General features: G+C 64.6%; 49 protein-coding genes. 15 read left to right on the forward strand and 34 right to left on the reverse strand.

Annotated features, from left to right (window positions below):
- Nucleotides 1-137: cytochrome ubiquinol oxidase subunit I (locus E5198_RS08895; RefSeq protein ID WP_136489644.1), on the reverse strand; the 137-nt coding region annotated here is incomplete at its 3' end.
- Nucleotides 134-349 carry a cytochrome oxidase putative small subunit CydP gene (gene cydP, locus E5198_RS08900; protein WP_102053028.1) on the reverse strand — a complete coding sequence of 72 codons (216 nt, stop codon included), beginning with the start codon at nt 347-349 and terminating at the stop codon, nt 134-136. The genes E5198_RS08895 and cydP, both read right to left, overlap by 4 nt.
- 339 nt (nt 350-688) lie before the next feature.
- Between cydP and E5198_RS08905 the strand changes: the two genes are divergently transcribed.
- From E5198_RS08905 to E5198_RS08955, 11 genes are all read left to right on the forward strand, one after another.
- The gene (locus E5198_RS08905) at nt 689-1,069 is read left to right on the forward strand and encodes a rhodanese-like domain-containing protein (protein WP_136489645.1); all 381 of its coding nucleotides are present in this window, start codon (nt 689-691) and stop codon (nt 1,067-1,069) included.
- Between the two features lie 13 nt (nt 1,070-1,082).
- Nucleotides 1,083-1,622, forward strand: coding sequence for a rhodanese-like domain-containing protein (locus tag E5198_RS08910; protein ID WP_136489646.1), 540 nt, complete (start codon nt 1,083-1,085; stop codon nt 1,620-1,622).
- A gap of 39 nt (nt 1,623-1,661) precedes the next feature.
- On the forward strand, nt 1,662-1,850 hold the full coding sequence (locus E5198_RS08915) for a DUF2892 domain-containing protein (protein ID WP_041110318.1): 189 nt from the start codon (nt 1,662-1,664) through the stop codon (nt 1,848-1,850).
- A gap of 142 nt (nt 1,851-1,992) precedes the next feature.
- The gene (locus E5198_RS08920; protein ID WP_136489647.1) at nt 1,993-2,859 is read left to right on the forward strand and encodes an MBL fold metallo-hydrolase; all 867 of its coding nucleotides are present in this window, start codon (nt 1,993-1,995) and stop codon (nt 2,857-2,859) included.
- Nucleotides 2,860-2,937: 78 nt separating this feature from the next.
- Nucleotides 2,938-3,564, forward strand: a complete 627-nt coding sequence (locus tag E5198_RS08925) for a peroxiredoxin (RefSeq protein ID WP_256659016.1) — start codon at nt 2,938-2,940, stop codon at nt 3,562-3,564.
- A 92-nt stretch (nt 3,565-3,656) separates the two neighbouring features.
- A complete protein-coding gene (locus E5198_RS08930) occupies nt 3,657-5,072 on the forward strand; it encodes a dihydrolipoyl dehydrogenase (RefSeq protein ID WP_136489649.1) in 1,416 nt (471 codons plus the stop codon).
- A gap of 4 nt (nt 5,073-5,076) precedes the next feature.
- Nucleotides 5,077-6,045, forward strand: coding sequence for an SLAC1 anion channel family protein (locus E5198_RS08935; protein ID WP_136489650.1), 969 nt, complete (start codon nt 5,077-5,079; stop codon nt 6,043-6,045).
- A gap of 17 nt (nt 6,046-6,062) precedes the next feature.
- A complete protein-coding gene (locus E5198_RS08940; RefSeq protein ID WP_136489651.1) occupies nt 6,063-7,265 on the forward strand; it encodes a hypothetical protein in 1,203 nt (400 codons plus the stop codon).
- Between the two features lie 24 nt (nt 7,266-7,289).
- Nucleotides 7,290-8,414: a glutaredoxin family protein gene (locus E5198_RS08945; RefSeq protein WP_136489652.1), complete on the forward strand. Its 1,125-nt coding sequence runs from the start codon at nt 7,290-7,292 to the stop codon at nt 8,412-8,414.
- A 65-nt stretch (nt 8,415-8,479) separates the two neighbouring features.
- Entirely contained in the window at nt 8,480-10,063 is a 1,584-nt protein-coding gene (locus E5198_RS08950; protein WP_136489653.1) for a tetrathionate reductase family octaheme c-type cytochrome, read from the forward strand.
- Nucleotide 10,064: 1 nt separating this feature from the next.
- Entirely contained in the window at nt 10,065-10,661 is a 597-nt protein-coding gene (locus tag E5198_RS08955) for a cytochrome b/b6 domain-containing protein (RefSeq protein WP_136489654.1), read from the forward strand.
- On the opposite strand, the gene E5198_RS08960 is transcribed toward E5198_RS08955, so the two are convergent.
- From E5198_RS08960 to E5198_RS08985, 6 genes are all read right to left on the reverse strand, one after another.
- Nucleotides 10,658-11,299 (reverse strand): class I SAM-dependent methyltransferase, encoded by a 642-nt coding sequence (locus E5198_RS08960; RefSeq protein WP_136489655.1) that lies wholly within the window; start codon nt 11,297-11,299, stop codon nt 10,658-10,660. The two genes, E5198_RS08955 and E5198_RS08960, sit on opposite strands and share 4 nt — an antisense overlap.
- 24 nt (nt 11,300-11,323) lie before the next feature.
- Nucleotides 11,324-11,782 carry a DUF2202 domain-containing protein gene (locus E5198_RS08965; RefSeq protein ID WP_136489656.1) on the reverse strand — a complete coding sequence of 153 codons (459 nt, stop codon included), beginning with the start codon at nt 11,780-11,782 and terminating at the stop codon, nt 11,324-11,326.
- A gap of 41 nt (nt 11,783-11,823) precedes the next feature.
- Nucleotides 11,824-12,558, reverse strand: coding sequence for a ZIP family metal transporter (locus E5198_RS08970; protein WP_136489657.1), 735 nt, complete (start codon nt 12,556-12,558; stop codon nt 11,824-11,826).
- Nucleotides 12,558-13,592, reverse strand: coding sequence for a histidinol-phosphate transaminase (locus E5198_RS08975; RefSeq protein ID WP_136489658.1), 1,035 nt, complete (start codon nt 13,590-13,592; stop codon nt 12,558-12,560). The genes E5198_RS08970 and E5198_RS08975 overlap by 1 nt, the downstream gene beginning before the upstream one ends.
- A 124-nt stretch (nt 13,593-13,716) precedes the next feature.
- Nucleotides 13,717-14,127, reverse strand: coding sequence for a hypothetical protein (locus tag E5198_RS08980; RefSeq protein ID WP_136489659.1), 411 nt, complete (start codon nt 14,125-14,127; stop codon nt 13,717-13,719).
- A gap of 116 nt (nt 14,128-14,243) precedes the next feature.
- A complete protein-coding gene (locus E5198_RS08985) occupies nt 14,244-14,864 on the reverse strand; it encodes a cyclopropane-fatty-acyl-phospholipid synthase family protein (RefSeq protein ID WP_136489660.1) in 621 nt (206 codons plus the stop codon).
- A gap of 229 nt (nt 14,865-15,093) precedes the next feature.
- Here E5198_RS08985 and E5198_RS08990 point away from each other — a divergent pair, with 229 nt between their 5' ends.
- From E5198_RS08990 to E5198_RS09000, 3 genes are all read left to right on the forward strand, one after another.
- Nucleotides 15,094-16,086, forward strand: coding sequence for a cytochrome-c peroxidase (locus E5198_RS08990; RefSeq protein WP_136489661.1), 993 nt, complete (start codon nt 15,094-15,096; stop codon nt 16,084-16,086).
- Nucleotides 16,087-16,287: 201 nt separating this feature from the next.
- Nucleotides 16,288-17,247, forward strand: coding sequence for a ZIP family metal transporter (locus tag E5198_RS08995; protein ID WP_136489662.1), 960 nt, complete (start codon nt 16,288-16,290; stop codon nt 17,245-17,247).
- A gap of 29 nt (nt 17,248-17,276) precedes the next feature.
- A complete protein-coding gene (locus E5198_RS09000; protein WP_136489663.1) occupies nt 17,277-17,771 on the forward strand; it encodes a Dps family protein in 495 nt (164 codons plus the stop codon).
- 136 nt (nt 17,772-17,907) lie between these two features.
- Here E5198_RS09000 and E5198_RS09005 read toward each other — a convergent pair whose 3' ends face one another.
- From E5198_RS09005 to rpmH, 26 genes are all read right to left on the reverse strand, one after another.
- Nucleotides 17,908-19,530, reverse strand: coding sequence for a Tn7-like element transposition protein TnsE (locus E5198_RS09005; RefSeq protein ID WP_136489664.1), 1,623 nt, complete (start codon nt 19,528-19,530; stop codon nt 17,908-17,910).
- Nucleotides 19,523-21,025 carry a TnsD family Tn7-like transposition protein gene (locus tag E5198_RS09010; protein WP_136489665.1) on the reverse strand — a complete coding sequence of 501 codons (1,503 nt, stop codon included), beginning with the start codon at nt 21,023-21,025 and terminating at the stop codon, nt 19,523-19,525. The genes E5198_RS09005 and E5198_RS09010 overlap by 8 nt, the downstream gene beginning before the upstream one ends.
- A gap of 1 nt (nt 21,026) precedes the next feature.
- The gene (locus tag E5198_RS09015) at nt 21,027-22,637 is read right to left on the reverse strand and encodes an ATP-binding protein (RefSeq protein ID WP_136489666.1); all 1,611 of its coding nucleotides are present in this window, start codon (nt 22,635-22,637) and stop codon (nt 21,027-21,029) included.
- Nucleotides 22,630-24,690, reverse strand: a complete 2,061-nt coding sequence (locus E5198_RS09020; RefSeq protein WP_136489686.1) for a Mu transposase C-terminal domain-containing protein — start codon at nt 24,688-24,690, stop codon at nt 22,630-22,632. Before E5198_RS09020 ends, E5198_RS09015 begins: the two co-directional genes overlap by 8 nt.
- Nucleotides 24,691-24,703: 13 nt before the next feature.
- Nucleotides 24,704-25,531, reverse strand: coding sequence for a TnsA endonuclease N-terminal domain-containing protein (locus E5198_RS09025; protein WP_102053042.1), 828 nt, complete (start codon nt 25,529-25,531; stop codon nt 24,704-24,706).
- A gap of 146 nt (nt 25,532-25,677) precedes the next feature.
- Nucleotides 25,678-27,513, reverse strand: a complete 1,836-nt coding sequence (gene glmS / locus E5198_RS09030) for a glutamine--fructose-6-phosphate transaminase (isomerizing) (protein ID WP_136489667.1) — start codon at nt 27,511-27,513, stop codon at nt 25,678-25,680.
- 18 nt (nt 27,514-27,531) lie between these two features.
- The gene (locus E5198_RS09035; RefSeq protein WP_136489668.1) at nt 27,532-28,305 is read right to left on the reverse strand and encodes a DeoR/GlpR family DNA-binding transcription regulator; all 774 of its coding nucleotides are present in this window, start codon (nt 28,303-28,305) and stop codon (nt 27,532-27,534) included.
- Between the two features lie 278 nt (nt 28,306-28,583).
- On the reverse strand, nt 28,584-29,951 hold the full coding sequence (glmU, locus tag E5198_RS09040) for a bifunctional UDP-N-acetylglucosamine diphosphorylase/glucosamine-1-phosphate N-acetyltransferase GlmU (RefSeq protein ID WP_136489669.1): 1,368 nt from the start codon (nt 29,949-29,951) through the stop codon (nt 28,584-28,586).
- A 162-nt stretch (nt 29,952-30,113) separates the two neighbouring features.
- The gene (locus tag E5198_RS09045) at nt 30,114-30,548 is read right to left on the reverse strand and encodes a F0F1 ATP synthase subunit epsilon (protein WP_136489670.1); all 435 of its coding nucleotides are present in this window, start codon (nt 30,546-30,548) and stop codon (nt 30,114-30,116) included.
- A 74-nt stretch (nt 30,549-30,622) separates the two neighbouring features.
- Complete coding sequence (gene atpD, locus E5198_RS09050; RefSeq protein ID WP_136489671.1) at nt 30,623-31,999, reverse strand: F0F1 ATP synthase subunit beta; 1,377 nt, start codon at nt 31,997-31,999, stop codon at nt 30,623-30,625.
- 29 nt (nt 32,000-32,028) lie between these two features.
- Nucleotides 32,029-32,898: a F0F1 ATP synthase subunit gamma gene (atpG, locus tag E5198_RS09055; RefSeq protein WP_136489672.1), complete on the reverse strand. Its 870-nt coding sequence runs from the start codon at nt 32,896-32,898 to the stop codon at nt 32,029-32,031.
- 50 nt (nt 32,899-32,948) lie between these two features.
- Nucleotides 32,949-34,493: a F0F1 ATP synthase subunit alpha gene (gene atpA / locus E5198_RS09060; protein WP_136489673.1), complete on the reverse strand. Its 1,545-nt coding sequence runs from the start codon at nt 34,491-34,493 to the stop codon at nt 32,949-32,951.
- A 15-nt stretch (nt 34,494-34,508) separates the two neighbouring features.
- Nucleotides 34,509-35,045 carry a F0F1 ATP synthase subunit delta gene (locus E5198_RS09065; RefSeq protein WP_136489674.1) on the reverse strand — a complete coding sequence of 179 codons (537 nt, stop codon included), beginning with the start codon at nt 35,043-35,045 and terminating at the stop codon, nt 34,509-34,511.
- Between the two features lie 12 nt (nt 35,046-35,057).
- Nucleotides 35,058-35,528, reverse strand: a complete 471-nt coding sequence (locus E5198_RS09070) for a F0F1 ATP synthase subunit B (RefSeq protein ID WP_136489675.1) — start codon at nt 35,526-35,528, stop codon at nt 35,058-35,060.
- 102 nt (nt 35,529-35,630) lie between these two features.
- Complete coding sequence (gene atpE, locus E5198_RS09075; protein WP_072325766.1) at nt 35,631-35,858, reverse strand: F0F1 ATP synthase subunit C; 228 nt, start codon at nt 35,856-35,858, stop codon at nt 35,631-35,633.
- A 64-nt stretch (nt 35,859-35,922) separates the two neighbouring features.
- Nucleotides 35,923-36,741: a F0F1 ATP synthase subunit A gene (gene atpB / locus E5198_RS09080; protein WP_136489676.1), complete on the reverse strand. Its 819-nt coding sequence runs from the start codon at nt 36,739-36,741 to the stop codon at nt 35,923-35,925.
- A 15-nt stretch (nt 36,742-36,756) separates the two neighbouring features.
- Nucleotides 36,757-37,155: a F0F1 ATP synthase subunit I gene (locus tag E5198_RS09085; RefSeq protein WP_136489677.1), complete on the reverse strand. Its 399-nt coding sequence runs from the start codon at nt 37,153-37,155 to the stop codon at nt 36,757-36,759.
- A 144-nt stretch (nt 37,156-37,299) separates the two neighbouring features.
- Nucleotides 37,300-38,169 carry a ParB/RepB/Spo0J family partition protein gene (locus E5198_RS09090; RefSeq protein ID WP_136489678.1) on the reverse strand — a complete coding sequence of 290 codons (870 nt, stop codon included), beginning with the start codon at nt 38,167-38,169 and terminating at the stop codon, nt 37,300-37,302.
- 10 nt (nt 38,170-38,179) lie between these two features.
- Nucleotides 38,180-38,971, reverse strand: a complete 792-nt coding sequence (locus E5198_RS09095) for a ParA family protein (protein ID WP_136489679.1) — start codon at nt 38,969-38,971, stop codon at nt 38,180-38,182.
- A gap of 17 nt (nt 38,972-38,988) precedes the next feature.
- Complete coding sequence (rsmG, locus tag E5198_RS09100; RefSeq protein WP_136489680.1) at nt 38,989-39,636, reverse strand: 16S rRNA (guanine(527)-N(7))-methyltransferase RsmG; 648 nt, start codon at nt 39,634-39,636, stop codon at nt 38,989-38,991.
- On the reverse strand, nt 39,636-41,528 hold the full coding sequence (gene mnmG, locus E5198_RS09105) for a tRNA uridine-5-carboxymethylaminomethyl(34) synthesis enzyme MnmG (RefSeq protein ID WP_136489681.1): 1,893 nt from the start codon (nt 41,526-41,528) through the stop codon (nt 39,636-39,638). The genes rsmG and mnmG overlap by 1 nt, the downstream gene beginning before the upstream one ends.
- Before the next feature lie 548 nt (nt 41,529-42,076).
- Nucleotides 42,077-43,444, reverse strand: coding sequence for a tRNA uridine-5-carboxymethylaminomethyl(34) synthesis GTPase MnmE (gene mnmE / locus E5198_RS09110; protein WP_136489682.1), 1,368 nt, complete (start codon nt 43,442-43,444; stop codon nt 42,077-42,079).
- Between the two features lie 64 nt (nt 43,445-43,508).
- Nucleotides 43,509-45,164, reverse strand: coding sequence for a membrane protein insertase YidC (yidC, locus tag E5198_RS09115; protein ID WP_136489683.1), 1,656 nt, complete (start codon nt 45,162-45,164; stop codon nt 43,509-43,511).
- Between the two features lie 4 nt (nt 45,165-45,168).
- Entirely contained in the window at nt 45,169-45,414 is a 246-nt protein-coding gene (gene yidD, locus E5198_RS09120) for a membrane protein insertion efficiency factor YidD (protein ID WP_136489684.1), read from the reverse strand.
- The gene (gene rnpA, locus E5198_RS09125; RefSeq protein WP_136489685.1) at nt 45,407-45,811 is read right to left on the reverse strand and encodes a ribonuclease P protein component; all 405 of its coding nucleotides are present in this window, start codon (nt 45,809-45,811) and stop codon (nt 45,407-45,409) included. Before rnpA ends, yidD begins: the two co-directional genes overlap by 8 nt.
- 13 nt (nt 45,812-45,824) lie before the next feature.
- Entirely contained in the window at nt 45,825-45,962 is a 138-nt protein-coding gene (gene rpmH, locus E5198_RS09130) for a 50S ribosomal protein L34 (protein WP_090313513.1), read from the reverse strand.
- Between the two features lie 668 nt (nt 45,963-46,630).
- Between rpmH and E5198_RS09135 the strand changes: the two genes are divergently transcribed.
- On the forward strand, nt 46,631-46,930 hold a 300-nt coding region (locus tag E5198_RS09135; protein ID WP_305956043.1), incomplete at its 3' end, for a DnaA N-terminal domain-containing protein.

A 46,930-nucleotide genomic window follows, 5' to 3' on the forward strand; every position in this document is an offset into this window, starting at 1 on the left:
CCGGTCATCACGTAGACCGACTCCATGATCGCCAGCAGGAAGGCCAGCCCGAGCGTCAATGGCACGAACAGGAAGTGATACATCGCGGTCATGGCGAATTGCAGACGCGACAGGTCGACGACGGCTTCCGAGATCATCTCGGCTTCTCCTCGTTAAGGGACAAAGGTTGCGGTTGCGCAGGGCCGAGTAGGCGCTCGCTGACCCGCTCGCTGCCGTTGACCGGCACGATCGGCTCGGTGAACCACACCGCCTTGATGGTCAGCAGGGTGGCCAGCTTGATCAGCAGGATGATGCCGATCTCGCGGACCAGAGGGATGCGCCAGGGGGATGGCGGATTGGCTTGCGGCATAGCGAAAGCTCCTGACCTGCTCTCTACCGTTGGGTACAGCGCCCCTGGCCTCATCAAGCCTCGGCAGAGCAGATACGCTTCAAGTTCTAGCACATATGCAAAATAAATATATGCATAGGTAAAAATCGTCTATTCGGCTTGCCCCCATAATACCCCGTGGGGTATATCTGGATAGGGGTAAGAGACACTTGGTCGCAGCGTACGAAGACTAGCTCGCATGTCACGTGGGCTCATCGGCCATTCACCCTTGGGTTGACTGCCCGTGAATACCTCATCTGCGACGCAGCTCGTCCCCCAACGGCCCTCTACCTATTCAATCCACCAAGCAGGAAGTCGACAGTGAAAAGCGCCCATGATCTGGTGGCCGAAGCCAAGGCCCGCATCCATGAAATCGACCTCGACTCCGCCGACGCCGCAATCCGCGACGCCGACGTGCTGCTCGACGTGCGCGAAGCCGACGAATTCCACGCTGGGCATATCCCCGGCGCGATGAACATCCCCCGCGGCCTGCTGGAGTTCAGGCTCAGTAACACCCCGGAACTGTCATCCCGCGATCTGAATATCGTGCTGTACTGCAAAACGAGCGGTCGAGCCGCGCTGGCTGCCTGCGCCTTGCACGACATGGGCTACCTGAACGTGCAATCGATCGCCGGCGGCTTCGACGCCTGGAACGTGGCCGGCAAGGCGATGGTGACACCAAGCCTGCCGACCTTCGAGTGAGAGGAGAACCTGCATGAAACGTCTGTTGCTTGCCGCCGCCCTGAGCCTTGTCAGCCTATGCTCCTTGGCCGTCGAGATCGGCGTGACCGCCCAGGAGGTCCACGAGCGCGTCCAGCGCCAGGATCCGGGCCTTCTGTTCGTCGACGTGCGCGATCCGGTGGAGATCATGTTCGTCGGCTTCACCGACGCCGTGCACGTCAACGTGCCCTACCTGCTGGTGGATCGCAGCGCTTGGGACGACCAGCGCGGCACCTACAAGATCGCGCAGAACCCGAACTTCGTTGCCGAAATCCGTGCCGAGCTGAAAAAGCGCGGCCTCGATGACAACGCCGAGATCGTCACCATGTGCCGTTCAGGCAGCGAGCGGGGCAAACCCAGCGCCGACTTCCTGCGCGCCAACGGTTTCCCCAACGCGCGCTACGTGATCGACGGTTTCCAGGGCTCGGCGATCAAGGAAGGGCCGCAGGCTGGTTTCCGCCTGCAGAACGGCTGGCAAAACTCCGGGCTGCCGTGGAGCCCGAAGATGAACCCGCAAAAGATGTACCGGCCGTAACACCGGTACATACAACATCAAGCGAAGAGGCAGTACACCATGCAAAAAAATGTTGGCGGCATCGACAAGATCGCCCGCATCCTGGTCGGCATCGCCCTGATCGTCTGGGCCATCGCCGGTGGTCCGGTCTGGGCGTGGATCGGCGTCCTGCCGCTGGCCACCGGCCTGCTCGGCTGGTGCCCGGCCTACACCCTGCTGGGCATCAAGACCTGCCCGATGAAGAAGTGACCTGTCTGCCGAGCCGCTCGCATGATCGGCTCGGCCTATCCCGGCGATAGGGAATTCCCGGTTGTCTCTGCACAAGGAACTGTTAGGCTGACCCTCAACATATACCCCCAGGGGTATAAAAGAGATCAGCAGGAGTAGTGCCATGAACGCCCACGTCGAAGCCTTCTTCGATCCCGCCACCTACACCTACAGCTACGTGGTGAGCGATCCGGCAACCGGCCAGTGCGCACTGATCGATTCGGTGCTGGACTACGATCCCGCCGCCGGGCGCACCTCATACAGGAGCGCCGACCGCCTGATCGCCCATGTGCGCGAACAGGGCCTGAGCGTGCAGTGGATCCTCGAGACCCACGTCCACGCCGACCACATGAGCGCGGCGCCCTACCTGCGCCAGCAGCTCGGCGGCCAGCTGGGCATCGGCGAGCAGATCACCGTGGTGCAGGACACCTTCGGTAAGCTGTTCAACGCTGGCCCCGACTTCGCCACCGACGGCCGCCAGTTCGACCGCCTGTTCCGCGATGGCGAGGAGTTCCAGGTCGGCAGCATCAAGGCCCGCGCCATCCACACTCCGGGCCACACCCCGGCCTGCATGACCTACCTGATCGGCGACGCCGCCTTCGTCGGCGACACCCTGTTCATGCCCGACTACGGCACCGCTCGCTGCGACTTCCCCGGCGGCGACGCGCATGCCATGTACCGCTCGATCCACGACAAGCTGTTCGCCCTGCCGGACGAGACCCGCGTGTTCCTCTGCCACGACTACAAGGCGCCGGGGCGCGAGGAGTACCAGTACCAGACCACCATCGGCGCCGAGCGCACCGGCAACGTGCACATCAACACCGACATCGGCGAGGAGCAGTTCGTCGCCATGCGCCAGAGCCGCGACGCCACCCTCGGCATGCCGACCCTGATCCTGCCCTCGGTGCAGGTCAACATGCGCGCCGGCGACCTGCCGCCGGCCGAGGACAACGGCACCCGCTACCTGAAGATTCCGTTGGACGTGCTCTGAGGCAACGCCCGGCGAATGCTCCACTGAAATACCCACCCGCAAGACGAAGAGGAAACACCCATGGAAAACGCTCCGCAAATGAACTTCCCGCGTCTCAACGAGCCGGCCCCGGACTTCAAGGCCCGCACCACCTCCGGCGAGCGCTCGCTGGAAGACTACCGCGGCAAGTGGCTGATCCTGTTCTCCCACCCGGCCGACTTCACCCCGGTGTGCACCACCGAGTTCATCGGTTTCGCCCAGGCCGCGCCGAAGTTCGCCGCGATGAACTGCGAGCTGCTCGGCCTGTCGATCGACAGCCTGTTCTCGCACCTGGCCTGGATGCGCAACATCAAGGAGAAATTCGGCGTCGAGATCCCCTTCCCGATCATCGAGGACATCTCGATGAAGGTGGCCAGCTCCTACGGCATGGTCCACCCGGGCGCCGCCGACACACAGGCCGTGCGCGCCACCTTCTTCATCGACCCCAATGGCATCCTGCGCGCCATGGTCTACTACCCGATGAGCAACGGTCGCAGCATCGACGAGTTCGTACGCCTGCTCGAGGCCCTGCAGACCTCGGACACCCACGGCGTGGCCACTCCGGAAAACTGGTGCCCCGGCAAACCGGTGATCGTGCCGCCGCCGAAGACCGCCGACGATGCAGAGAAGCGTGCCGGTGAAGGCTACGACACGGTCGACTGGTACTTCTCCACCAAGACCCTGTAACGCTCGCTGACCAGCGGGCCCTCACCCCCGGCGCCTGTTCCAGGTCAGGCGCCGGGGGTGACCTGTTTCTGTCACGAAAGGAATCCTTTGCCATGCTCCCCGAGATCCGCATCGACGTCGCCATCATCGGTGCCGGCACCGCCGGCCTCTACGCCCTGCGCGAGGTGCGCCGCGCTGGCCGCAGCTTCGTGCTGATCGACCATGGCCCGCTGGGCACCGCCTGTGCACGGGTTGGCTGCATGCCATCCAAGGTGGCGCTGCATGCCGCCGCGCTGTGGCAGGCACGTGAGGAAATGGCGGAATTCGGGGTGACCGGTAGTGATGCCCTGCATCTGGACCTGGCGCAGACCTGGTCGGCGCTGCGCGGCCAGCGCGACCGCTTCACTGCCAGCGCCACCGCCAAGGCACGCTCGGCGGCAGGCGAGCAGCTGATAGAGGGCCGCGCGCGCTTCATCGAGCCGACCCTGCTTGAGGTGAGCACCGTCGCCGGCCTGCAGCGCGTGCACGCCGGGTCCGTCGTGATCACCACCGGCTCGCGACCGCACCTGCCGGCCTGGCTGGAGCCAGTGCGCGAGCGCCTGGTCACCACCGACCAGCTATTCGAGCTGGAACAGTTGCCGTCGCGCATCGGCGTGCTCGGCCTCGGTGCCATCGGCCTAGAGATGGGCCTGGCCCTAGCCCGTCTCGGCGTCCAGGTCACCGCAGTCGGCGGCAGTACCTTGGCCGGCATCGATGACCCGCAGGTGGCCGAACGTGCCCAGGCGCGATTCTCGAAGGAAATGACCCTGTGGCTGGGACCACCGGCCAGCGTAGAACCGACCGAACAGGGCGTGCTGCTGCGCTCCGGCGATCGCGCTGCCGAAGTCGACCTGCTGCTGGTGGCCGTCGGCCGCCGGCCCAATACCGACAGCCTGAACCTGGCCGAGGCCGGGTTCGCCGTCGACCCGCGCGGCGAACCGCTGTACGACCCGGCCAACCTGCAGCTCGGCGACTGGCCGGTGTTCATCGCCGGCGACGCCAACGGCCAACGCGCCCTGCTCCACGAGGCTGCCGACGAGGGCGCCATCGCCGGCTATAACGCCGCCCGTAACCTGCGCAGCCGCTGGAAGCGCAAGGTGCCGCTGGGCATCGTGTTCTCCGGCCCGGATGTGGTCTCGGTCGGCGCACGCCTGGGCGAGCTGGACCCGCAGCGGATCCTGATCGGCCGCGCCTCCGGTGAGAGCAACGGCCGCCTGCGCATCCTCGGCGGCGAGGACGATCTGGTGAGCGTCTACGCCGACGCCGACAGCGGCCGCCTGCGCGGCGCCGCGCTGCTGTGCACGGGCGGCGAGCACCTGGCCCACTTGCTGGCCTGGGCGATCCAGCGCGGCGAAACCGCGCAGGGCCTACTGCAGCTGCCCTTCTATCACCCGGTGGTCGAGGAGCTGCTGGCCACCGCCCTGCAGGACATCGCCAAACGCTTGCCAGCTGCAGACGACCTGCCGCTGGGTCTGATCGCTGAGGAGTGAGGCGATGAACACACCGAGCGAACCCCACGTGCGCCTCGCCCACTTCCCGGTCGCGCTGTTCGCCAGCGTTATGGGCGCGGCCGGACTGGCCATCGCCTGGCTCAAGGCCGGTCATCTGGGCCTGGTGCCCGAGGAGATAGGCGCCCTGCTGCGCTGGCTGGCCAGCGTCCTGTTCACCTTCCTGCTGCTGACCTACGCCGCCAAGCTGCTGCGCCATCCGGCCGCGGTACTGGCCGAGCGTGCCCATCCGCTCAAGCAGAATTTCTTCCCGGCCATCTCCATCGGCCTGATCCTGCTCGCCACTGCCTGGCGACACGACGCCCCGCAAGCGGCCAGCTGGCTGTGGGGGATCGGTGCCGCCCTGCACCTCGCCTTCACCCTGCTGGCGATGAGCGGCTGGATCCACCACCCGCACTTCCAGATCAACCACGCCAATCCGGCCTGGTTCATCCCGGTGGTCGGCAACATCCTGATCCCGGTGGCCGGGGTCGGCTTCGCGCCGGCCGACATCAGCTGGTTCTTCTTCAGCATCGGCCTGGTGTTCTGGCTGGTGCTGATGACCATCGTGCTGTACCGGCTGTTCTTCCACGAGCCGCTGCCGCTGCGCCTGACGCCGACCCTGTTCATCCTGCTGGCGCCGCCCTCGGTAGGCTTCCTCGCCTGGCTGGCGCTGACCGACAGCCTGGATGCCTTCGCCCGCATCCTCTACTTCACCGCACTGTTCCTCGGTCTGCTGCTGGCCAGCAACGCCGCGCGCTTCTTCCGCGTACCGTTCTTCATCTCCGCCTGGGCCTACTCCTTCCCGCTGGCGGCGCTGACCCTGGCAACCTTCGAGATGGCCACACGCAGCAGTTTGGCCTTCTACAACTGGCTGGGCTGGGTGCTGCTGGTGCTGTTGAGCGCCGTGGTGGCCATACTGGCGGTGAAGACCGTGCTGGCGGCGCTGGCCGGCAGGATCTGCGTGCCGGAGTGACGGCAGAGGAGCGCGAGATGTTCCAGCGAGCGGGTGACATACCCTATCAACCGAGCTATTGGCTGGCGGCCCTCGGTGCCGGTGGCCTGTCGATCTCGTTCTTCATGTACCTGATGTGGCTGGTGCCCCACGCCGGCAGTCCTATGCCGACCTGGGAGCACCTGCAGACCGCCTGGCAGGCTGACACGCCGCTGCGCGCGCTGCTGCTGGTCGCCGCCCCCGGGGTGGCACTGCTAGCCCTGCTGCACTTCCTGCTGCTGGCCTGGAACATCCGTGAGTACCGCTCGAGCGCCGCGCAGCAGGCACTGGCCGCGCTGCGTGGCTCGCCGGGCGAGGTGCAGCTGATGGCGATCCCGCTGACCCTGGCGATGACGGTGAACGTCTGCTTCGCCCTCGGAGCGCTGTTCGTGCCCGGTCTGTGGTCGCTGGTCGAGTACCTGTTCCCGCTCGCCCTGCTCGCCTTCCTGGCCATCGCCTGGAGCGCGCTGCGCATCTACGGCCGCTACCTGGGACGGATGCTGGTGCAGGGCGGCTACCGCAGCGAGGAGCACAATCACCTGTCGCCGCTGATGGCGGTGTTCGCCTTCGCCATGCTCTCGGTGGGCTTCGCCGCGCCCGCCGCCATGTCCCACGTCAAGCTGGTGTCGGTGCTCGCCGCCATCCTGTCGATCCTGTTCCTGGTGCTGTCGCTGGTGGTCACCGTGGTGGTGCTGGTGACCGGCATCAGCGCGATGATGAGCCACGGCCTGCAGCCCCAGGCGACCCCCAGCATCTGGATGCTGGTACCGATCCTGACCCTGCTGGGCATCGAATGGCTGCGCCTGCAACATGGCCTCAGCCATCACTTCTCCGGCGGGGCGAGCAGCGGCACGATCTTCGTCACCCTCACCGGGATCTTCATGCTGCAACTCGGCGTCCTGCTGCTCGGCTATCGGGTTATGCAACTCAACGGCTATCTGCGCAGCCACCTGAGCGGCCGCGAGCGCAGCCCGGTCAGCTTCGGGCTGATCTGCCCGGGGGTGGCCCTGTTCGTCATGGGCATGTTCTGGTGGCATCTGGTCTGGGTCGGCGGCGGACTGATCCGCCCGTTCGGTGCGGCCTACTGGGCGGGCATCGCGCTCCTCGCCGCAATCCAGCTGGCGACCCTGGCGGCGCTGCTGCGCCTGACCTGGAATCTGCTGTTGCACCGGAACGTACGCATCGCCGGCGTCGATGGCTGACGCCAGCACAAGGAGCGAAAGTGCATGAAGGATGTGAGTGCAGTACTGCGCTGGCTGCTGGCGCTGCTGGTCCTGTTGCCGGCCCTGGCCTGTGCCCAGGCACGCGCGGAAACGCCGGTGCTGGAAGTGTACGTGCGCGACGGTTGCCCGCACTGCGCCGCCGCCAAGACCTGGCTCGCAGGACTGGCCAGTGAGCGCCCCGAGCTGCGCATCGTACTGCGACAGGTCGACCGCGACGCCGGGGCCCGCGACGACCTGCTGCGCATCTCCCGCCAGGCCGGATACTGGCCGCCCGGCGTGCCGACCTTCGTGGTCGGCGACCGCGTGCTGGTGGGCTTCGACGACGCCGTACACAGCGGCGCACAACTGCTCGCCTTGCTCGCTGACGGTCAGCCTGCACTCACCAGTGTCCAAAGCGGGCTGTTCGGCACCCTCAGCGTCGAGCGTCTCGGTCTGCCGACGTTCACCCTCGCCCTCGGCCTGCTCGACGGCTTCAACCCCTGCGCCATGTGGGTGCTGCTGTTCCTGCTCTCGCTGCTGGTGCATCTGCACGACCGCGCGCGCATGGCGCTGGTCGCCGGCACCTTCGTGCTGGTCAGCGGCGCGGTCTACTACGCCTTCATGGCCGCCTGGCTCAACCTGTTCCTGCTGGTCGGCCTGTCGACGCTGCTGGTCTGGGCGCTGAGCGCCGTGGCCATCGCCATCGGCCTGGTCAACCTGCGCGACGGCCTGCGTCCAGGCAACGACTTCACTCTGTCGATTCCTACCAGCGCCAAGCCCGGTCTGTACGCGCGCATGCGCGCCATCCTGCAGGCCGACAGCCTGCTGCCCGCACTCGCCGGCGTGGCGGCCCTGGCCGTGGTAGTCAACTTCATCGAGTTGCTGTGCACCGCCGGCCTGCCGGCGATCTACACCGCAGTGCTGACCCAGCAGGGACTGACGCCGCTAGCCCACTATGCCTACCTCGGCCTGTACATCCTCGGCTACATCGCCGACGACGCGCTGATGGTCACCACGGCAGTGGCCGCCCTGAGCAGCCGCAAGCTGTCGGAGTCGGCCGGACGTGGCCTGAAGACGCTGAGCGGCTCGGTCATGCTGGCGCTCGGCGCCGTCATGCTGCTGCGCCCGCAGTGGCTGCTGCAGGGGTGAGGCCGGCACCGATGAACTATGGTTGCAGTGGCAGCCCGCACGCGGCCCAATGGCGAGAGGTGCTCATGACAGATTTACGGCAGGCAACCGCCTGGCTGCTCTGGCTGATCCTGCTGGTGCCTGCCCTGGCGCTGGCTGCCACCGCCGACCACAGCCGCTTCAAGGAGCTGCAGGGCCCCTTCGCCAGCGGCGAGGAGGTCACCCGTGCCTGCCTCGGCTGCCACACCGAGGCGGCCAAGCAGGTGATGGATACCCGCCACTGGACCTGGGACTACACCAACCCGGACACCGGCCAGCGCCTGGGCAAGAAGACCATGCTCAACGGCTTCTGCATCGGCGACCGCTCCAACGAGGCGTTCTGCCAGTCCTGCCACGTCGGCTACGGCTGGAAGGACGCCAGCTTCGACTTCAGCGACGAGAGCAAGGTCGACTGCCTGGCCTGCCACAACACCGGCAACTACCTGAAGCTTGCCGGCCTGGCCGGCCACCCGCCGCTGGTGCGTACCGAGACCGCGCCCGGCTCCGGCCAGTTCGTCGACCCGGTGGACCTGGCCGCGGTGGCGCGCAGCGTCGGTGCCTCATCGCGGCGCACCTGCGGTGCCTGTCACTACTACGGCGGCGGTGGCGACGGCGTGAAACACGGCGACCTCGACTCGTCGCTGAACGCACCGAGCCGCGAGCTGGACGTGCATATGGCCAGCGACGGCCTCGACTTCAGCTGCTCCACCTGCCATGTCGCCGATCGACACAAGATCGCCGGCAGCCGCATCAGCGTGACTGCCGCCGATCCGCACGCACCGATCATTCGCGGCGAGCGCCGAGCGCGCACCCCCTCGACCTGCCAGTCCTGCCACGGCGACCGCCCGCACCAGGGCAATGTGCTGCACGCCGGTCGGCTGAACGACCATACTCGCACCCTGGCCTGCCAGAGCTGCCACATCCCGACCTTCGCCCGCGGCGGCGTGCCGACCAAGATGGCCTGGGACTGGTCCGCTGCCGGAAAGATGGACGCCGAGGGCAAGCCGTTCCTGACGAAGGACACCAAGGGCCACGTGGTCTACGACAGCCGCAAGGGCGACTTCGTCCTCGGCGAGGACGTGGTGCCCGACTATGTCTGGTTCGACGGCACGGTCACCTATGTGCAGCCCGACACCAGGATCGACCCGAGCACGCGAGTGCCGATCAACGCCTTCCACGGCACGCCGGGCACCGCGGATGCACGCATCTGGCCGGTGAAGACCTTCCACAGCCGACAGCCTTATGACACCCAGCACATGACCCTGCTGGTGCCGCACACGGCCACCCCCGACGATACCGCCTTCTGGTACAACTTCGACTGGGGCAAGGCGCTGCAAGCCGGTGCCGATGCGACCGGCTCGCCCTACAGCGGCCAATTCGGTTTCGTCGATACCCAGATGCTGTGGCCGATCACCCACATGGTCGCGCCCAAGGAGCAGGCCCTGGACTGCGTGCAGTGTCACTCCAGCCAGAGCCGCCTGGCGGCCGTACCTGGCATCTGGCTGCCGGGCAAGGATCGCAATCCGCTGCTCGACACCCTCGGCTTCAGCCTGGCCGGCCTCGCCCTGCTCGGCGTGCTGATCCACGGCCTGCTGCGCATCGTCGCGCACCTGCACAGAAGGAGGTACTGAAATGGCCGAGCGCCTCTACCTGTTCACCCGCTTCGAGCGCTTCTGGCACTGGTCGCAGGCGGCGCTGATCATCACCCTGCTGTTCAGTGGCTTCGCCATCCACGGCAGCCACACCCTGCTCGACTTCCGCACTGCGGTCGAGGCCCACGAGACGGCTGCCTGGCTGCTGATCGCGCTGTGGGTCTTCGCAATCTTCTGGCACTTCACCACAGGGCAGTGGCGGCAGTACATCCCGACCCTGGCCAACATCCAGCGGGTGGCGCTGTACTACGCCCACGGCATCTTCACTGGCGCCCCGCATCCCTACAAGGTCACCCGCGAGCGCAAGCACAACCCGCTGCAGCGCATCGCCTACCTGGGCGTGCTGGTGCTGATCAACCCCCTGATCTGGGTCAGTGGCCTGTTCTATCTGTTCTGGGGGCGCCTGGAGGCCCACGCGCCGGCCTGGCTGGGCCTCGAGCAGGTGGCCCTGACGCATACCTTCGCTGCCTTCCTGATGCTGATCTTCCTGATCGTGCATGTGTACCTGACCACCACCGGCCACACCCCGCTGGCGCACATCCGCGCGATGATCAGCGGCTGGGAGGAACGCCACTAACCGCTGCGCTGGCTGCTCGCCGCCACCACCACGAAGGGGCACTGGCCGCGCCCCGGGCGCAGCGGGTCGATCTCGCGTATTTCCTCCAGCGGCGGCGCCAGGGTCTGCCCCCAGGCATTGATGGCGAAGCCGTTGTCGAGCAACAGCCGCTCCACCTCATCGGCAGAGTAGAAGGTGGCTTCCCGATAGAACACGCTCTGGGCCTGGCGCTGCACGTAGGCCTGCCCCAGCGTGCTCTCGCGGTCGATGAAGCCGATCACCAGGTGCCCACCGGGCCTGAGCACCCTCCTGGTTTCAAGCAGCATGGCCGTGGGCGAGTCGACAAAGCAGATCGTGGTGACCACCAAGGCGTGATCGAAGCTGTCCTCTGGAAATGGCAGGTGCTCGGCAACGCCTTCCACCGTTTCTATGCCACGCGCCGCTGCATAGGCCAGCATGGCGGGTGAAGGGTCCAGGCCAACCTGCACACCTAGCGGCGCCGCGAAGCGGCCGCTGCCCACACCGATCTCGATGCCGCGCCCCTCCCAGGGCACGAAAGGCCGCAAGGCCAGCAGTTCCGACAGATAGGCCGGCTCATGCTTGCCGAACCAGGCTTCATAACGCTCGTGGTGCTCTTCGAAGGGTGCTGCCCTGGCCATCTGAGGTTACCTCTCGCTTAAGGTTCAGGAGTGCTGTCGGCCCCTGCCGCGTCCGGCGCCCCGGCCGCATCCACCTGCACCGCCTTGCGCGCAGCGCTGGAAGGCCGCCAGGTGTCGCTGCTGCGAGGCCTCCTGCAGGTTGCGCAGCACCGCCAGAATGTCCGGGCGACGGGTCGCGCCCAGCAGTCGTTCGTAGAGCTCGGCGTTGGCGATCTCGGCAGCGACCCCGGCCTCGCACGCCGCCTGCAGGCTGGCGTAACGCTCGACCTTTCCCGGCCAGGGATTGTCGGGCACGGCAAGCCCGTAGCACGCGAACAGGCCCAGCAGCGCCTGGATATGCCGTGCCTCGGCCTCGCGGATATTGCTGAAAGGGCGCACCTCGCCGAAGTCGGCAATCACCTGGTCGTAGGTGGCCCAGGCCTTGTACTCGTCGTCGAGCGCCTCGTGGAGCACCCGGATTTCCGCTTCACTCAATCCATCCATGTCGATTCCCTCCAGGTATCAGTTGAATGCAGAGCCGTGTCTCAGACATGCGAGGCTACGATGATCACCGCCACCATCACGCCCCCCGCCAGGGCCACCAGGCTGAACCGCTTCTGCTCCTGTTCCGCCCTGGGCAGCAGGTGGGTGGCGCCGACGTAGACCAGGGCGCCCGCGGAAAGCGCCAGCAAGGTGCCCAGGGTTTCCCGATCCATGACGCTGATCAACGGCCAGGAAACCAGCATGCCCAGCGGGGTAGTGGCCGCGGCAGCCATGAAGGCCAGCCACAGGGCGCTGCGCTCGCTGACTCCGCCGCGGACCAGCAGCAGGTAGGTGATGATGCCTTCGGGAAACTCGTGCAGGACCATGCCCACGGTCGCCAGATAGCCGGTGAGCAGGCTGACCGTGAAGGCAATCGAGTAGATGAAACCGTCGATGAAGGAGTGGAAACCGATGCCGAGCATGGGGACAACGCCGATGGCGTACTCCTTCCTGTCCGGGTCCTTTTCGCACACGAATGCGGTGATGAAGCGGTTGAACAGGTGCAGGCCCATGAAGCCGACCAGCAGCCAGATCGGCGCTTGCGGGTTCATGGAGAACGACCTGGGGATGATGTGCAGGAAGGACGCCGAGATCAGCACCCCCGCGGCGAAGCACATGAAATAGGTAGTGTTGCGATGCCCCCAGTCCGAGAACCTGCGGATCGTGTAGATCCCGAGCGAGGTCACCAGCCCAGCCAGACTGCTGGTGGCCAGTGCGGTCCAGAAGGTGTTTTCCATCACTCGACCTGCGCCGTCGCACCGCTGCCGTTGAGCAGCACCTCCTCCAGCGCGGCGACGAAACGCCGGTTGTCCTCGGGCAAGGCAGTGGTGATGCGCATGAAGCCCAGGCCGAGGCGCTCGTCGTTCAGCGGCTTGACCAGGAAGCCGCGCGCCTTCAATCGCTCGGCGACTATCGCCGCATCGTGCGGCGCGAAGTCGGCGAGGAAGAAATAGGTTTCAGTCGGATAGGTGCGCACACCCAGGCCGCGCACCTGCTCGGCCAGTTCCTGCGTCCAGACGCGCAACTGCTGGGCACGCTGGCGAATCCGCTCCTCATGGCGCAGGGTCGCCAGCGCCGCAGCCTGGCTCGGCCGGGCGAGCGGATAGGCATCGTTGTGGCTGTTGAGATCGTCGGCGATCGCTTCGGGGAGGATGGCGTAGCCGACCCGGAATCCGGCCAGGCTGTGGGCCTTGGACAGCGTCCGGGTCACCAACAGATTGGCATGCCCGGGCACCAGGTGGGCCACCGATTCCCCGGCCATGCCGATGAAGGCCTCGTCGACCAGGAACAGGGTCTGCGGATGACGGCGCAGCAGGCCGGGCAATGGCGTCATGTCGAAGACGCCGCCATTGGGGTTGTTCGGGTTGACGATAACCACCAGGGTGGTGCCGTCGGGAATCGCCAGCTGCTGAAGATCAAAGGCGAAGCTATCCAAGGGCGACAGGCAGGTTTCGCTATAGCGCTGGGCGATCTCGGTGAACAGCGTGTAGGTCGGCGTCAGCAGGTGCACATTCTGGCCGAAGCGGTCGAACAGCTGGCGCAGGATCAGTTCGGAGCCGGCATTGATGTGCACCAACCGCTCGGGCACGCCGAGACGTTGGGCGATGAGTGCGCGCAGCGGCGCAGAATAAGGCTCGGTGTAGTAGTTGCCACGGACGACCTCGGCCTTGGCAGCAGCGAGCGCCTCGTCGATCGGCGGCAGCGGGTTCTCGCACAGCAACAGCTTGACGCCCTCGAAGCTGCCACCGCCTTTCTCGGCAACGCCACCCATGGGAAAGTCCTCCGTCAGTGTCGCCAGGAGCGCACAGGGCGCATGATTCCAGCCGATAACCACGGATTGACCATAGCCGATCGATACCTAGCTGCAAGGGGCAACGACCCGTCCGGAACGACGCTTACGGCCTACCGTCTGGCCGGCCAAGGTCAAGCGGATGGTCGGGATCGAACTCCAGCGCCCACAGGGTCGCCTTGAGCGCATCGAGGGCCGTGCCAACCTCGCCCTGCTCCAACCAGCCGGCGATGGTGCGCAAGTCCTGCGCGATCGGCTGCAAGTCGGACTCCGGCTTGCCCAGCAGCCGAAGCAGCTCGATCTCGAGCCGACGACACTCGCCCTCTGGCAGAAACTGGTGGTCGGCCAGCGCGGCCAGATAGCCGATCAGCCAGATATACGCCTCCCGGCGGATCTGCGGGTGGCGCTGCGCATCGGCCCAGATCGGCATTTCGCCGCGCAGCCGGCGCAGGTTGAACGCGAAGGGCGCCGACCGGTCAGCCAGGGCCTGCAGGCCACCTTCCGTCTTGTCGCTCATGCTCCCCTCTCTGACTTCGCCTGTTTGCCACGCCTCCGTACGGAGGCTGGCGAGAACATCAGAACCAGCATGGCACATGGGGCACAACGTGAGGCTTTCTCCTCCGTTTTCGGGCCTTACGTCGTCAGCGGCTTGCGCGCCACCAGGTCGATCAGCGCCGACATGCCGCAATGGCCGCTGCCTTCCTCGATGGGCGTGTCGTACTCGGTCAGATGGAGGATTTCCAGCCCGGCAAAGGCCTCGCGCAGCAGCTCGGCCGTGTAGAGATTGTCCGGATCCCTTGGGCCACCGGTGCCGTAGGCCAGCTGCTCGACCCGATAGCCCTCGAGCAGCAACAGGCCACCCGGCTTCAATGCCTGCTGCATGTTGGCGAACATCCGCGCACGCTGCTCGGGACCAACGAACTGGATGAAGATCGCCACGACTGCATCGAAATGCTCGACGCCCATATCCCAGGCCAGCAGATCGGCCTGCTCATGACGCAGGCTCACTCCGCGCTCGGCCGCCAGACGCCGGGCCTTGTCGATGGCCCGCGGCGAACCTTCCACGGCCAGCACTTCGACTCCCTGCTGCGCCAGCCAGACACCGTTGCGCCCCTCGCCATCGGCCACCGACAGTACTTGCATGCCCGGCACGAAGCGTTGTTGCTGGCTGACAAGAAAGACATTGGGCTCCGTGCCGAACAGGTAGTCATCGCCTTGGTAGCGCTCGTTCCAGTGCTCGATTGGTGCATGCATGAGTCGTCGTTCTCCTGATTCGGGGGATGCCGATGAATTGGCGCAGATTAAATGGGAATGATCCGCAATATACCCTCCCCAGTATTTCTGGTTAAATGAAAAAGTGGACTCTCGAACCACGAGGTGCGTTCCAGAGCCGGAACCTGGCCTCCCTGATCCGGAGCAACGGTTCCGTCTAGGCAGGTATGGATAATCAAAGAACACTCAGGAAGACGATCAAGGAAGCCTCATGAACAAGACCCTGACACTGACCGCCAGCCTGCTCTGCGCCATCAACGCCTGGGCCATGACCCCGAGCAACGAACCGATACAGCCGATCCTGCCAGCCAAGGTCACCGACCCGGCCAAGGTCGAACTCGGCAAGCAGCTGTTCTTCGATCCGCGCCTGTCGCGCTCGGGATTCATCTCCTGCAACTCCTGCCACAACCTGAGCATGGGCGGCAGCGACAACCTGCAGACCTCCATCGGGCACAACTGGCAGAAGGGTCCGATCAACTCGCCGACCGTGCTCAACTCGAGCATGAACGTCGCCCAGTTCTGGGATGGCCGCGCCGCCGACCTCAAGGAACAGGCCGCCGGCCCGATCGCCAACCCCGGCGAGATGGCCTTCACCCACAGCCTGGCGGTGGATACCCTGCGCTCCATCCCGCAGTACCGCGAATCCTTCAAGCGGGTCTACAAGGTCGACCAGATCACCATCAACGAGGTGACCGATGCCATCGCCGAGTTCGAGAAGACCCTGGTCACCCCTCTGTCGCGCTTCGACCGCTGGCTGCTGGGCGACAAGGAAGCGATGACCCAGACCGAGCTGGAGGGCTACAAGCTGTTCAAGGACACCGGCTGCGTCGCCTGCCACAACGGCCCGGCCGTCGGCGGCAACTCCTTCCAGAAGATGGGCCTGGTCGAGCCCTACAAGACCGACAACCCGGCCGAAGGCGTCGCTGCGCTGACCGGCAAGGATGCCGACCGCTTCAAGTTCAAGGTGCCGACCCTGCGCAACGTCGAGCTGACCTACCCCTACTTCCACGACGGTGCCTACTGGAAGCTGGAAGACGCGGTCGACGTCATGGCCCGCCTGCAACTGGGACGCAAGCTGGGCGACGAGGAGGTCGGCAAGATCACCGCCTTCCTCAAGACCCTGACCGGCGAGCAGCCGAGCTTCACCCTGCCGATCCTGCCACCATCGACGAACGACACTCCGCAGCCCAAGCCGTTCGATTGAGCTTTGCGGTACTACGCTTGCAGAGGTGCCCCCCTTCATGCGAACCAGAAACCCTCTCGACAGCGGCTACCGGTGCCGCTCGACGCCACAAAATTGTCGCGCAAGGAAAAACAGCATGAGCGAAAGGAAACTGGCCACGGGTTCTCTGCTCGTCGAATATCAGAACAACGGTGGCGGGGCCGCCACGCTGCTGGAGCTGCTATGACTATCAGAGCGACTCCGCGCAACGGCGTAGTAGCGATCGCCGCCCCCAAATCGGGCTGGCTGGAGCTGCTGCGCAATCACGTGCGCGAGCACATGCTGATCGCCGCAGGGCTTGGCCTCGCCCTGCTGGTGGTTCTGTTTCTACTGGCCCAGAGCATCACGCTGGTCATCGCTGGCACGCCGCCGCCCGGCCTGCTGCCGGCCTTGCTTGGTGGCGTGGCAGGCTTCGCCACCACGGCAATCGGAGCGCTGCCGGCACTGATCCTGCGCAGCCTGCCTCAGCGTATTGAAGACAGCCTGCTGGGACTGGCCGCCGGCATGATGCTGGCCGCCAGCGCCTTCTCGCTGCTGCTGCCTGGCCTGGAAGCCGGCACGGCCGTGGTCGGCAACGCAGCCCTCGGCGCCGGGATCGTGGTGCTCGGCATGGGAATGGGCGTGCTGCTGATGCTGGGACTGGATGCCTTCATTCCCCACGAGCACGACAAGACCGGCCCCTGTGGCCCAGGTCACGAACGCTGCGGGCGTATCTGGCTGTTCGTCTTTGCCATCGCCCTGCACAACCTCCCGGAAGGCATGGCGATCGGGGTCAGCTTCTCGCAGGGTGACATGAGCGTCGGGCTGCCGCTGACCACGGCCATCGCCCTGCAGGATATCCCGGAAGGCCTGGCGGTCGCACTGGCCCTGAGGAGCGCTGGATTCACCCCGGCACTCGCCGTCCTAGTCGCGGCGCTCAGCGGATTGCTGGAGCCGGTCGGCTCGCTGCTGGGCGTCGGCCTGTCGAGTGGGCTGGCTGCGGCCTACCCGATCGGACTGGGCCTGGCGGCCGGCTCGATGCTGTTCGTCGTCTCCCATGAAGTCATCCCGGAAACCCACCGCAACGGCCATCAAACCTCGGCAACCCTCGGCCTGATGGCCGGCTTTGCCCTGATGATGGTGCTGGACACCACCCTGGGCTAGAACCCACCAATCGATGAGGAAAGACCCCCATGGCCACCAAGAAAGCAAAAACCCAAACCATCGATATCGGCATCAACGCTGATGATCGCGAAAAGATCGTCAAGGGCCTGTCCGGCCTGCTGGCCGACAGCTACACGCTCTATCTGATGACCCACAACTTCCATTGGAACGTGACCGGCCCGCAGTTCAATAGCCTGCACACGATGTTCATGACCCAGTACACCGAGCAGTGGAATGCCCTCGACATGATCGCCGAGCGCATTCGTGCCCTTGGCTACCCGGCACCGGGCACCTACAAGGAGTTCGTCAAGCTGGCCTCGATCAAGGAAGTGGAAGGCGTACCGAAAGCGACCGACATGATCCGCCATCTGGTCGCAGCCCAGGAAGCGACCGCACGCACCGCACGCAAGCTGTTCCCGCTGGTTAATGCCGCCGATGACCAGCCAACTGCCGACTTGCTCACCCAGCGCCTCGAAGTTCATGAGAAGACTGCCTGGATGCTGCGCAGCCTGCTCGAGGAATAAGCACTCCAGCTGACTCGGGCGGGAGCCAGTGGCCAGCCGTGCCTATATCGCCTTGGCACGGCTCGGGCAGTTTCGGGGAGGCTACACGCAGTGCGCGACAAGATGTGTCGCAGCCGAACTGCGGTGCATTCTGCAATCAGCCTAGGGCCGCGCGTATCCGCTGCTTCCAGTCGAACACCCTGGCATGGTTGGCCCCAGATGAGCTTTCTTTCGGGTGATGCACAGAGTGCAAAGGCTCACAGTACTTCGCCATGGTGCCTGGCCAGCGCAACGAGCCTTTCACTGTCTCCCTCAAGATCCTGTCTATGCATTTTCCTACCTCAACACCTGCTTTGAAGCCCATGATCCGCGTTGACATGGTCTTCCGGTTGTCTGAGGTGTCTATTTCTAGAAGGTAGCGTTGACCGCCGTTTTGCAGCTTGAACCTTGCCAGCAGATAACAGCGTGATTTTCCGTGATCGATCATGTGGTAGCTGCAACGTGGAACGGGCGGCAGAGGCCTCACCTCCAGTGCTACCAGCGCAACTCCAGACTCTTGGGTGATTTGTTCAAGAATCTCTCGGAGCAGCGAGAAGCGATCTGCAAGCCGTTCATGCTCGTCCCCATCACCCTCTCCCTCACCCAATTGTTGGAATTCTCCTGACGCTATGCTGCCCTCGCTCACAGGATCAGCCACGCCGAAGAGTTGGCTTTCTCTGCTCGGGCATTGCTCGTCGTCAACCTTCTTGCCATGACCGTTGGCACGCTCCTCGTTGTAGGCGATCTTGGTGCGCAGCTGAGCATCAAACGTGACTCCCTCAACGGGCAGATGAATCAACCTCTGCTCCTTGGCAGCAGTCGGCTCTTCGTCAGCATCCACCTCCAACTCTTTAGCTCCCGATGGCACGGATACACAGCCTGTGTTTTCTCCCCTGACGGGTGACTTGAGAGCAGGGTGGTGGAAAAAAATATCACCGCGATGGCTAAACCGGAGCCCCTGAAGCTTTTCGATCTCCCAGACCAGCAATTCGTTGCTTTCCGGATCAAAGGGGCCTCGCACATCCATGGTGGTACCCGCGAGGGAAGGGGGTGCCTGAAAGTCGAACTGCCACCTGGCATACGCCGACTCTTGCGGTACCCGCTCTTGCCTTTGATTGAGGCTTTGCCAGATTGACTCGAAGGATCGCTTCACATCCTGATTCAGCAGCAGCCAACTGAAATGGTCTCTGTATCCCTTGATTTTGAGAAGCTGACTTGGGGCACCCGTCTTCGGGGGCGTATGGATATGAACAACATCGCCCTCTCTGTAGATCGTGAAGGCCATGTCCAAGCCATTCGGTGCGAAGGCTGCACGAACGATGAAGGCTGCGTGGAAGAACATTTTTCGTGCCAGCTCGAATTTCGGCAGCCAGACGGTCAGACCATCGATCTCGAACACAAAGCATCGCTGTCCAGATATCTCAGGATTTGCAGCAAGCCTTCTGGCCAGTCGTGGGCACTCACCCAACTGCCTTTCCCGCCAGGTATCTATTGCAGGAAGCACCACCGTCTTCTTGAAACCACTGGGACGATAAGGAGCCCCGTCTTCGCCAAGAAACTCGCGACCAACGGCCAAGACACACGACATCTCCTGTGCGAACCGCTGCAGCTGCAGCTGACCGTTACGCTCAAAGAGAGCCGCCAACTGCCACTGGGCCGCCGGAGTCTTGGCCCTGAAAAAATTTCCAACGGCCAGCAATCTGGATCCGTTCGGGATCTGACGAAATACTGTCCTATTCAATCCAGCCTCCTATCAATCGAATGAACGCAGTGGTCAGTGGTGCCACCCTGCTTTTTTCCAATCCACAACGTTTTTCCAGCTCCCAGCGCCTGGACGTTATGCCTGTCTGTACATCCTCCAGCATCGCTGCAGTCAGGCGACGGATCTGATACTCGCCGACGGACTCGGCATAGCGATCCAGGAAGGTGTGGCACAGAGGCAGTTGATCGAGACGGTGCTCGACTGATGCCCGATGGGGTAGCTGCTGCAGGAACCAGTTGCGACTCCTGCGCGGAAGGCCCAGGTCTTCTTCACTACCTCTGCCAATCCGGATCAGCAGGCGCACCAGCTTTCTGTCACGCGCTCGCCAGTCGATGTGGCTGTTGTTGCCCTGTCGGCGCTGCCTGACCTGGTTCGCAACCATCAGCCAGTGTCGGTCATGACGATAGAGCCAGGCGTAACATGCCTCCCCTCCGTTTTGCCTGGCTGCCTTGGCTCCACCGTGATTAGCCAGTGCTTGCAGCCAAACGGCTCGGTATTGCTGCTTTTGCTCAAACTCAGCGGGGAGCAGCGGCACTGACCGGTCGGAGGCAAGGTCGAACTGGCGAGTCTTCGCCTCGCTGATCAGCTCGCCAGCATGCTGGCCAGGGCGCAGGCTGGTCCAGACGATCAGATGCTGCAGCGCACTGAATCCCTTGCGATGCTTCCTGAACATCGCCAACAGCCAAGGTGGAGGCTCTCCCGATGTCAGCAGACCGTTCGCAGCAAGCCATTCCCTGCGATGGGATGCCAGGATCTTCTCCCAGATGACTTCAGCCCTGACCTGCCGGCCGCGCCTGGCTCCGCACTCTGTAGCCAGGTACCGGTACAGGTTGGTCCAGCGTCCGTAGCCAGGCGATTGCACCTCTTCGAGCGCCAGCAGCTGCATAGCAGCCTTGGCGAGCCTGATAGCCTCTTCGCCCACGGGACTCACGCGAAGATCACGAGGCAGAAACAGTGGAGAGGCTGGATGAAACTCATGCCGCTGCGCTCGACGGAACGGGATAGGTGAGTTCAGGAGCTGACAGCCATGCTCGGGACAGGCATCTATCCCTTGAATCTGCCAGCTACGCCGCCAGTAGGGTTCACCGTAGCGTGCAGCCATATCTTCAAAGCAGATCGGGCAGTAACGCAGCCAATCGGGCCACTTGACCAAGGCCGTCGAGGCCCCAGACAAACCAATCGTCGGCCGGTCGGGAGCAAGCATGGCCTGAAAAAGATCGGTACGGCGCTCCGGCGGAATGAAAGGGGCATAGAGCGGGAACAGCGTGTGATTCAGGATCATGCCTTCCGCATCCAAGCCCGTGTTGTTCGCCAACGCAGTCAGGTGTGTGGGCAGATCGGTGATCGCGGCAACCTTGCTGTCACCGAACAGCATGTGCAGCAAGGTCTTGTGGTTGCCTATCCCCAGATGTACCCGGCACCGGGCAATACCGCTGTAAAGCAGTTCGTCCGGGTAGAGCCTGGGGAAGTACATGTCAGCTCGCTCTCAGCAGAGGCCGCAGATCGAGGATCAAGCCAGCCTGCTTTAATCTGTCATAGGCCTCGCTTTCAGGCCCATCGGCATAACGTCGGCGCAGATCCTCCTCGGATAGGCCCCCCCACTCCGTCCGCTTAACTCTGGAAATGCCGGGCCTCTTGGGAGCGTCCTGCGCGAGGTAGGCCGTGGCCTTGTGAATCAGGGCCGCCAGCGGGATGTCCGGATTCTCCGCCAACAATTCATCGGCCATGGGAATGGCGATGTCCCTCGGGATTTCCATATCTTCGAGCAGGGCGGCTAGCCGCTTCGCCTTGTCATCAGCTGGAGGGATCGGCGGTTTCGGTTGGGCGACGTTATCCAGAGCGCGCGTCAGGGTCAGCAACCGTCCCTCGATTTCTGGCATCAGCAGGTCGTCATATTTTGCGATCAGTTCGGGCCTACCGCTCCGCAAGGCCGCCAGCATCGGATGGACCGGTTTGAACTCGTCCTCGAAAACCCTGCGCAGCAATAGCGGCTTGATGCACTCGACGCCTGTCACTATCGCCCGGATCTGCGCCAGCGCGAACAGCTTGATGACGATGTCCATGACCCCTTGGGTGAGGTCGTACATCGTAGCCTCCAGTTCGTCATCCAGCGGCGCCGCATTTCGCAGCCACTGGTACTTCCAGAGCCGCTTCAACAGACGCTTCCAATGCTCGTCCCGAGGCAACCTATCCCAGCGGATGCTGCCCAACCCGGAGACCCGCCGAGCAGCCCGGAACGTGCGCTGGAAGAACTTGCTGGCCCGGTGGGTGCCGACCTGAATGATCGGAACACCGATGGTGTTCACCAGCGACACGAAGAAATTGTGCATTTTTTCGGCACCACCGGAGCGTGCCTCGTTGAGGTTCTGAACCTCGTCGATGATCAGCACTCCGAGCGCGTGCAGATTGGCCACCTGGCACATGGATGCCAGCAGACGTTTGGTACCCAGCTTCTTGCGTCCGTGGCTACGGCTGTAGTGGGTACCCAGGATCTTGTCTACTTCGTTGAAGAAGCTCAGGCACAGCTCATCCAAGTCACCGTCAATTGGGCAGTCGATCTTCAGGTAGACCAGTTGGGTGATGTTGTAATCAGGGTGATGGAGAGCTTGGGGGTACATGCCCAGAATCCGCTCCAGCGTGCGCGTCTTGCCGCAACCGGAGCAGCCGAACAGCGACAGGCTGTTGGCCGTAGAGGAGACACTCTGGTACACCGCCGCATCCAGATCCTCCTCCTCGACACGGCGATAGCCATTCTGCAGGTGCGCATACCAGGCACCGCTGGCCGGATTCCGACCGATGTAGCCCTGACGAATCATCAGACTGATCTTGCTCTCCAGCTCCAAGTGATGGCTCAGCGGCTGGAAGAAGCCGTGCAACAGGCGGGCGATGGCATGAGCCCTGAGCCGACCATCCAGAAGCGCTTCCTGCGGCTCGAAACCGGGAAGCTGCTGCAATAGACCGACCACCTCCTGCAGATCAGGAATCGGAGGCAATGCGCTGATGAGCGGATTGTCCTGATACTCGGGAAGCTGCTGCTCCTGGTAACGCGCCAGGGGAATGACTCCGCGCTGGAATTCTTCAGTCATCCTCTTCCTCCTTGAATATCAGGTCACTGAGATCTGGGAAGGCATAATCTTCCTGCTTCTCGCCCCGCAGTGGGATCACCTCGGCTGGCTTTTCCTGCTGTGCTTTCTCCGGTTTGAATGCTGTTTTCTGGCGTTCCTGGCGCTTTTCCTGCTGCTTGTTCTCGCGGATCTGGGTTCCCAGATCCTTCGTGGTCATACCCGTTTTGACCGGACTGGCATCCTCTGCCTGGGCAACGATGGACTCGATCTGCCTCAGAAGATTGCCTCTCTCTACCAAAGCTTCCGTCGCCGCGTTGGTATCGCTACGCCGTTCCTCTCTGGACAGCAGCCAGACATCCCAGAAGGTCATCCCCCTGAAGCGTCGACTGCGGTCGGCAAGATCGCAAACCCAGTAGTCCTTGAGACTATTGGACGGCCGCAGGTAGATGTGGTCGGCGCTACGCGGATCGTATGCGACCGTTACCCCTGTCGGCCGGCGCCCCTGGCCTCGGTGAAACCAACCCTCCCTGATTGCTTCCTGGCAGGTGTAGAAGCAGCCGAACAGCCTGATTCCCAGCTCCGAAACCGTGGCCGACTCATGGGGCAAAAGATTGATCCGCACCAGCTCCTCGGGCGCAGTACGTAACCGGCCGGTCAGGTTGGCCAAGCCCCAGTTCCACAGCATGACCGGGATGGCTGGCAGATCGCCCGGCATACCAGAGGTCCTGTCGTATTTGCTCAAGGTGTGAAAGTTGTTGTGGTAGAGGATGCCGGCAATGATGATCTGGGTGAACTCGGGCAAGGTCAGACTGGCATCAAGCCTGTAGTCGTGGCCACCCCGCTTCCGGCTGGTGGTGTGCTCGACCACACCGCTGGCATAGGGCTTGAAACGCTCCTGCACCGTCCGGAAATAACGCTCGACGATCCCCTTGGCATCTCCTCGCCTGGCCGGTGCATTCTCGATGCGAACGCCGAAGGCTTGGGAAAATGCTTCCACCTTGGTGCCATTCAGTTCGCCCTTATCGGCCAGCACCACATCCGGCAAGCCTTTGACCGGCCAGTCGCTGGCATCGATCTCCACTCCATACTGGCGGCAATACTCAACCTTGTCGGCGACCGTGTTGACCAATGCCAACATGGCACTGACCCAGGAAGGCCCCTCGAATCCGACGTACATACCAACGACCATGCGGCTGAACACGTCGATCACCATGTAAACGACAGGCCTGCCGACGATAAGGCTGCGATCATGTTCTGAAACCAGATAGATATCGGCGATGGTGGCATCTATCTGGTAGCGGTATCCGGGCCCCAGTGCCTCGGTCGTCGATGTACTGCTGAGCGGTCGGAAGTCCTTGGCAAAATCCACTGCGGACACCCTGCGTGGCAAGGTGTCGGTGAAGTGATATTCGCGCCCATAGAAGTAACGGAACTGCCCCAATGTAGGCAGTTCGGAGGTCGGCAGCTCCGGCAGAACAGCACGGAGCAAGTTCAGCCCGGAGGCGTAGGCATCAGGCATGGACGGATGCTTTTCCTTGAGCAAGCGTTCCTCGATGACCCGGCGAAAAATGCGCTCGATGTCCGGCGTGACATTGCTTCCTTTCCCCTCCATCACCACTCTGGGCCTGCCCAGCTTGGCCTGGTTCGGCTTTCTGCGCTTGCCACGGGCGCCCGAGTTGACATAGTCCGGCAAGAGGGCATTCCTACACATGCCCCGCTGCCAGTAGCGCCTCAGTAACCTATACACCGTCTGATTGGTGACACCATGGCGCTCCATGATGCCTCTGACAATGAGCCCTCTGGGGTGCCGCACGAAAAGCTGGGGATCGTGCACAAAATCCGCCAGCATTGCCCAAGCTTCATCACGCTTCTGCTGATCAAGAGAACCTTCCTCCACCTCCCGTAGGACTGTTTCCTCGAAGGGATCGGCAATGCTCTCCAGCTCCCGCTCCATGAGCAGACGCTCCAGCTCTGCAATCGATATCGGTTCGGGCAACGCCGTGTCCGAATCGATATCGATCCAGATTGCCTGCTCGGTACCGGACCAAAGCAGGCGCTTTCGCAGTTCCCCCATCCGGAACACCTGGTTAACGGGCAACACTGCTCAGCTCCTGATGCATTTGATGAGGGTTGGCAACCAGGTCTTTCGGCTTCAGCTCCCGGTAAGGAGTGTCAAGATCGAAAAGGAAACAGTGCCGGGCCAGCAACTGGCGTAGCCAATAGAGCGCCTGACCGGCCTCCAGCTGGCCGGAGGTATCCAGTCCTTGGGCAATAGCGGTCAGCTTCCGGTCTGGGTGACGCTGAAACTCGAGCAGAAACAGCTGCTGGTAATGGGCGAGATCGTCCTGAGCGATGTCGTCTTCAGCATGGGCAGGATAGAGCCATTGGATATTGGCAAATGCCACCTTGGATACCTCGCGCTCCGTGACGATACCCCAGGGAATACCTTTTTCCTGCCAGTAACGCCTTTCAAGCTCAAGCCTCTCGATAACTTCAGGCTTCTGCAGGTCGGTACTGTACTTGGCCTGAATCGCGATGCTCGGGCGCTGAGGATCTTCGAAGTCCACCAAGAAGTCGCTGGTCAGTACCTGCGGGGTGCCCTTGTAACGCCCGTGGGGCAGGCCAAGCTCCTCGGCGATGCGCACCGTATCTTCGACTCGCATCGGGAACTGTTCACGAATATCGGTGACATGGGGAGACCGATCCAAGGTCAGGAAGATGGCCAGCTCAAGATCGGATAGAAGATGGTGCAGGCGCCGAGTCTTGCTGCCAGGCAGGCGGTGGGAGCGACCCAGCGAGGACACGTCCCTGGTGTAGATGAACGGCTTGTAGTCTGATCCCTGGCCTTGGCCACGCCCGTCCTTGAGCCTTCTATCGATCTGGGCCTGGGTCAGCCCCTTGAATGTTCCAGACATGAGAAAGCCTGCCCCCGCTGTGTCGATGACATCAACATAGCGGATACAGGCTCAGGATGAAACTTTATTTATAAGGATGACACTTTATTTGTACGGATGAACCTTTATTTGCATCCCACAACAGGGGGAAAGGGCGTCGCGCGCGGTTATTCCACGGTGACGCTCTTGGCCAGGTTGCGTGGCTGGTCGACGTCGGTGCCCTTGAGCACGGCGACGTGGTAGGACAGCAGCTGCAGCGGGATGGTGTAGAGGATCGGCGCGAGCAGGTCGTGGATCGGCGGCATGGCCACCACGTGGGTGCCCTCGCCGTCCGCCATGCCGGCGCCGCGGTCGGCGAACACCACCAGCTGGCCGCCGCGGGCGCGCACTTCCTGCAGGTTGGACTTGAGCTTCTCCAGCAGCTCGTTGTTGGGCGCCACGGTGACCACCGGCATGTCGCTGTCGACCAGCGCCAGCGGGCCGTGCTTGAGCTCGCCGGCCGGGTAGGCCTCGGCGTGGATGTAGGAGATCTCCTTGAGCTTCAGCGCCCCCTCCATGGCCACCGGGTACTGGGCGCCGCGACCGAGGAACAGGGTGTGGTTCTTCTCGGCGAACAGCGCGGCGACCTGCTCGACGGTCTTGTCCATCGCCAGCGCCTCCTGCAGGTTGCCCGGCAGGCGACGCAGCGCCTCGACCAGCTCGGCTTCGGCGCCGGCGGCGAGGGTGCCGCGCACCTGGCCGAGGGCCAGGGTCAGCAGCAGCAGGCCGACCAGCTGGGTGGTGAAGGCCTTGGTCGAGGCCACGCCGATCTCCGGGCCGGCGTTGGTCAGCAGCACCAGGTCGGATTCACGCACCAGCGAGCTGGTGCCGACGTTGCAGATCGCCAGGCTGGCCAGGTAGCCGGCCGACTTGGCGTTGCGCAGAGCGGCCAGGGTGTCGGCGGTCTCGCCGGACTGCGAGATGGTGACGAACAGGCTGTCCGGCTGCACCGCCACCTTGCGGTAGCGGAACTCGCTGGCCACCTCGACCTGGCAGGGCACGCCGGTCAGCTCCTCCAGCCAGTAGCGGGCGACCATGCCGGCATGGAAGCTGGTGCCGCAGGCGACGATCTGCACGTTGCGCACCCGGGCGAACAGCTCGGCGGCCTGCGGACCGAAGGCCTGCACCAGCACGTGGTCGCTGCCCAGGCGGCCTTCCAGGGTGCGCTGCACCACCCGCGGCTGCTCGTGGATTTCCTTGAGCATGAAGTGGCGGTACTCGCCCTTCTCCGCCGCCTCGGCGCCCTCGTGGAACTGCACGGTGTCGCGCTGCACGCTGCGCCCGTCGGCATCCCAGATCCGCACGCTGTCGCGCTGGATCTCGGCGATGTCGCCCTCCTCCAGGTAGACGAAGCGGTCGGTGACCTGGCGCAGGGCCAGCGGGTCGGAGGCGAGGAAGTTCTCGCCCAGCCCCAGGCCGATCACCAGCGGGCTGCCGCTGCGCGCGGCGAGGATGCGATCCGGCTGCGCGGCACTGATCACCGCCAGGCCGTAGGCGCCATGCAGCTCGCGCACCACCGCCTTGAGCGCATCGGCCAGGTCGGGCAGGCGCTTGAGGGTGTGGTGCAGCAGGTGGACGATGGTCTCGGTGTCGGTCTGCGAGCTGAACACGTAGCCGAGCGCCTTGAGCCGTTCGCGCAGCTGTTCGTGGTTCTCGATGATGCCGTTGTGCACCACCGCCAGCGCCTCGCCGGAGAAGTGCGGGTGGGCGTTGGCCTCGCTGGGCACGCCGTGGGTGGCCCAGCGGGTGTGGGCGATGCCCAGGCGGCCGGGCAGCGGCTCGTCGGTCAGCGCCTGCTCCAGCGCGGCGACCTTGCCGATGCGACGGCTGCGGCGCAGCTGGCCGTCCGGGCCGCAGATGGCCACCCCGGCACTGTCGTAGCCGCGGTATTCCAGACGCTTGAGGCCCTCGATGAGGATGGCGCTGACGTTACGTTCGGCGATGGCTCCAACAATTCCGCACATGCGGGCTCTCCTTTCGATCTATCGGCTGGGGACGGCGGCGCAGATCAGCCGGATGCCGTGCGCCTGGATCTGTTCGCGCACCGCGGGCTCGAGGCGCTCGTCGGTAATCAGGGTGTGGATGCTGCTCCACGGCAGCTCCAGATTGGGCATGCGCCGGCCGACCTTGTCGGCCTCGAGCATGACGATCACCTCGCGCGCCACCTCGGCCATCACCCTCGACAGGCCGAGCAGCTCGTTGAAGGTGGTGGTGCCGCGCGCCAGGTCGAGACCGTCGGCGCCGATGAACAGCTGGTCGAAGTCGTAGGAACGCAGCACCTGCTCGGCGACCTGGCCCTGGAACGACTCCGAATGCGGATCCCAGGTGCCGCCGGTCATCAGCAGCACCGGCTCCTGCTCCAGTTCGCGCAGGGCGTTGGCCACGCTCAGCGAGTTGGTCATCACCACCAGGCCGGGGCGGCGGTCCAGCTCGGGGATCAGCGCCGCGGTGGTGCTGCCGCTGTCGATGATGATCCGCGCATGCTCGCGGATGCAGGCGGCCGCGGCGCGGGCGATGGCCTGCTTGTACGGCGACACGCTCTGGGCGTGCTCGGTCACCAGCTCGTGGGGCACCGGCACCGCGCCGCCGTAGCGGCGCAGCAGCAGGCCGTTGTTCTCCAGCGCGGCCAGGTCCTTGCGGATGGTCACTTCCGAGGTCTGGAAATGGCGGGCCAGAGCCTCGACATGGACCTCGCCCTGCTCGGCGAGCAGGGCGAGGATGGCGTGACGACGCTGCGGGGTGTTGCGCTTGGACATTCGCAGGTTTCGTTTCGAAAGTTTCGATTCGTAAATTATAGGTGCGAATCAAAACTCAGCCGGCTCCGGGCGTCAAGCCTCGGCGGACGAAACCATCCGCATGCCCGGCCTGGACCCGTGGATTGTGGACAACCGGAGCAGCACGTTATCCACATGATTTCTGTCGGGCCAAAGCTATCGGCCTGTGGACAACTGCAGCATGCAGTTTGTCCACAGGTCCTCTCGCCGCCGCAGGCAACGCTCCGCGCAGCGTTATCCACAGTGCGGTGGCGGCAGACTCAGCCCTTGGGCTTCTTCACCGGGCGCTGCCAGCCGTCGATATTGCGCTGGCGCGCGCGGCCGACCGCCAGGGTGCTGGCCGGCACCTCGCTGGTGATCACCGAGCCGGCGGCGGTGGTGGCGCCGTCGCCGATGGTCACCGGCGCCACCAGCGAGTTGTTGGTGCCGATGAAGGCATCCACGCCGATCACCGTGCGGTGCTTGTAGGCGCCGTCGTAGTTGCAGGTGATGGTACCGGCGCCGATGTTGCTCTGCGCGCCGATCTCGGCATCGCCCAGGTAGGCCAGGTGGCCGGCCTTGGCGCCCTCGCCCATCACCGCGTTCTTCAGCTCGACGAAGTTGCCGACGTGCGCCCCGGCGCCCAGCACGCTGCCCGGGCGCAGGCGGGCGAACGGCCCGCAGTCGGCGCCCTCGCCCAGTTCGGCGCCGTCCAGGTGGCTGTTGGCCTTGACGATGGCGCCACGGCGCAGGGTGCTGTTGCGGATCACGCAGTTGGGGCCGATCTCGACACCATCCTCGATGACCACCCGGCCCTCGAGGATCACGTTGATGTCGATGACCACGTCGCGGCCGACCGTCACCTCGCCGCGCACATCGAAGCGCGCCGGATCGAGCAGGGTCACGCCCTGGGCCATCAGCCGCCGCGCGGCGCGCAGCTGGTAGTGGCGCTCCAGCTCGGCGAGCTGGCGGCGGTCGTTGGCGCCCTGCACCTCCATGGCGTCCTCCGGCTGCGCGGTGGCCACGCCCAGGCCGTCGGCCACCGCCATGGCGATCACGTCGGTCAGGTAGTACTCGCCCTGGGCGTTGCTGTTGGACAGGCGGCCCATCCACTCGGCCATGCGCGCGCCGGGCATGGCGAGGATGCCGGTGTTGCCCTCGCGGATGGCGCGCTGCTCGGCATTGGCGTCCTTCTGCTCGACGATGGCGGTCACCCGGTCCTCGCCATCACGGAGGATGCGCCCGTAGCCGGTGGGGTCGGCCAGCTCGACGGTGAGCAGGGCCAGCTGTTCGGGGCCGGCGTGGGCCAGCAGGCGCTCGAGGGTCGGCGCCTCGATCAGCGGCACGTCGCCGTAGAGCACCAGCACCTGCTCGGCGTCGATGAACGGCAGGGCCTGGGCCACGGCATGACCGGTGCCGAGCTGCTGCTCCTGCAGGACGAAGTTCAGGTCGTCGGCGGCCAGGCGCTCGCGCACCGCTTCGGCGCCGTGGCCGATCACCACGTGGATGCGCTGCGGCTGCAGGGCGCGCGCGGTATCGATGACGTGGCCGAGCATGGGCTTGCCGGCCACCGGATGCAGCACCTTGGGCAGTGCCGAGCGCATGCGGGTGCCCTGGCCGGCAGCGAGGATGACGATTTCCAGACTCATGGGTGTACTTCCCTATGCAGCCCCAGACCTGGGCTGGAGCGAAATGAACAGAAACGGTGGGCAGCGGTGCAGACACGACGCGCTGCAGCCGAAAATAAAAAAAGGGGATAGCCAAAGCTACCCCCTTTTCTGGTGAACCGGACGACTGGGCCGCAATGCGGATCAGTGCATCGGACCACCGAACTTCTTGCGCAGTTCCTGAATGGTCCGCAGCTGCGCAGCAGCCTCGGCCAGACGGGCGGAAGCGGTCGAGTAGTCGAACTCGGCACCCTTCTCGCTGAGCGCCTTCTCGGCAGCCTTCTGGGCTTCGAGAGCCGCAGCCTCGTCGAGGTCGGCAGCACGGATCGCGGTGTCGGCCAGGACCTTCACCATGCTCGGCTGCACTTCGAGGAAACCGCCGGAGATGTAGTACACCTCCTGCGCGCCACCCTGCTTGATCACGCGCACCGGACCCGGCTTGAGATCGGTCAGCAGCGGGGCGTGGCCCGGCAGAATACCCACATCGCCCATGTGACCATGGGCGACGACCATTTCCACCAGCCCCGAGAACAGCTCTTCTTCCGCGCTGACGATGTCGCAGTGGACTGTCATAGCCATATTCATGCCTCGGTAAGCAGGCGGGGCTACCGGGGCAGCCGCCGCCTGGTCGAGCGCCCGTCAGGGCGCGCCAGTTACAGTTTCTTGGCTTTCTCGATGGCTTCGTCGATGCCGCCGACCATGTAGAACGCCTGCTCCGGCAGGTGGTCGTAGTCGCCATTGAGGATGCCGGCGAAGCCGCGAATGGTTTCCTTCAGCGACACGTACTTGCCCGGCGAGCCGGTGAAGACTTCGGCCACGAAGAACGGCTGGGACAGGAAGCGCTGGATCTTACGGGCGCGGGACACCAGCTGCTTGTCGGCTTCGGACAGTTCGTCCATGCCGAGGATCGCGATGATGTCCTTCAGCTCCTTGTAGCGCTGCAGCACGTACTGCACGCCGCGAGCGGTGTCGTAGTGCTCCTGGCCGATCACCAGCGGATCCAGCTGACGGGAGGTGGAGTCCAGCGGATCGACGGCCGGGTAGATACCCAGGGAGGCGATGTCGCGGGACAGTACCACGGTGGCGTCGAGGTGGGCGAAGGTGGTCGCCGGGCTCGGGTCGGTCAGGTCGTCCGCGGGAACGTAGACGGCCTGCACCGAGGTGATCGAGCCGTTCTTGGTGGAGGTGATGCGCTCCTGCAGAACGCCCATTTCCTCGGCCAGGGTCGGCTGGTAACCCACCGCGGACGGCATACGACCCAGCAGCGCGGACACTTCGGTACCGGCCAGGGTGTAGCGGTAGATGTTGTCGACGAACAGCAGAACGTCGCGGCCTTCGTCACGGAACTTCTCGGCCATGGTCAGGCCGGTCAGGGCGACGCGCAGACGGTTGCCCGGCGGCTCGTTCATCTGGCCGTAGACCAGGGCCACCTTGTCCAGAACGTTGGAGTCCTTCATCTCGTGATAGAAGTCGTTACCTTCACGAGTACGCTCACCCACGCCGGCGAACACGGAGTAACCGCTGTGCTCCATGGCGATGTTGCGGATCAGCTCCATCATGTTCACGGTCTTGCCCACGCCGGCGCCACCGAACAGGCCGACCTTGCCGCCCTTGGCGAACGGGCAGACCAGGTCGATCACCTTGATGCCGGTTTCCAGCAGCTCGTTGCCGCCGGCCTGCTCCGCGTAGGACGGGGCAGCGCGGTGGATGGTCCAGCGCTCTTCCTCGCCGATGGGGCCCGCCTCGTCGATCGGGTTGCCCAGCACGTCCATGATGCGGCCGAGGGTGGCCTTGCCGACCGGCACGGAGATGCCGGCGCCGGTGTTGCTCACGGTCAGGCCACGCTTGAGGCCTTCGGTGGAACCCATCGCAATGGAACGAACCACGCCGTCGCCCAGCTGCTGCTGGACTTCCAGGGTGGTGGCCGCGCCTTCGACTTTCAGCGCGTCATAGACGTTCGGCACCTGATCGCGCGGGAATTCCACGTCGATAACGGCGCCGATGATTTGAACGATACGTCCGCTACTCATATCTGGTTCCTCTGAATATTTGAACCTGTTTAAACCGCGGCAGCGCCGCCGACGATTTCCGAGATCTCTTGCGTGATCGCAGCCTGACGCGCCTTGTTGTAGATCAGCTGCAGATCCTTGATCAGCTGACCGGCGTTGTCGGTGGCATTCTTCATGGCGATCATGCGCGCAGCCTGCTCGCAGGCGTTGTTCTCGACCAGGGACTGATACACCTGCGATTCGACATAGCGAACCAGCAGGGCATCCAGCAGTTGCTGGGCGTCGGGTTCGTACAGGTAATCCCACAGGCCCTGCTTCGCGCCGTCGTCGGCCTCGGTAGCGGGAGCCAGGGGCAGCAATTGTTCAACCACCGGCTTCTGGGTCATGGTGTTCACGAACTTGTTGGACGCCAGGTACAGGCGATCCAGCGAGCCTTCGTTGAACCGATCCAGCATGACCTTGACGCTGCCGATCAGGTCGTTGACCGACGGCGCTTCGCCCAGGTGGCTGATCGCAGCGACCACGTTGCCGCCGTAGCTGCGGAAGAAGCTGGCACCCTTGCTGCCGATGACGCAGAACTCTGCCTCAACGCCGGCATCGCGCCAGTCCTTCATGTTTTTGATCAGGGCCTTGAACAGGTTGATGTTCAGGCCGCCGCACAGACCACGGTCGCTCGACACCAGGATGTAGCCGACACGCTTGACCGGACGCTCCACCATGAAGGCGTGGCGGTATTCCGGGTTGGCCTTGGCCAGGTGACCGATCACCTCGCGGATGCGCACCGCGTAGGGACGGCTGGCAGCCATGCGCTGCTGAGCCTTGCGCATCTTGCTGACCGCCACTTTTTCCATGGCGCTGGTGATCTTCTGCGTGCTCTTGATGCTCGCAATCTTGCTGCGAATCTCTTTTGCGCCTGCCATTTGACACCTTTCGGGTTAGCAGGCGGGAGCCTTGCGGCTCCCGCTGCGGCTTACCAGCTCTGAGTGGCCTTGAACTTCTCGATGCCGGCCTTCAGGCCTGCGTCGATTTCGTCGTTGAAGTCGCCCTTCACGTTGATCTTCGCCATCAGGTCGGCGTAGTCGCGGTTGAAGAAGGCGATCAGGGCCTGCTCGAAGGCGCCGACTTTCTTCACGTCGACGTCGGCCAGGAAGCCACGCTCGGCAGCGTACAGGGACACCGACATGTCGGCGATGGACATCGGCGCGTACTGCTTCTGCTTCATCAGCTCGGTGACGCGCTGGCCATGCTCGAGCTGCTTGCGGGTCGCTTCGTCGAGGTCCGAGGCGAACTGGGCGAAGGCCGCCAGTTCACGGTACTGGGCCAGCGCGGTACGGATGCCGCCGGACAGCTTCTTGATGATCTTGGTCTGGGCTGCGCCACCGACGCGGGATACCGAGATACCGGCGTTGACGGCCGGACGGATACCCGAGTTGAACATGGCGGATTCCAGGAAGATCTGGCCGTCGGTGATCGAGATCACGTTGGTCGGAACGAACGCGGAGACGTCGCCGGCCTGGGTCTCGATGATCGGCAGCGCGGTCAGCGAACCGGTCTTGCCCTTCACGGCGCCCTTGGTGAACTGCTCCACGTACTCTTCGGAAACGCGGGAAGCGCGCTCCAGCAGGCGGCTGTGGAGATAGAACACGTCGCCCGGATAGGCTTCGCGGCCCGGCGGACGGCGCAGCAGCAGGGAGATCTGGCGGTAGGCGACGGCCTGCTTGGACAGGTCGTCGTACACGATCAGGGCGTCTTCACCGCGGTCGCGGAAGTATTCGCCCATGGTGCAGCCGGAGTACGGCGCCAGGTACTGCAGGGCAGCGGATTCGGAAGCGCTGGCAGCCACCACGATGGTGTTGGCCAGGGCGCCGTGCTCTTCCAGCTTGCGCACCACGTTGGCGATGGTCGACTGCTTCTGACCGATGGCCACGTACACGCAGCGGATGCCGCTGTTCTTCTGGTTGATGATGGCGTCGATGGCCATCGCGGTCTTGCCGATCTGGCGGTCGCCGATGATCAGCTCGCGCTGGCCACGGCCGACCGGGATCATGGCGTCGACCGACTTGTAGCCGGTCTGCACCGGCTGGTCGACCGACTTACGCCAGATCACGCCCGGAGCGACCTTCTCGACCGCGTCGGTTTCCTTGGCGTTGATCGGGCCCTTGCCATCGATCGGGTTGCCCAGTGCGTCGACCACGCGCCCCAGCAGTTCCGGACCGACCGGAACTTCGAGAATGCGGCCGGTGCACTTGGCGCTCATGCCCTCTTTCAGACCCTGGTAGCTGCCCAGGATCACGGCGCCGACGGAGTCCTGCTCCAGGTTCAGCGCCATACCGTAGACGCCACCCGGGAACTCGATCATTTCGCCGTACATCACGTCGGCCAGGCCGAAGATGCGCACGATGCCGTCGGAAACGCTGACGACGGTGCCTTCGTTACGGGCCTGAGCGGACACATCAAGCTTGGCGATACGCTGCTTGATGATTTCGCTAATTTCGGAAGGATTCAGTTGCTGCATGCCATGCCCCTCAAATCAGGATTTCAACGCTTCGGCCAACTGGTTCAGTTTGCCGCGGACCGAACCGTCGATAACCAGGTCACCCGCACGAATGATCAAACCGCCGATGAGGGCGGGATTGACGACCGGGGTAGGCTGGACGGTGCGATCTAGCCGCTTCGACAAGGCGGCAGCCAGAGTTTGGAGTTGTTCGGCGCTCAGTTCGTGAGCCGTCTCGACCTCGACGTCGATCGAACGCTCGGCTTCCGCCTTCAGCATCTCGAACTGGTCGCGCACGGTCGGCAGCAGTTCCAGGCGATCGTTTTCGCCCAGCGCCACCACGAAGTTGCGGAACGACTCGTCGATGCGTTCAGCGCACAGCTGAACCAGAACCTCGGCCTTGCGGTCGCGGGTCAGGGCCGGATTGCGCAGCTGGGCGATGACTTCGGGGGACTCCACGAAGGCCGCGCTCAGCGCCAGCATGTTCGACCAGGCATCGCTTTGTTTGGCTGCGGAAGCGAACTCGAAGGCGGCTTTCGCATAAGGCCGAGCAAGCGTATTGATAGTTGCCATCGCTCGCCTCGCTTAGAGTTGGGAGGCCAGTTTTGCGACCAGATCGTTGTGTGCCTTGGTGTCCACGGAGGACTCCAGGATCTTCTCGGCACCGGCGACGGCGAGGGCCGCAACCTGGGCGCGCAGCTGATCCTTGGCGCGATTCACTTCAACCTCGATTTCGGCCTTGGCACTGGCAAGCAGACGCTCGCCTTCGCCACGGGCCTGCTGCTTGGCTTCCTCGACGATCGCGTTGGCGGTCTTGTTCGCCTTGTCGAGAATCTCGGCAGCCTGCTCCTTGGTTTCACGGAGCGTCTGGGCAGCTTTTTCCTGGGCCAGTTGCAGGTCGCGCTGGGCACGGCCGGCGGCATCCAGACCTTCGGCAATTTTCTTCTGGCGGGCTTGCATGGCGGCGGTGATCGGCGGCCACACAAACTTCATGGTGAACCAGACGAAAATAGCGAAGGCAATCGTTTGACCGAACAGCGTCAAGTTAATGTTCACAGCGATTTACCTCGTGCTATCTCGTGGGTCCGGGTAGTCAGAGCATCGGCAGGCCGGACCGCGCACGGCGCGGTCCGGCCAATGATCCGCGGATGCCTGAACTTAGCCGGCAACAACGAAGATGAGGTACATCGCGATACCGACGCCGATCATCGGCACGGCGTCGAGCAGACCGGCCATCAGGAAGGTCTTGGTTTGCAGCTGGGCGCCCAGCTCCGGCTGACGGGCGGTGGATTCCAGCAGCTTGCCGCCCAGCAGGGCGAAGCCGATGCCGGTGCCCAGAGCACCCAGACCGATCATGATGGCGGCGGCGATGTAGACGAGTTCCATAACAGCTCCTGAGGTTTTCTAAAGGTTAAGGTTTCGTTGGTTAAAGCGAGGGTTGGTCCACTGTTCAGTGGTGGTCTTCGTGGGCGGCGCTCAGATACACCACTGTCAGCACCATGAAGATGAAGGCCTGCAGCGGGATCACCAGGATGTGGAAGATCGCCCAGGGCACATTCAGGGCCCACTGTGCCCAGAACGGCAGCAGGGCGATGAGGATGAACACCACCTCACCGGCGTACATGTTGCCGAACAGACGCAGGGCGAGACTCAGCGGCTTGGTCAGCAGGCCGAGGATCTCGAGGAACAGGTTGAACGGGACCAGCGACCAGTGGTTGAACGGGGTGAACGCCAGCTCCTTGGTGAAGCCGCCGAAACCCTTGACCTTGACGCTGTAGAACAGGATCAGGATGAACACGCCGAGGGACAGGCCGAAGGTGCCGTTGGGGTCGGCGGTCGGCACGATCTTGAAGTAGGGCACGCCCATCAGGTGCGCCAGGCCCGGGATGTAGTCGACCGGGATCCACTTCAGGCTGTTCATCAGGAACACCCAGACGAAGATGGTCAGCGCCAGCGGGGCGATCACCGGGTTGCGGCCGTGGAAGGTGTCCTTGACCACACCCTCGACGAACTCGATGCACATTTCCACCAGGTTCTGCAGGCCGCTGGGCACGCCGGCGTTGGCACGCTTGGCGACACGGCTGAACAGGAACAGGAATACCAGGCCCATCAGTACCGACCAGCCGAGGGTATCGACGTGGACGGCCCAGAAGCCCATTGCCTTCACTTCTTCGGGAGTCTTGGCAAAGCTCCAGCCGTTGACCGGATGGGAGCCGAAGACCAGGTTCTGCAGGTGGTGCTGAATGTATTCAGCCGGTGTGTTAGCCATAAACGCCTCAATGCTCTAATGCTTCGGAAAGCCCTTCACCAGCAGGAGCGCACACGCGGAGGTGCCCAGCACCAGAGCGTAGCCGGCAAACAGCGCCGCCACGTTCAACCGCTCCACTCCTGCAAACACCAGCGCAAACAACGCTGCCGTCAGAAACAGTTTGCCCATCTCGCCCGACCAGAAGGACTGGACGATGGCCTTCACCGAACGCGCTCCGAAGTAGCGGAAGGCCTTGTACGTGAAGTACAGGTTCGGCAGAAACGCGATCATGCCGCCAAGCAGCGTGGAGTATCCGGCGACCGGTCCCATCCACAGTCCTCCCACCGCGGCAGCCACCAGGGCCACCGCCAGCTGGGTCAGCAGCAGCGGAAACACCGCGAGGCGGTGCAGGGGGGTCTTGTTGCGAAAGTTCACCGCGTGGCCCCGCTTCCGTGTTGCTGGACTGTCTGCACTGCAGACCCTGTGCCGGCAAAAATTGCGCCGGGAGTATAGGGGGGGAATCTGCCCCGTTCAACTGCCGGGTAGTGAATTAAGACCATTCGCTACGCACTGCTACTTTCAGCGGATATGCGCCAGCACGCCCTGCAGCTCGTCCAGCGAGCCGTAGCGGATCACCAGCTGGCCCTTGCCCTTGTCGCCGTGACGGATCTGCACCACCGCGCCGAGCCGCTCGGCCAGGCGCTGTTCGAGGCGGGCGATGTCCGGATCGGCCTTGGCCGGCTCCACCTCCGCCTTGCCGCTCAGCCACTGGCGCACCAAGGCCTCGGTCTGCCGCACGGTCAGGCCACGTGCGACAACGTGCCGCGCTCCTTCCGCCTGGCGGGCGGCCGGCAGACCGAGCAGGGCGCGGGCATGGCCCATCTCCAGATCGCCGTGGGCGAGCAGGGTCTTCACCTCCTCCGGCAGGGCGATCAGGCGCAGCAGGTTGGCGATGGTGACCCGCGACTTGCCGACCGCCTCGGCGACCTGCTGCTGGGTGAGCTGGAACTCCTGCTGCAGGCGCTGCAGGGCCATGGCCTCCTCGATCGGGTTGAGGTCCTCGCGCTGGATGTTCTCGATCAGCGCCATGGCGATCGCCGCCTCGTCGCTGACCTCGCGCACCAGCGCCGGGATGCGCTCCAGGCCGGCCAGCTGGCTGGCGCGCCAGCGCCGCTCGCCGGCGATGATCTCGTAGCGCTCGCCGTCGAGCGGCCGCACCACCACCGGCTGCATCAGGCCCTGGCGGCGGATCGACTGGGCCAGCTCCTCGAGCGCCTGCGGATCCATGTCGCGGCGCGGCTGGTACTTGCCGCGCTGCAGCAGGTCCAGCGGCAGGTGCTGCAGCTCCTCGCGCGGCAGCTTGGCCGCCTGCTCCTGCAGGGCGGTGACGGTGGCGCCGCCGAGCAGGGCATCCAGACCGCGGCCCAGACCGCGTTTCTTCACAGCCATGTGCAATTCCTCAAGCGATGGTGGTGGCGCGCTGGCCGCGGCGCTGGCGGACGAGCACTTCCTTCGCCAGTTCCAGGTAGGCCTTGGCGCCGCGCGAGGCCTTGTCGTAGACCAGCGCCGGCATGCCGTGGCTGGGCGCCTCGGCCAGGCGCACGTTGCGCGGAATGGTGGTCTCGTAGAGGGTGTCGCCGAAGTGCTGGCGCAGCTGCGCGGTGACGTCGTTGGTCAGGCCGACACGAGCGTCGTACATGGTGCGCAGGATGCCCTCGATCTTCAGGTTCGGATTGAGCAGCGAACCGATGCGCTGGATGCTGTTGACCAGGTCGGAGAGGCCTTCCAGCGCGTAGTACTCGCACTGCATGGGGATGATCACCCCGTCGGCGGCGACCAGCGCGTTGACGGTCAGCATCGACAGCGCCGGCGGGCAGTCGATCAGGATGAAGTCGTAGCTGTCGCGGATCGGCGCCAGCGCCTGGCGCAGGCGCTGTTCCTTGTTCGGCAGCTCGAGCAGGCCGACCTCGGCGGCGGTGAGGTCGCGGTTGGCCGGCAGCAGCTGGTAGCGGCCGTGCTCGGAGGCCTGCATGGCCGCGGCGAGGTCGCAGTTGCCGACCAGCACGTCGTACACCGAATGCTCGAGGGCGAGCTTGTCCACACCGCTGCCGCTGGTGGCGTTGCCCTGCGGATCGAGGTCGATCAGCAGCACGCGGCGCTGCAGCGTCGCCAGCGAGGCGGCGAGGTTGACGCAGCTGGTGGTCTTGCCCACTCCGCCCTTCTGGTTGGCGATCGCGAATACTTTGGCCATGCTCGGCATCTCTCTCCTCAGGCGCAGCGGCGCAGTATCAGCAGATGGCGCTGGCCCTGGCAACCGGGCACCTGCAGCACCTGTTCGGCTTCGACGCGGAAATCCGCCGGCAGCGCGGCGAGTTCCTCGTGCGGGTACTGGCCTTTCATCGCCAGCCAGCGGGTCTCGGCGTCGCCCAGGTGGCGGGTCCAGTGGGCGAAGTCGGCCAGCGAGCTGAACGCCCGCGAGACGATGCCGGCGAAGGGTTGCACCGGGCGGAAGTTTTCCACACGACTGTGGACAACTTCCAGGTTGGCCAGCCTCAGCTCGAGCTTCACCTGGGTCTGGAAGCGGGTCTTCTTGCCGTTGGAGTCCAGGGTGGTGAAGCGCCGCTCGGGGAACAGGATGGCCAGCGGGATGCCGGGCATGCCGCCGCCGCTGCCGACGTCCAGCCAGTCATCCCCAGCCTCGCGCACGAACGGCACGATGCTCAGGCTGTCGAGCAGGTGGCGCGAGACCATCTCGTCCGGGTTGCGCACCGCGGTCAGGTTGTAGGCCTGGTTCCACTTGATCAGCAGGGCCAGGTAGGCCAGCAGCTGTTCCTGCTGGCTGGCGGTGAGCTCGACGCCGAGTTCGGCGGCGCCGCGGAGCAGTTCGGCGGCGTGGGCGGCAGTGACGGCGGACATCAGACGTTCTGCTCCAGCTGGCGGCCGGCGCCGCGCTTCTTCAGGTGGATCAGCAGCAGCGACACCGCCGCCGGGGTGACCCCGGGGATGCGCGAGGCCTGGCCGAGGGTCTGCGGGCGGGCGGTGCTCAGCTTGCCCTGGATTTCCTTGGACAGCCCGCCGATGGCGGCGTAGTCGAGGTCGTCGGGCAGCGCGGTGTTCTCGCTGGCGCGCAGGCGCTCGATCTCTTCCTGCTGGCGGTCGATGTAGCCGGCGTACTTGATGCGGATCTCCACCTGCTCGGCGACCTGCGGGTTATCCACAGCCTCGCCGGTGATCTCGGTCAGCGCCGCGTAGTCGATCTCCGGGCGCGCCAGCAGGTTGTGCAGGTTGTACTCGTGGCTCAGCGGGGTGCCGAAGCGCGCGGCGATGGCATCGCCCTGGGCGGTGCCCGGACGCACCCAGGTGCTCTTCAGACGCTGCTCCTCGCGCTCGATGCCCTCGCGCTTGGCGCAGAACGCCGCCCAGCGCCGCTCGTCGACCAGGCCCAGCTCGCGGCCCTTCTCGGTCAGGCGCAGGTCGGCGTTGTCCTCGCGCAGGATCAGCCGGTACTCGGCGCGCGAGGTGAACATGCGGTACGGCTCCTGGGTGCCGAGGGTGATCAGGTCGTCGACCAGCACGCCGATGTACGCCTCGTCGCGGCGCGGGCACCAGGCCTCGCGGCCCTGGGCGCGCAGCGCGGCGTTGGCGCCGGCGAGGAGGCCCTGGGCGCCGGCCTCCTCGTAGCCGGTGGTGCCGTTGATCTGCCCGGCGAAGAACAGGCCGCCGATCACCTTGGTCTCCAGCGAGTACTTCAGATCGCGCGGATCGAAGAAGTCGTACTCGATGGCGTAGCCGGGCCGCACGATGTGGGCATTCTCCAGTCCGCGGATCGAGCGGACGATCTGCAGCTGCACGTCGAACGGCAGCGAGGTGGAGATGCCGTTGGGATAGATCTCGTGGGTGGACAACCCTTCCGGCTCGAGGAACACCTGATGGCTGTCCTTGTCGGCGAAGCGGTGGATCTTGTCCTCGATCGACGGGCAGTAGCGCGGGCCGATGCCCTCGATGATCCCCGAGTACATCGGCGAGCGGTCGAGGTTGCCGGCGATGATCTCGTGGGTGCGCGCGTTGGTGTGGGTGATCCAGCAGCTGACCTGGCGCGGATGCTGCTCGCGCGAGCCGAGGAACGACATCACCGGGGTCGGGGTGTCGCCGGGCTGCTCGGTCATCGCCGCAAAATCGATGGAGCGGGCGTCCAGACGCGGCGGCGTGCCGGTCTTCAGTCGGCCGACGCGCAGCGGCAACTCGCGCAGGCGGCGTGCCAGGGCCAGCGACGGCGGGTCGCCGGCGCGCCCGCCCGAATAGTTCTCCAGGCCGATGTGGATAAGTCCGCCGAGGAAGGTGCCGGCGGTCAGCACCACGTTGTCGGCATGGAATTTCAGGCCCATCTGGGTGACCACCCCGCGCACCTGCTCGCCCTCGACGATCAGGTCGTCGGCGGACTGCTGGAATATCCACAGGTTCGGCTGGTTTTCCAGGATGCGGCGGATCTCGGCCTTGTACAGCGCACGGTCGGCCTGCGCGCGGGTGGCGCGCACCGCCGGGCCCTTGCGGCTGTTGAGGATGCGGAACTGGATGCCGGCCACGTCGGTGGCCTCGGCCATGGCACCGCCGAGGGCGTCGATCTCCTTGACCAGGTGGCTCTTGCCGATGCCGCCGATGGCCGGGTTGCAGCTCATGTGGCCGAGGGTTTCCACGTTGTGGGAGAGCAGCAGGGTCTTGACCCCCATGCGTGCTGCGGCCAGTGCCGCCTCGGTACCGGCATGGCCGCCACCGATGACGATCACATCAAAACGGGAAGGGAAATCCACCACGCACCTCGTGCCTGTTCGGGAAGGGAATTCGGGAAGCCGCGCAGTATAGAGGCTTCTCCGGGGTGAATGAAGCAGTGTGGACAAAAAGTAGCCAGCCGGTGTGGGCCGGACCGAGCCGGGTGATCAACAAAAAATAGAGAGAACGGATTTTTAGAAAGACTGTTTTAGAGCTTGTTATAGGTGTGCACAAAATCTGTGGATAGATCCGTTTAGTCCTTGTATTTCAATGACTTGTTCACTGAATAAGATTGTACACAGGTCATCGGGAGGTCTCTGCATAACCCGCCTGGGGCTGTGTGTGGACAAGTCGGTTATCCACAGGGGCAGTTATCCACATGGGTTCGACGATCTTATCGAAAGAGCTGGATTGAGGTTGTCCACAGGGCTTATCCGCACGGATTCTTGTGTGGACAAGGTCCTGTCTGAGCACGCGACCCGACGAGCGGACACGGGACAGCGCAGGGCCGGCGGAAAAACCGGTCCTGGCGCAGGAACGCAGGGAGTGACGGCCAGCCGACCCCCGGGTCAGCAGGCCGGGAGAGGGGCTACTTGCCGATGCAGAAGCTGGAGAAGATCCGCCCGAGCAGGTCGTCGGGGGTGAAGGCGCCGGTGATCTCGCCGAGCGCCTGGTGGGCCATGCGCAGGTCCTCGGCGAGCAGCTCGCCGGCGCCGAGCAGGGTCAGCTGCTGGCGGCCATGCTCGAGGCAGGCGCCGGCCTGGCGCAGGGCGTCGAGGTGGCGGCGGCGGGCGCTGAAGCTGCTCTCGGTGGTCTGCTCGTAGCCCATGCAGGTCTTCAGGTGCTCGCGCAGCAGCTCGAGCCCGGCGCCGCTGCGCGCCGACAGGCTGATCGTCACGTGGCCGTCGGCGCAGCTTTCCAGGCGGATGGCCTCGCCGGACAGGTCGGCCTTGTTGCGGATCAGGGTGACCCGCGCCGGATCGGGGCGCTGCTCGAGGAATTCCGGCCACAGGGCGAACGGATCGGCCGCCTCCGGGGCGGTGGCGTCGACCACCAGCAGCACGCGGTCGGCCTCGCCGATGGCCTTGAGGGCGCGCTCGACGCCGATGCGCTCGACCTGGTCCTCGGTGTCGCGCAGGCCGGCGGTGTCGACCACGTGCAGCGGCATGCCGTCGATGTGGATATGTTCGCGCAGCACGTCGCGGGTGGTGCCGGCGATGTCGGTGACGATGGCCGCCTCGCGCCCGGCCAGGGCGTTGAGCAGACTGGACTTGCCGGCATTGGGCCGCCCGGCGATCACCACGGTCATGCCGTCGCGCAGCAGCGCGCCCTGCCCCGCCTCGCGCTGCACCGCCAGCAGCTCGGCGTGCACGCCGTCGAGCTGGCCGAGCACGTGGCCGTCGGCGAGGAAGTCGATCTCCTCCTCGGGGAAGTCGATGGCCGCCTCGACGTACATGCGCAGCTCGATCAGCTTGTCGGCCAGGCGCTGCACGCGGCGCGAGAACTCGCCCTGCAGCGAGCGCACGGCGTTGCGCGCGGCCTGCTCGCTGCTGGCCTCGATCAGGTCGGCGATGGCCTCGGCCTGGGCCAGGTCGAGCTTGTCGTTGAGGAAGGCGCGCTCGCTGAACTCGCCGGGGCGCGCCAGCCGCGCGCCCAGCTCCAGGCAGCGGCGCAGCAGCATGTCGAGCACCACCGGGCCGCCGTGGCCCTGCAGCTCGAGGACGTCCTCGCCGGTGAACGAGTTGGGGCCGCGGAAGTACAGCAGCAGGCCCTGGTCGATCACCTCGCCGTCATCTCCGAAGAACTCGCAGTAGTAGGCATGCCGCGGTTCGGGCTCGCGGCCGCTCAGGCTGATGGCGATCGGTCGGGCGCGCGGCCCGGATACGCGGACGATGCCCACGCCGCCCCGGCCCTGGGCGGTGGCGACGGCGGCGATGGTGTCACGGACGGGTTGCATGGCGGCCTCCGGATGGTGGAAAGCAAGACGCCCCACGAGGGGGCGTCTGCTGTCAGCGGCTGATTCAGGCCTTGGCGGCCCGCTCGATCTGCCGGGTAATGTACCACTGCTGGGCGATGGACAGGACGTTGTTGACCACCCAGTACAGCACCAGGCCGGCCGGGAACCACAGGAAGAAGAAGGTGAAGATGATCGGCATCAGCTTCATCACCTTGGCCTGCATGGGATCCGGCGGGGTCGGGTTCAGGCTGGTCTGCACGAACATGCTGATGCCCATGATGATCGGCAGGATGAAGAACGGATCCTTGATCGACAGGTCGACGATCCAGCCCAGCCACGGCGCCTGGCGCATCTCGACGCTTTCCAGCAGGGTCCAGTAGAGGGCGAGGAACACCGGCATCTGCACCAGGATCGGCAGGCAGCCGCCCAGCGGATTGATCTTCTCCTTCTTGTACAGCTCCATCATCGCCTGGGACATCTTCTGGCGATCGTCGCCGAACTGTTCCTTGAGCGCCTGCAGCTTCGGGGCCACCGCGCGCATGCGCGCCATGGACCTGTAGCTGGCCGCCGACAGCGGGAAGAACGCCAGCTTGATCAGCACGGTGAGGACGATGATCGACCAGCCCCAGTTGCCCAGCAGGCTGTGGATATGTTGCAGCAGCCAGAAGATCGGCTGGGCGATGAACCACAGGAAGCCGTAGTCGACGGTCAGCTCCAGCCCCGGCGACAGTTCCTCCAGCTTGTCCTGGATCTTCGGACCGGCGTACAGGGTGGCGCTGGTCTCGGCGCTGGCGCCGGCCGGCACGTTGAGCGCCGGGCCGGTGAAACCGATGATGTAGTTGCCCTGGCCGTCCTTGCGGGTGGCCACCACGTTGCTGTCGTCCTTGCTCGGTACCCAGGCGGTGACGAAGTAGTGCTGCAGCCAGGCGACCCAGCCGCCCTGCACGGTCTCGCGCAGGTTCTTGTCGTCCATGTCCTTCATGGCGACCTTCTTGTACGGCTCGTCCTGGGTCCACAGGGCGGCGCCGAGGTAGGTGGCCATGCTGGCGCCGCTGGTCGCCGACGGGTCGGCGCTGGCGTCGCGCTTGAGCTGGGCGAACAGGTTGCCGCTCCACGGCGCGCCGCTCTGGTTGTCGATGCGGTGGCTGACGGTGAAGTCGTACTGGCCGCGCTTGAAGGCGAAGCGCTTGACGTAGTTGACGCCGGCCTCGCTGAATTTCAGCTCGACCACCAGCTCGTCCTGGCCGTCGACCAGTTGGTAGGCGTTCTTCTCGCTGCTGTACAGCGGGCGGCCGCTGGCGCGGGCGTCCGGCCCGTTGGCGCCGGTCAGGCCGCTCTGCGCGACGTAGGTGCGCTCGGTGCCGTTGTCGAACAGGGCGAAGGGCACGTCGCGATTCTGCAGGCTGCGCGGATACTGCGGCAGGGCCAGCTGCACCACGTCGCCGCCCTGCGGGTCGATGGCCAGCTTGAGCACGTCGGTCTGCACCTGGATCAGCGGCGTGCTCGCTGCCGCGGCAACGTTCGCCGGAGCATTGCCCTGCTCGCCGGCTACCGGCACGTCGGCCTGGGTGGCGGCAGTCGGTACGCCGACGGCGGTCTGCGCCGGAGCCGCGGCCACGGCCGGCAGCTGCGGCTGACCGTAGTCCTCGTTCCACTTGAGGACCATGATGTAAGACACGATTGCCAGAGCGACGATCAGTATCGAGCGTTGAATGTCCATGGTTTTATTCGGCCATCGATGAGGGTCGGGACGTGCGGGACTGTGGCACCGGGTCGTAACCACCGGCATGCCAGGGGTGGCAGCGGGACAGCCGACGCAGGGTCAGCCAGCCACCGCGAGCGAGGCCATGCGTGCTGATGGCTTCGTGGGCATAACAGGAACAGCTGGGATAGAAGCGACAGCGGCTGGCCATCAGCGGACTGATGGCATAGCGATAGAACTGGATCAGGGCGAGGGCCAGTTTACGCATGGGATCCGTCGGTCGGCGGCTGTTCGGGGCGGGCTTGCGGGCTTTGCCGGTTGCGCGCCAGGCGTTTCCAGAGCTTGGCGAACTGCTGGTGCAGCTCGGGGTTGTCCAGATCGCCGAGGCCCTTGCGCGCGACCACCACGATGTCCAGACCGCCGAGCATCTCCTGATGCAGACGGAAGGAATCGCGCATGATGCGCTTCAGGCGATTGCGCTCGACGGCAAGCTTGACGCTCTTCTTGCCGATCACCAGGCCGAGGCGCGGATGATCGAGCCCGTTGTCACGGGCCAGGAGCAGTACAGACTTGCCGGGAGCCTTGCCGGTGGGGGAGTCGAAGACTGCCGCGAACTGTCGGGACGTCAGCAGTCGCTTGTCCCGGCCGAAACTCCGACTCACCACCCGTTCCGGGCAATCAGACGGTGGTCAGACGCTTGCGGCCCTTGGCGCGGCGACGCGACAGGACTGCACGACCGTTCTTGGTGGCCATACGCGCACGGAAACCGTGGGTACGGGCGCGCTTCAGATTGCTGGGCTGAAAAGTACGTTTCATGGGTCAGTTACCTGGTAATCGCAGGGCGCCGACAGGGAGCCCCAGTTAAAGAGACCGGGGATTCTAGAGAAAGCCTCGGCACAGGTCAATTTCCAACCAGCGCTCGATGGCAGTCATCCACAGCCCTCGTCGTCGTTCTTGCTTCCGCTCAGTCCTGCCTCGACGGTTGACGTCCTGTTCTCGCCTGCCCGGTCGGACGGACCTCGTCCCTGTCCGCATTCGATCAGCGATGGCGCACGGTTTTCCCCTGCCGATAATCAACACAGACAAGAAAGTGTTTAAAAGATCGTTCTGGTAATGATGTATGTACAAGCCCGTTTCTGTGGATAAGTAGCCAGAGACCATTATCCACAAGGCTTGGACGAAAACTGAAGCCTGTCGAGAAGAAGTGTGGCGCGTGTGCGGCAGCTTGGGGAAAGCTGGGGATGGATGGGCATCTTGTCCACAGGCGAGTTGCCAACCGACTTTTCCCGAAGGTTCCCGATGGGTTTGCCGTGCGGTTATCCACATGGGGATGGAGGTCCCTGGCGACGGGCGGTGAAAAAACGTGCGCAGCTCGGTCGTTCGCCTGCCGCAGAGCGCCAGGCATGTGGATAACTCGGCGCCTCGCCGCTACAATGTGTCCTTTGCCTGTCTATCAAGACGCTTTACCGAGCGAGGGAAACCGAGTGTCCGTGGAACTGTGGCAGCAGTGCGTGGAAGTCCTGCGCGACGAGCTGCCTTCCCAGCTGTTCAACACCTGGATCCGTCCGCTGCAGGTCGAAATGCATGGCGACGAGCTGCGCGTGTACGCGCCCAACCGCTTCGTGCTCGACTGGGTCAACGAGAAGTACATCGGCCGCCTGCTGGAACTGATGAACGAGCGCAGCGACGGCCAGGTGCCGGCGCTGTCGCTGCTGATCGGCAGCAAGCGCCCCGCGCCGCCGCGCCCGGCGCCCGCTCCGGTGGCGACGCCCGCCCCCGCCCCC

The sequence above is a fragment of the Pseudomonas sp. A-1 genome (assembly GCF_004801855.1).
Lineage (GTDB): Bacteria > Pseudomonadota > Gammaproteobacteria > Pseudomonadales > Pseudomonadaceae > Geopseudomonas.

Excerpts from the sequence above, each read along its gene's own strand:
- E5198_RS09000 (WP_136489663.1), top strand. The coding sequence starts at position 17,277 with ATGGCCACCAAGAAAGCAAAAACCCAAACCATCGATATCGGCATCAAC.
- yidD (WP_136489684.1), bottom strand. The coding sequence starts at position 45,414 with ATGCGTAAACTGGCCCTCGCCCTGATCCAGTTCTATCGCTATGCCATC.
- E5198_RS08915 (WP_041110318.1), top strand. The coding sequence starts at position 1,662 with ATGCAAAAAAATGTTGGCGGCATCGACAAGATCGCCCGCATCCTGGTC.
- E5198_RS09090 (WP_136489678.1), bottom strand. The coding sequence starts at position 38,169 with ATGGCTGTGAAGAAACGCGGTCTGGGCCGCGGTCTGGATGCCCTGCTC.
- E5198_RS08975 (WP_136489658.1), bottom strand. The coding sequence starts at position 13,592 with ATGGGTGGCGTTGCCGAGAAAGGCGGTGGCAGCTTCGAGGGCGTCAAG.
- rsmG (WP_136489680.1), bottom strand. The coding sequence starts at position 39,636 with ATGTCCGCCGTCACTGCCGCCCACGCCGCCGAACTGCTCCGCGGCGCC.
- E5198_RS09010 (WP_136489665.1), bottom strand. The coding sequence starts at position 21,025 with ATGTACTTCCCCAGGCTCTACCCGGACGAACTGCTTTACAGCGGTATT.
- E5198_RS08945 (WP_136489652.1), top strand. The coding sequence starts at position 7,290 with ATGAAGGATGTGAGTGCAGTACTGCGCTGGCTGCTGGCGCTGCTGGTC.
- E5198_RS08995 (WP_136489662.1), top strand. The coding sequence starts at position 16,288 with ATGACTATCAGAGCGACTCCGCGCAACGGCGTAGTAGCGATCGCCGCC.
- atpD (WP_136489671.1), bottom strand. The coding sequence starts at position 31,999 with ATGAGTAGCGGACGTATCGTTCAAATCATCGGCGCCGTTATCGACGTG.
- E5198_RS09035 (WP_136489668.1), bottom strand. The coding sequence starts at position 28,305 with ATGTCCAAGCGCAACACCCCGCAGCGTCGTCACGCCATCCTCGCCCTG.
- E5198_RS08925 (WP_256659016.1), top strand. The coding sequence starts at position 2,938 with ATGAACTTCCCGCGTCTCAACGAGCCGGCCCCGGACTTCAAGGCCCGC.
- E5198_RS08950 (WP_136489653.1), top strand. The coding sequence starts at position 8,480 with ATGACAGATTTACGGCAGGCAACCGCCTGGCTGCTCTGGCTGATCCTG.
- mnmE (WP_136489682.1), bottom strand. The coding sequence starts at position 43,444 with ATGCAACCCGTCCGTGACACCATCGCCGCCGTCGCCACCGCCCAGGGC.
- E5198_RS08930 (WP_136489649.1), top strand. The coding sequence starts at position 3,657 with ATGCTCCCCGAGATCCGCATCGACGTCGCCATCATCGGTGCCGGCACC.
- E5198_RS08985 (WP_136489660.1), bottom strand. The coding sequence starts at position 14,864 with ATGCATGCACCAATCGAGCACTGGAACGAGCGCTACCAAGGCGATGAC.
- E5198_RS08965 (WP_136489656.1), bottom strand. The coding sequence starts at position 11,782 with ATGGATGGATTGAGTGAAGCGGAAATCCGGGTGCTCCACGAGGCGCTC.
- E5198_RS08990 (WP_136489661.1), top strand. The coding sequence starts at position 15,094 with ATGAACAAGACCCTGACACTGACCGCCAGCCTGCTCTGCGCCATCAAC.
- E5198_RS09045 (WP_136489670.1), bottom strand. The coding sequence starts at position 30,548 with ATGGCTATGACAGTCCACTGCGACATCGTCAGCGCGGAAGAAGAGCTG.
- atpE (WP_072325766.1), bottom strand. The coding sequence starts at position 35,858 with ATGGAACTCGTCTACATCGCCGCCGCCATCATGATCGGTCTGGGTGCT.
- E5198_RS08935 (WP_136489650.1), top strand. The coding sequence starts at position 5,077 with ATGAACACACCGAGCGAACCCCACGTGCGCCTCGCCCACTTCCCGGTC.
- atpB (WP_136489676.1), bottom strand. The coding sequence starts at position 36,741 with ATGGCTAACACACCGGCTGAATACATTCAGCACCACCTGCAGAACCTG.
- rpmH (WP_090313513.1), bottom strand. The coding sequence starts at position 45,962 with ATGAAACGTACTTTTCAGCCCAGCAATCTGAAGCGCGCCCGTACCCAC.
- E5198_RS08920 (WP_136489647.1), top strand. The coding sequence starts at position 1,993 with ATGAACGCCCACGTCGAAGCCTTCTTCGATCCCGCCACCTACACCTAC.
- atpG (WP_136489672.1), bottom strand. The coding sequence starts at position 32,898 with ATGGCAGGCGCAAAAGAGATTCGCAGCAAGATTGCGAGCATCAAGAGC.
- glmU (WP_136489669.1), bottom strand. The coding sequence starts at position 29,951 with ATGAGTCTGGAAATCGTCATCCTCGCTGCCGGCCAGGGCACCCGCATG.
- E5198_RS09065 (WP_136489674.1), bottom strand. The coding sequence starts at position 35,045 with ATGGCAACTATCAATACGCTTGCTCGGCCTTATGCGAAAGCCGCCTTC.
- E5198_RS09025 (WP_102053042.1), bottom strand. The coding sequence starts at position 25,531 with ATGTCTGGAACATTCAAGGGGCTGACCCAGGCCCAGATCGATAGAAGG.
- E5198_RS09020 (WP_136489686.1), bottom strand. The coding sequence starts at position 24,690 with ATGGGGGAACTGCGAAAGCGCCTGCTTTGGTCCGGTACCGAGCAGGCA.
- yidC (WP_136489683.1), bottom strand. The coding sequence starts at position 45,164 with ATGGACATTCAACGCTCGATACTGATCGTCGCTCTGGCAATCGTGTCT.
- E5198_RS08980 (WP_136489659.1), bottom strand. The coding sequence starts at position 14,127 with ATGAGCGACAAGACGGAAGGTGGCCTGCAGGCCCTGGCTGACCGGTCG.
- E5198_RS08970 (WP_136489657.1), bottom strand. The coding sequence starts at position 12,558 with ATGGAAAACACCTTCTGGACCGCACTGGCCACCAGCAGTCTGGCTGGG.
- E5198_RS08910 (WP_136489646.1), top strand. The coding sequence starts at position 1,083 with ATGAAACGTCTGTTGCTTGCCGCCGCCCTGAGCCTTGTCAGCCTATGC.
- cydP (WP_102053028.1), bottom strand. The coding sequence starts at position 349 with ATGCCGCAAGCCAATCCGCCATCCCCCTGGCGCATCCCTCTGGTCCGC.
- E5198_RS08940 (WP_136489651.1), top strand. The coding sequence starts at position 6,063 with ATGTTCCAGCGAGCGGGTGACATACCCTATCAACCGAGCTATTGGCTG.
- E5198_RS08960 (WP_136489655.1), bottom strand. The coding sequence starts at position 11,299 with ATGGCCAGGGCAGCACCCTTCGAAGAGCACCACGAGCGTTATGAAGCC.
- E5198_RS08955 (WP_136489654.1), top strand. The coding sequence starts at position 10,065 with ATGGCCGAGCGCCTCTACCTGTTCACCCGCTTCGAGCGCTTCTGGCAC.
- E5198_RS09015 (WP_136489666.1), bottom strand. The coding sequence starts at position 22,637 with ATGACTGAAGAATTCCAGCGCGGAGTCATTCCCCTGGCGCGTTACCAG.
- atpA (WP_136489673.1), bottom strand. The coding sequence starts at position 34,493 with ATGCAGCAACTGAATCCTTCCGAAATTAGCGAAATCATCAAGCAGCGT.
- glmS (WP_136489667.1), bottom strand. The coding sequence starts at position 27,513 with ATGTGCGGAATTGTTGGAGCCATCGCCGAACGTAACGTCAGCGCCATC.
- E5198_RS09095 (WP_136489679.1), bottom strand. The coding sequence starts at position 38,971 with ATGGCCAAAGTATTCGCGATCGCCAACCAGAAGGGCGGAGTGGGCAAG.